At 72.6% G+C, this 56198-nt stretch carries 51 protein-coding genes, 1 pseudogene and 1 riboswitch (2 of these 53 only partly in view); of the genes and pseudogenes, 28 read left to right on the top strand and 24 right to left on the bottom strand.

All coding sequences use genetic code 11. From position 1 onward, the window contains the following. On the top strand, positions 1-1574 hold the 3' portion of the coding sequence (locus tag AC07F3_RS04190) for a RiPP maturation radical SAM C-methyltransferase (RefSeq protein ID WP_479110253.1). 355 nt of this gene lie to the left of the window's left edge; the window shows 1574 of its 1929 coding nt (coding positions 356-1929); its start codon lies off the left edge, out of view; its stop codon occupies positions 1572-1574. 24 nt (positions 1575-1598) lie between these two features. Continuing rightward, positions 1599-2276 carry a DUF5825 family protein gene (locus AC07F3_RS04195; protein WP_479110255.1) on the top strand — a complete coding sequence of 226 codons (678 nt, stop codon included), beginning with the start codon at positions 1599-1601 and terminating at the stop codon, positions 2274-2276. 100 nt (positions 2277-2376) lie between these two features. On the opposite strand, the gene AC07F3_RS04200 is transcribed toward AC07F3_RS04195, so the two are convergent. The 3 genes from AC07F3_RS04200 to AC07F3_RS04210 form a co-directional block, all read right to left on the bottom strand. Continuing rightward, positions 2377-5160: a molybdopterin-dependent oxidoreductase gene (locus tag AC07F3_RS04200; protein ID WP_479110257.1), complete on the bottom strand. Its 2784-nt coding sequence runs from the start codon at positions 5158-5160 to the stop codon at positions 2377-2379. After that, complete coding sequence (locus tag AC07F3_RS04205; protein WP_479110259.1) at positions 5157-5990, bottom strand: FAD binding domain-containing protein; 834 nt, start codon at positions 5988-5990, stop codon at positions 5157-5159. The genes AC07F3_RS04200 and AC07F3_RS04205 overlap by 4 nt, the downstream gene beginning before the upstream one ends. 273 nt (positions 5991-6263) lie before the next feature. Next, positions 6264-6911 carry an SRPBCC family protein gene (locus tag AC07F3_RS04210; protein WP_479110261.1) on the bottom strand — a complete coding sequence of 216 codons (648 nt, stop codon included), beginning with the start codon at positions 6909-6911 and terminating at the stop codon, positions 6264-6266. 154 nt (positions 6912-7065) lie between these two features. Between AC07F3_RS04210 and AC07F3_RS04215 the strand changes: the two genes are divergently transcribed. Both AC07F3_RS04215 and AC07F3_RS04220 read left to right on the top strand, forming a co-directional pair. Next, a complete protein-coding gene (locus tag AC07F3_RS04215; protein WP_479110263.1) occupies positions 7066-7773 on the top strand; it encodes a TetR/AcrR family transcriptional regulator in 708 nt (235 codons plus the stop codon). Positions 7774-7812: 39 nt separating this feature from the next. Beyond that, positions 7813-8952, top strand: a complete 1140-nt coding sequence (locus AC07F3_RS04220) for a diaminopropionate ammonia-lyase (protein WP_479110264.1) — start codon at positions 7813-7815, stop codon at positions 8950-8952. 90 nt (positions 8953-9042) lie between these two features. On the opposite strand, the gene AC07F3_RS04225 is transcribed toward AC07F3_RS04220, so the two are convergent. The 3 genes from AC07F3_RS04225 to AC07F3_RS04235 form a co-directional block, all read right to left on the bottom strand. Next, a complete protein-coding gene (locus AC07F3_RS04225) occupies positions 9043-9531 on the bottom strand; it encodes an acyl-CoA thioesterase (RefSeq protein WP_479110266.1) in 489 nt (162 codons plus the stop codon). 13 nt (positions 9532-9544) lie between these two features. Further along, positions 9545-11905 (bottom strand): 5-methyltetrahydropteroyltriglutamate--homocysteine S-methyltransferase, encoded by a 2361-nt coding sequence (gene metE, locus AC07F3_RS04230; protein ID WP_479110268.1) that lies wholly within the window; start codon positions 11903-11905, stop codon positions 9545-9547. A gap of 153 nt (positions 11906-12058) precedes the next feature. Next, positions 12059-12279, bottom strand: a riboswitch (cobalamin riboswitch). Positions 12280-12379: 100 nt separating this feature from the next. Continuing rightward, positions 12380-13783: a S41 family peptidase gene (locus tag AC07F3_RS04235; RefSeq protein WP_479110270.1), complete on the bottom strand. Its 1404-nt coding sequence runs from the start codon at positions 13781-13783 to the stop codon at positions 12380-12382. Between the two features lie 180 nt (positions 13784-13963). Between AC07F3_RS04235 and AC07F3_RS04240 the strand changes: the two genes are divergently transcribed. Further along, positions 13964-14506, top strand: a complete 543-nt coding sequence (locus tag AC07F3_RS04240; protein WP_479110272.1) for a heme-binding beta-barrel domain-containing protein — start codon at positions 13964-13966, stop codon at positions 14504-14506. Between the two features lie 11 nt (positions 14507-14517). On the opposite strand, the gene AC07F3_RS04245 is transcribed toward AC07F3_RS04240, so the two are convergent. Continuing rightward, positions 14518-16155 carry a serine/threonine-protein kinase gene (locus AC07F3_RS04245; RefSeq protein WP_479110274.1) on the bottom strand — a complete coding sequence of 546 codons (1638 nt, stop codon included), beginning with the start codon at positions 16153-16155 and terminating at the stop codon, positions 14518-14520. Between the two features lie 702 nt (positions 16156-16857). Between AC07F3_RS04245 and AC07F3_RS04250 the strand changes: the two genes are divergently transcribed. The 4 genes from AC07F3_RS04250 to AC07F3_RS04265 all read left to right on the top strand — a co-directional run bounded on the left by AC07F3_RS04250 (position 16858) and on the right by AC07F3_RS04265 (position 20352). Further along, positions 16858-17484 (top strand): DNA primase, encoded by a 627-nt coding sequence (locus tag AC07F3_RS04250; RefSeq protein WP_479110275.1) that lies wholly within the window; start codon positions 16858-16860, stop codon positions 17482-17484. Next, on the top strand, positions 17477-18616 hold the full coding sequence (locus tag AC07F3_RS04255) for an SRPBCC family protein (protein ID WP_479110277.1): 1140 nt from the start codon (positions 17477-17479) through the stop codon (positions 18614-18616). The genes AC07F3_RS04250 and AC07F3_RS04255 overlap by 8 nt, the downstream gene beginning before the upstream one ends. Positions 18617-18680: 64 nt before the next feature. Beyond that, positions 18681-19688: a cation diffusion facilitator family transporter gene (locus tag AC07F3_RS04260; protein ID WP_479110618.1), complete on the top strand. Its 1008-nt coding sequence runs from the start codon at positions 18681-18683 to the stop codon at positions 19686-19688. Positions 19689-19809: 121 nt separating this feature from the next. Next, positions 19810-20352 carry a hypothetical protein gene (locus AC07F3_RS04265; RefSeq protein WP_479110279.1) on the top strand — a complete coding sequence of 181 codons (543 nt, stop codon included), beginning with the start codon at positions 19810-19812 and terminating at the stop codon, positions 20350-20352. A gap of 97 nt (positions 20353-20449) precedes the next feature. On the opposite strand, the gene AC07F3_RS04270 is transcribed toward AC07F3_RS04265, so the two are convergent. Further along, the gene (locus AC07F3_RS04270) at positions 20450-20797 is read right to left on the bottom strand and encodes a PRC-barrel domain-containing protein (protein ID WP_479110281.1); all 348 of its coding nucleotides are present in this window, start codon (positions 20795-20797) and stop codon (positions 20450-20452) included. Positions 20798-21034: 237 nt separating this feature from the next. On the opposite strand from AC07F3_RS04270, the gene AC07F3_RS04275 reads away from it, so the two are divergent. Both AC07F3_RS04275 and AC07F3_RS04280 read left to right on the top strand, forming a co-directional pair. Next, positions 21035-21529: a flavin reductase family protein gene (locus AC07F3_RS04275; RefSeq protein ID WP_479110620.1), complete on the top strand. Its 495-nt coding sequence runs from the start codon at positions 21035-21037 to the stop codon at positions 21527-21529. Positions 21530-21578: 49 nt separating this feature from the next. After that, positions 21579-22424, top strand: a complete 846-nt coding sequence (locus AC07F3_RS04280; protein WP_479110282.1) for an SDR family NAD(P)-dependent oxidoreductase — start codon at positions 21579-21581, stop codon at positions 22422-22424. 21 nt (positions 22425-22445) lie between these two features. On the opposite strand, the gene AC07F3_RS04285 is transcribed toward AC07F3_RS04280, so the two are convergent. After that, entirely contained in the window at positions 22446-23183 is a 738-nt protein-coding gene (locus AC07F3_RS04285) for an SDR family oxidoreductase (protein WP_479110622.1), read from the bottom strand. A 186-nt stretch (positions 23184-23369) separates the two neighbouring features. On the opposite strand from AC07F3_RS04285, the gene AC07F3_RS04290 reads away from it, so the two are divergent. Then, positions 23370-23945, top strand: a complete 576-nt coding sequence (locus AC07F3_RS04290; protein ID WP_479110284.1) for a TetR/AcrR family transcriptional regulator — start codon at positions 23370-23372, stop codon at positions 23943-23945. Between the two features lie 88 nt (positions 23946-24033). Here AC07F3_RS04290 and AC07F3_RS04295 read toward each other — a convergent pair whose 3' ends face one another. The 4 genes from AC07F3_RS04295 to AC07F3_RS04310 form a co-directional block, all read right to left on the bottom strand. After that, the gene (locus AC07F3_RS04295) at positions 24034-24624 is read right to left on the bottom strand and encodes a hydrolase (protein WP_479110286.1); all 591 of its coding nucleotides are present in this window, start codon (positions 24622-24624) and stop codon (positions 24034-24036) included. 60 nt (positions 24625-24684) lie between these two features. Continuing rightward, positions 24685-26034, bottom strand: coding sequence for an MFS transporter (locus tag AC07F3_RS04300; RefSeq protein WP_479110288.1), 1350 nt, complete (start codon positions 26032-26034; stop codon positions 24685-24687). A gap of 86 nt (positions 26035-26120) precedes the next feature. Beyond that, positions 26121-26570 (bottom strand): MarR family winged helix-turn-helix transcriptional regulator, encoded by a 450-nt coding sequence (locus AC07F3_RS04305; RefSeq protein WP_479110290.1) that lies wholly within the window; start codon positions 26568-26570, stop codon positions 26121-26123. Between the two features lie 224 nt (positions 26571-26794). Continuing rightward, positions 26795-27208 carry a DUF5997 family protein gene (locus AC07F3_RS04310; protein ID WP_469492018.1) on the bottom strand — a complete coding sequence of 138 codons (414 nt, stop codon included), beginning with the start codon at positions 27206-27208 and terminating at the stop codon, positions 26795-26797. A gap of 57 nt (positions 27209-27265) precedes the next feature. On the opposite strand from AC07F3_RS04310, the gene AC07F3_RS04315 reads away from it, so the two are divergent. Beyond that, positions 27266-28057 carry a LysR family transcriptional regulator substrate-binding protein gene (locus AC07F3_RS04315; protein ID WP_479110293.1) on the top strand — a complete coding sequence of 264 codons (792 nt, stop codon included), beginning with the start codon at positions 27266-27268 and terminating at the stop codon, positions 28055-28057. Positions 28058-28409: 352 nt separating this feature from the next. Next, a pseudogene (locus tag AC07F3_RS04320) lies at positions 28410-28598 on the top strand (TetR/AcrR family transcriptional regulator); the annotation flags it as partial. A 66-nt stretch (positions 28599-28664) separates the two neighbouring features. Here the strand turns inward: AC07F3_RS04320 and AC07F3_RS04325 are convergent. Next, positions 28665-29261, bottom strand: coding sequence for a helix-turn-helix domain-containing protein (locus AC07F3_RS04325; RefSeq protein ID WP_479110295.1), 597 nt, complete (start codon positions 29259-29261; stop codon positions 28665-28667). Positions 29262-29342: 81 nt separating this feature from the next. Here AC07F3_RS04325 and AC07F3_RS04330 point away from each other — a divergent pair, with 81 nt between their 5' ends. The 9 genes from AC07F3_RS04330 to AC07F3_RS04370 all read left to right on the top strand — a co-directional run bounded on the left by AC07F3_RS04330 (position 29343) and on the right by AC07F3_RS04370 (position 42236). Next, the gene (locus AC07F3_RS04330) at positions 29343-30407 is read left to right on the top strand and encodes an NAD(P)/FAD-dependent oxidoreductase (protein ID WP_479110297.1); all 1065 of its coding nucleotides are present in this window, start codon (positions 29343-29345) and stop codon (positions 30405-30407) included. Positions 30408-30527: 120 nt separating this feature from the next. Continuing rightward, positions 30528-31625, top strand: a complete 1098-nt coding sequence (locus AC07F3_RS04335) for a hypothetical protein (RefSeq protein WP_479110299.1) — start codon at positions 30528-30530, stop codon at positions 31623-31625. Positions 31626-31777: 152 nt separating this feature from the next. After that, positions 31778-34501, top strand: a complete 2724-nt coding sequence (locus tag AC07F3_RS04340; RefSeq protein WP_479110624.1) for a helix-turn-helix transcriptional regulator — start codon at positions 31778-31780, stop codon at positions 34499-34501. 297 nt (positions 34502-34798) lie between these two features. Further along, the gene (locus AC07F3_RS04345) at positions 34799-35938 is read left to right on the top strand and encodes a HesA/MoeB/ThiF family protein (RefSeq protein WP_479110301.1); all 1140 of its coding nucleotides are present in this window, start codon (positions 34799-34801) and stop codon (positions 35936-35938) included. Between the two features lie 17 nt (positions 35939-35955). After that, the gene (locus AC07F3_RS04350) at positions 35956-36816 is read left to right on the top strand and encodes a class I SAM-dependent methyltransferase (protein WP_479110302.1); all 861 of its coding nucleotides are present in this window, start codon (positions 35956-35958) and stop codon (positions 36814-36816) included. Then, entirely contained in the window at positions 36813-38519 is a 1707-nt protein-coding gene (locus tag AC07F3_RS04355; RefSeq protein WP_479110304.1) for a M3 family metallopeptidase, read from the top strand. The genes AC07F3_RS04350 and AC07F3_RS04355 overlap by 4 nt, the downstream gene beginning before the upstream one ends. Then, positions 38516-39310 carry a DUF3050 domain-containing protein gene (locus tag AC07F3_RS04360; protein ID WP_479110305.1) on the top strand — a complete coding sequence of 265 codons (795 nt, stop codon included), beginning with the start codon at positions 38516-38518 and terminating at the stop codon, positions 39308-39310. The genes AC07F3_RS04355 and AC07F3_RS04360 overlap by 4 nt, the downstream gene beginning before the upstream one ends. Before the next feature lie 9 nt (positions 39311-39319). Then, positions 39320-40498, top strand: coding sequence for a CapA family protein (locus tag AC07F3_RS04365; protein WP_479110307.1), 1179 nt, complete (start codon positions 39320-39322; stop codon positions 40496-40498). A gap of 91 nt (positions 40499-40589) precedes the next feature. Further along, complete coding sequence (locus tag AC07F3_RS04370; RefSeq protein ID WP_479110309.1) at positions 40590-42236, top strand: GMC oxidoreductase; 1647 nt, start codon at positions 40590-40592, stop codon at positions 42234-42236. A gap of 43 nt (positions 42237-42279) precedes the next feature. Here AC07F3_RS04370 and AC07F3_RS04375 read toward each other — a convergent pair whose 3' ends face one another. Together AC07F3_RS04375 and AC07F3_RS04380 are read right to left on the bottom strand one after the other, a co-directional pair. Then, on the bottom strand, positions 42280-42759 hold the full coding sequence (locus tag AC07F3_RS04375) for a carboxymuconolactone decarboxylase family protein (protein ID WP_479110310.1): 480 nt from the start codon (positions 42757-42759) through the stop codon (positions 42280-42282). Next, positions 42756-43838 carry an NAD(P)H-dependent amine dehydrogenase family protein gene (locus AC07F3_RS04380; RefSeq protein ID WP_479110312.1) on the bottom strand — a complete coding sequence of 361 codons (1083 nt, stop codon included), beginning with the start codon at positions 43836-43838 and terminating at the stop codon, positions 42756-42758. Before AC07F3_RS04380 ends, AC07F3_RS04375 begins: the two co-directional genes overlap by 4 nt. Positions 43839-44039: 201 nt before the next feature. Here AC07F3_RS04380 and AC07F3_RS04385 point away from each other — a divergent pair, with 201 nt between their 5' ends. Beyond that, positions 44040-45074, top strand: a complete 1035-nt coding sequence (locus tag AC07F3_RS04385; protein WP_479110314.1) for a sphingomyelin phosphodiesterase — start codon at positions 44040-44042, stop codon at positions 45072-45074. Positions 45075-45094: 20 nt separating this feature from the next. Here the strand turns inward: AC07F3_RS04385 and AC07F3_RS04390 are convergent, their stop codons facing one another. The 5 genes from AC07F3_RS04390 to AC07F3_RS04410 all read right to left on the bottom strand — a co-directional run bounded on the left by AC07F3_RS04390 (position 45095) and on the right by AC07F3_RS04410 (position 48589). After that, complete coding sequence (locus AC07F3_RS04390) at positions 45095-45997, bottom strand: carbohydrate-binding protein (protein ID WP_479110316.1); 903 nt, start codon at positions 45995-45997, stop codon at positions 45095-45097. A 210-nt stretch (positions 45998-46207) separates the two neighbouring features. Beyond that, the gene (locus AC07F3_RS04395) at positions 46208-46927 is read right to left on the bottom strand and encodes a class F sortase (RefSeq protein ID WP_479110318.1); all 720 of its coding nucleotides are present in this window, start codon (positions 46925-46927) and stop codon (positions 46208-46210) included. Next, a complete protein-coding gene (locus AC07F3_RS04400; RefSeq protein WP_479110320.1) occupies positions 46914-47519 on the bottom strand; it encodes a hypothetical protein in 606 nt (201 codons plus the stop codon). The genes AC07F3_RS04395 and AC07F3_RS04400 overlap by 14 nt, the downstream gene beginning before the upstream one ends. Positions 47520-47716: 197 nt before the next feature. Beyond that, positions 47717-48160 (bottom strand): DUF6294 family protein, encoded by a 444-nt coding sequence (locus AC07F3_RS04405; protein ID WP_479110322.1) that lies wholly within the window; start codon positions 48158-48160, stop codon positions 47717-47719. A 24-nt stretch (positions 48161-48184) separates the two neighbouring features. Beyond that, positions 48185-48589: a hypothetical protein gene (locus tag AC07F3_RS04410; protein ID WP_479110324.1), complete on the bottom strand. Its 405-nt coding sequence runs from the start codon at positions 48587-48589 to the stop codon at positions 48185-48187. A gap of 245 nt (positions 48590-48834) precedes the next feature. Between AC07F3_RS04410 and AC07F3_RS04415 the strand changes: the two genes are divergently transcribed. The 4 genes from AC07F3_RS04415 (at position 48835) to AC07F3_RS04430 (ending at position 52240) form a co-directional block, all read left to right on the top strand. After that, positions 48835-49176 (top strand): hypothetical protein, encoded by a 342-nt coding sequence (locus tag AC07F3_RS04415; protein ID WP_479110326.1) that lies wholly within the window; start codon positions 48835-48837, stop codon positions 49174-49176. A 139-nt stretch (positions 49177-49315) separates the two neighbouring features. Further along, entirely contained in the window at positions 49316-50530 is a 1215-nt protein-coding gene (locus AC07F3_RS04420) for a cytochrome P450 family protein (RefSeq protein ID WP_479110328.1), read from the top strand. Positions 50531-50630: 100 nt separating this feature from the next. Continuing rightward, positions 50631-51401 carry an IclR family transcriptional regulator gene (locus AC07F3_RS04425; RefSeq protein ID WP_479110330.1) on the top strand — a complete coding sequence of 257 codons (771 nt, stop codon included), beginning with the start codon at positions 50631-50633 and terminating at the stop codon, positions 51399-51401. Next, the gene (locus AC07F3_RS04430) at positions 51398-52240 is read left to right on the top strand and encodes an SMP-30/gluconolactonase/LRE family protein (protein ID WP_479110332.1); all 843 of its coding nucleotides are present in this window, start codon (positions 51398-51400) and stop codon (positions 52238-52240) included. The genes AC07F3_RS04425 and AC07F3_RS04430 overlap by 4 nt, the downstream gene beginning before the upstream one ends. Before the next feature lie 60 nt (positions 52241-52300). On the opposite strand, the gene AC07F3_RS04435 is transcribed toward AC07F3_RS04430, so the two are convergent. The 3 genes in view from AC07F3_RS04435 to mmsA are tightly spaced (at most 43 nt apart) and all read right to left on the bottom strand, a layout consistent with a single transcriptional unit that may run on beyond the window. Continuing rightward, positions 52301-53455, bottom strand: a complete 1155-nt coding sequence (locus AC07F3_RS04435; protein ID WP_479110334.1) for an aldose epimerase family protein — start codon at positions 53453-53455, stop codon at positions 52301-52303. 43 nt (positions 53456-53498) lie between these two features. After that, positions 53499-54734, bottom strand: coding sequence for a multiple monosaccharide ABC transporter permease (mmsB, locus tag AC07F3_RS04440; protein WP_479110336.1), 1236 nt, complete (start codon positions 54732-54734; stop codon positions 53499-53501). Between the two features lie 5 nt (positions 54735-54739). Continuing rightward, positions 54740-56198, bottom strand: partial view of a multiple monosaccharide ABC transporter ATP-binding protein gene (mmsA, locus tag AC07F3_RS04445; protein ID WP_479110338.1) — the 3' portion only. Its footprint extends 101 nt past the window's final position; only the last 1459 of its 1560 coding nucleotides appear in the window; the start codon falls outside the window, past its right edge; the stop codon is at positions 54740-54742.

Below are 56198 nucleotides of genomic sequence, written 5' to 3' on the forward strand. Positions count from 1 at the left end.
TGGAGATGATCGCCCGGCGGATCGTCGAGCACGCTCCCGACGTCGTCGGCTTCACCTCCACCTTCCAGCAGAACACCGCGGCCCTCGCCGCGGCCAAGCACGTCAAGCGGCTCGCCCCGCACATCGTGACCGTCATGGGCGGCGCCAACTGCGACGGCGAGCAGGGCGAGGCCGTCCACCGCAACTTCCCGTTCGTGGACCATGTGATCCGGGGCGAGGGCGAGTCCGCCTTCCCGCAGCTGCTCACCGCCCTCGCCGAAGGCGCGCGGGGCGACGCCCTGTCGGGTGTGCCGGGCCTGTGCCACCGCGATGCCGAGGGCAGGAGCATCGTCAACCCCATGGCCACCAGCCCGCTGCCGCCGGCCACCATCCTGGCCCCCGACTACAGCGGCTACTTCGAAAGCCTCGCCGCGTCCGTGGCCCGCAACTGGGCCGAACCCAAGCTGGTCGTCGAGGGCGCCCGGGGCTGCTGGTGGGGCGAGAAGCACCACTGCACGTTCTGCGGCCTCAACGGCTCGTTCATGCAGTTCCGTTCCAAGAGCCCGGAGGCCTTCTACGAGGAGATCATGGAACTGGCCCGGCGCCACCGGGTCCTGGACATGTACGTCGTCGACAACATCCTCGACATGGGCTACCTCACCACCGTGCTGCCCCGCATCATCGAGAGCGGCTACGACCTGCGGCTGCACATCGAGATCAAGGCCAACATGCGCCGCGGCCAGCTCCGTACGCTCGCCGAGGCCGGACTCATCTACGTGCAGCCCGGCATCGAGAGCCTCAACAACCGGGTGCTCGACCTGATGGACAAGGGCGTCAGCGGCTGCCAGAACGTGCGCATGCTCCGGGACGGCGCCGAGACCGGCCTCTCCGTCGCCTGGAACTACCTGCACGGCTTCCCCGGCGAGACCGCCGAGGACTACGACCCCGTCATCGCGCAGATACCCGCCCTGGAACATCTCGATCCGCCGGTCGACCTCTCCGCGCGCATCGCGATCGAGCGGTTCAGCCCGTACTTCAACCGGCCCGAGCTGGGCTTCGACGGGCTGCGCCCCGAGGAGCACTACCGTTTCACCTACGACCTGCCCGAGTCGGAGCTCTACGACCTCGCCTACGTCTTCGAGGCCCCGCAGCGCGGGATCACCGAGCCCACCGTCACCGCGCTCAACGACGCGCTCGCCGCGTGGAAGAAGCACCACGCGGGCGCCCGCCTCACCCACGCCGACCTGGGCGACCGCATCGTCCTGGTCAGCCGGCGGCGGGCCTTCGACTGGCGGGCCAAAGAACTGACCGACCCGTTCGAGCTGGCCGTCTTCCGCCTCCTCGACCAGCCGCACACCGCCGCCGCCCTCACCCGCAAGGCCGCGGCCCGCGCCAAGGGCGCCGCCCGCGAGGAGAGCGACGTCCAGCGACTGCTCGACTCCTGGCTGGCGCTCGGTCTGGTCTTCACCGACGGCGGCCAGTACGTCCACATCGCGCCCTCGGCCGTCAACGAGGACCTGCTGCGGCTGGACTTCATGCGGCACGCACAGGCCGCGATCGACGCCGCGCCGCGGCCCGAGCCCGTGCGCGTCTGACCGAGCATCAGGAGGACAAGCCCCATGAGCACCGCCCTCACCCCCGCCACCGGAACCCTCACGGTCGGCGCCTGGCGCGACTACGACCCCGAGGCCTGCGCCCTGCCCGGGATGCACCTCGGCGACATCGAACTGACCGGCCCCCTGGACCAGGAGAGCGACCGGCTGTGGGAGCGGGGCGCGCGCCGCGTCCGGCTGCCGGAGACCGTCGACCTCGCCGGGCTCGACGCCCCCGGCGCCGCCGAGCGCGCCGTCCGCGGCCTCGGTCTCGTACGGGACCTGACCGCCCGGGCCATCCTGGTCGAGTGGAAGCTGCGGCTCGCCCCCGACGCACCCGACGACACCTGGCGCAGCCTCAGCCACCTTCAGCCGCCGCGGCGCCTGGAGGGCCCGGCCGACGGAGCCGGTGACCTGCGCCGCTGGCGCGAGGGGCACTACCTCTGCAAGTGCCTGTGGCGGCAGGGCCCCGGCTTCGTCCAGATCCGCGACCGCCGCTGGGGCGACCTGCGCCGCTTCACCGCCGAGGAGCCCGAGTACCAGCAGGTCATCGAGACGCTCGCCTACGGCGCCCCGGCCGCCTCGGTCCCCCAAGCCGTGCTCGCCGACTTCCTGGAGGAGCGCCTCGTCATGCGGGTCGGCGCGCTCGCGTGGTGGATGCCGTACCGGGTGAACCGCTGGATCCAGGAGGCGATGGCGATCTGACAGGCCGCCCGCGGCCGTCGCCCTGGGGCAGCCGCCGAGGGCGGCCCGGGCCGGGGAAACGAGGGACGTACGGGCGCCGGTCTGCTCGGCGGCACGGCCATCAACGTGCCTCGGCAGAACGGGAGTTGGCGAGGGCGAGCCATACGCGGTCCCGGGTGACCGGCAGCTCGGTGAACCGGATGCCGGTGGCGTCGCGCAGTGCGTTGGTGAAGGCGGGGGCCACCGGGTTGAAGGGGCTCTCGCTCATCGACTTGGCTCCGAGCGGCCCGATGGCGTCGGTGGTCTCCATGAAGTGGACCTCGGTGCGCGGCACGTCGGCGTACTGCGGAAGGCGGTAGCGGCGGAACGCGGCCGTGGTGACCTCGCCGCGGTCGTCGACGCGTACCGTCTCGAAGAGCGTCGCGCCGAGTGCCTGGGCCACGCCGCCCTCCACCTGGCCCCGGCACTGCATCGGGTTCATGACCTTTCCGGCGTCGGCGGCGTGGACGCTGCGCAGGATGCGGATCTCGCCGGTTGCGGGGTCCACGGCGAGGCGGAACCACTGGGCGTTGAAGGCGACCGAACGCGGCGAGCCGCCCCAGTGTCCGTCGGCGGCCAGCTCCTCCTGCGCGCCCGCGGCCCGGGCCGCCTCGTGCAGCTCCTTGAGCGTCAGCACCCGGCCCGCGCAGTCGACGGCCTCGGGCCCCAGCACGCACAGATGCCGGGCCACGCCCGTGTGCCGGGCGGCGAAGGTGCGCAGCCGTTCGGCCAGCGAGGTCGCCGCGAGCAGCACGGCCTTTCCGGCTACGACCGTGCCCGCGGAGCCGAAGGCGCCGGTGTCGTGGCGGACGACGTCGGTGTCGGACTGCCGGACCGTGAGACGGTGCTCGGTGGTGTTGAGGGCTCCCGCGGTGATCTGCTGGTGGACGGTGGTGGTGCCGTTGCCGAACTCCGCCGTGCCGACCGCGATGTCGTACGTCCCGTCCGAGAGCAGGGTCACGCGGGCGTCCGCGTAGTGGCCGCCGGGCGGACCGGTCGCGATCATCGCCATCGCCGTCCCCTGCCCGACCAGCCACCCCTCGGGCGCCTCCCCGGAACTGTCGTCCTCGGCGATGGCCCCGCGGACCACCGCGAGGCACTGGTCGAGTCCGTACGAGGCGATGTGGAGGTCCTCCTCCTCGCCGATGGGGCTCGCCATGTGCTCGCCCGGGCCGATGATGTTCTTCTCCCGGAAGACCAGCGGGTCCATGCCGAGCCGGCGGGCCAGCTCGTCCATCACCGACTCGACGGCGAACGTGACCTGCCCGAGTCCGTAGCCCCGGAAGGCGCCCGCGGGGACGACGTTGGTGTAGACCGAGTACGCGTCCACCTTCTTGTGCGGCGCGCGGTACACGGCGAACGACTCGCCCACGCTGTGGAACATCACGGCGGGGCCGTGGTTGCCGTAGGCGCCGGTGTTGGAGACCACGCGCATGCGGATCGCGGTCAGGGTGCCGTCGGCACGGGCGCCCACCTTGATCCCGATGGTGAAGGGGTGGCGGGTGGTCGCTCCGTAGAACTGCTCGGCCCGGGTGTACTCCAGCTTCACCGGGCGCCGCAGTTTCAGTGCCGCCAGCGTGACGATGTCCTCGGTGAGCATCTCCTGCTTGCCGCCGAATCCACCGCCCACCCGCCCGGCCACGACCCGGACCTCGTCCTCGGTCAGGCCGTACAGGGCGCACAGCGCACGGCGCGTCAGGAACGGGGTCTGGGTGGAGGAGCGCACGGTCAGCCGCTCGCCGGTGCCGTCCTCCTTGGGCTCGAAGTAGGCCACACAGCCGTGCGTCTCCAGGCTGGCGTGCTGGACGCGCTGGGTGCGGAAGGTCTCCTCGTGGACGACGTCGGCGTCCGCGAAGCCGTCCGCGACCGAGCCGATCTCGCCGTGCACCTCGCCCGCCACGTTGTTCTCCACCCGGGCGATCCGCTCCCCGGACCCCTTGCCCGCGTGGATGACCGGAGCGCCGGGCGCCATCGCCTCCTCCGGGTCGATGACGTACGGGAGTTGCTCGTAGACCACCTCCACCCGGCGGCAGCCCTCCTCGGCGGCCTGTTCGCTGTCGGCGACGACGGCGGCGACGCGCTGGCCGACGTGGCGGACGGTGTCGTCGAGGACGCGGGTGTCGTCGGGGTCCTCGGTGGGATGCTCGTGGCGGGCGGAGGAGTACAGCGTCTTCGGCGCGTCCTCGTGGGTGAGGACCGCGTGCACGCCGGGCACGCGCAGGGCGGCCGCCGTGTCGATGGAGACGATCCGGGCGTGCGGGTGCGGGGAGCGCAGCAGCTTCATGTGGAGGAGCCCCGGCACCTCGACGTCGAAGGTGTAGCGCGCGGTGCCGGTCACCACCTGGGGGCCCGCCGGCGCGCCGAGACTCCTGCCGACCGCCTTGCCCGCGCAGGGGCGTTCGGTGTGCCGTACGCCGCGTACGGCGTCCTCGATGGCGCGATAGCCGGTGCAGCGGCAGATGTTGCCCTTGAACGCGCGGGGCAGGTCCGCCAGTTTGCCGTCGTCGTGCTCGGTGCCCCGCTCGGCCTCGAGAGCGGCCGTCGTCATCAGGAACCCCGCGGTGCAGAAGCCGCACTGGAAGCCCTGCGCGTCGAGGAACCTCCTCTGCACAGGATGCAGTTCACCCTCCGGGGAGGCGAGGCCTTCGACGGTCGTCACGCGGCGCCCCTTTGCCCGGACCGCCGGGTACAGACAGCTGTGGACCGGCTCGCCGTCGACGTGCACGGTGCAGGCACCGCAGTCTCCCTGGTCGCACCCCTTCTTCACGCCGAACCAGCCGCGCTCGCGCAGATAGGTGCGCAGACACTGGCCGGCGCGCGGCTCCGCGTCGAAGTGCTGGTCGTTGACCTCGATGCCGAAGCTCATCGCTCACCGTCCCTGGAGGGCCGAGTCAGTTCCTGGCGCACTTCCTCGGCGAGGCGCAGCCCCATGTGGTGGCGCCATTCGGGCAGCCCGTGGATGTCGTCGAACCAGTCGGCCTCGCCGACCGCCGCCTCGACGGCCCGCCGCAGTTCGCCCCTGTCCGGAGGGAGCGGGAACCAGAGCCGGAAGGGCCGTACGGTGGCCGCGCTGATCGTCACCGCCAGCGACCCGTCCACGGGGTCGAGCGTCCCGATGACCAGGGCGCCCGAGCGGCCGAGCCCGTACAGCGACGCCTGCCGGAACGCGGTGCGGCAGGCGAGGGCGCGCGCGGGCAGGGTGACCGAGCGCAGCAACTCGCCCTCGTTGAGGTCCTTGCGGCCCGCGCCGGTGATGAAGTCGACGACCTTCAGGCTGCGCGTCGCGCCCGTCTGCGACTGGAGCAGGCACGTGCCGTCGAGCGCGGCGGTCAGCGAGATCATGGGCCCCGCGGGCAGCCCGTTGCACAGGTTCCCGCCCAGCGTCGCCATGTTCCAGATCTTGAACGAGGCCAGGAACGCCCGGCAGCACTGCTCGAACAGCGGCGCCGCCCGCGCCGGGAGCCTGCGCCCGAACCGGTACAGCTGGGCGATGGTGCACGTGGCCGCGATCTCCAGGGATCCGTCCGCCCCGAGGCTCAGGGGCTCCCACCCCATGCGGCTCAGATCCACCAGCCGCCGCAGATGCGGCTGCGGCTCCGAGAACAGGTACGTGCCGCCGCCCAGCCATGCGTCCCCCGGCTGCCAGGGCTCACGAAGCCGTGCGTCCCGCACGTCCGTCACCGTGTTCAGATCCATGTCTCCCCACGCCCTTCGACCACTGCATCCAGGCCAGTGAAGCCGGGGGAGCGGCCTGAAACGACTGGTTCAGCACACGGAAAACGTCCGGCCGGTGGGGCGCGTCCTGGAGGAACAACCAGGGGGATCCGGGGTGGTCAAGGGGCGTCCGGGATAACAATCCGCGGGCTTGGCGGCGCGGTGGGGCGGGGGTCGCCCCGATCCCGGACGGTACGCGGGCGCCCGCCTCGTCCAGGGACGTCGAGGAGGGCGCGCGCGGTCGGGGCGGGTGGTTCAGCGGGGTGCGCCGCCCGCTTCGGCGGCGGTCCTCAGGTCGCTCATCCACTTCTCCAGGCCCTGGGCCAGGATCCGGGTCGCGGCGGGGACGTTCGCGTCGACCTGGGGCCCGGTGTGGGTCTCCTCGGTCCGCACCAGAACGCCGTCCTTGACCTTGGTGAAGGTCCACACGTGGACGCCGTCGATGTGCAGCCCGTCGCCGATCGCGGGGCCGGTCCAGCGGATGCAGGAGTGGTGCTTGATCTGCTGGACGGTCGAGGTGATGTCCAGGCTGGTGGCGGGAGTCGAGGGGTTGGGCGGCACCGGCGTCGTCCACCGGAAGGCCGAGCCCGTCCGGAGCGGGCCGCGGTCGAGGCGCTCGCTGGTCTTGACCGCGGGCTGCCAGGACGGCCAACGCTCCACCTCGGTCTGCAACTTCCAGATGGTGCGCAGGGGCGCGTGGATGACCGCTTCGGTCCGGTAGCGGACCTGGGCGCCAGGGTCGACGCCCTCCCCACGGCAGGTGAGCGCCTTGCCGGGGCGGGGGGCGGCCCCGGCGGGCGTCGCCAGGGTGGCGAGTACGGCGACGGCGAGCGGGACGGCGACCAGGGCGGCGCGGAAGCCGGTGCTGCTCGGGCGGCGGTTCGAGGTGGCGGAGACAGACATGACGTTTCCCCTTGCGTAGGAGGTGTGCGAGTGGTTGGGCGTACGGCCGGAGAGGCCCGCCACGCCCGGGCTTTAGAAGTCTTGCTGTTCGTTAGAAGTTCTAACACTCAGCTGGGGGAGTCGTCAATAACCTTCGTGATAGCCTCTAACTGAAATGGCGGCGGCTGGAGCCGCGACCGTAGCGAGAGGTGGCAGGCCGGTGGCGGACAAGAGCACCGGGACCCCGCGTGAGCGCTATCGCGCGCAGGTCCGGGCGGAGATCAAGCAGCACGCGTGGGAGCAGATCGCGACGGCGGGGGCGTCCGCGCTCTCGCTCAACGCCATCGCCAAGCAGATGGGCCTGAGCGGTCCGGCGCTCTACCGGTACTTCGCCGGACGCGACGACCTGATCACCGAACTCGTCCGGGACGCCTACCGCAGCCTCGCCGACACCCTCCGCGCGGCCGTCGCGGAATCGAAGACCGGTGCCGACGTCACCACCCTGGCGCAGGCAATGCGCGGCTGGGCCCTGGCGGATCCCAACCGGTACTTCCTGATCTACGGCACGCCCGTTCCGGGCTATCACGCGCCCGACGACACCACCGCGATCACCTCGGAGATCATGGCGATGCTGCTCGACGCCTTCGCCGCGCTGCCCGACGGACCCGTGACGCCGTTCGCCGCGCACCTCGAAGAACACCGCCAGTGGGCGGACGGCCACCCCGCCTCGCCCGTGGCGCTCCAGCGTGCGCTGGCCTTCTGGACGAGGCTGCACGGCGTGCTCTCTCTCGAGGCCGCCGGTCACTTCACCGGCATGGGGTTCGACCCCGCGCAGCTCTTCGCGGCCGAACTGGACAGCCTGTCGGCGCGGGGACCCCGCTGACCGCTGGACCGGCCGTGCGCGCTCCCGCACCCTGGTCCCGTGCCCGAGATCGCTTCCTCCCTCCGTGACCTGCCCGGCTCGTGGTTCGCGCGGTCCGACGCGCGTGCCTGGCGGTGCGGGCCCGCGCCCGGTCAGGTGCGGGACTTCCACGCCGCGCTGCCCGGCTACACACCCACTCCGCTGACCGAACTCCCTTTTCTCGCAAGGGAGTTGGCGGTCGACAGGGTGTTCGTCAAGGACGAGTCGGCGCGGCTGGGGCTGCCCGCCTTCAAGGCCCTGGGCGCGTCCTGGGCGGTCCACCGCGTCCTCGTCGAACGGGCCGCCGCCGGAGCGGGGCCGGACCCGGTCACCCTGGTGACCGCCACCGACGGCAACCACGGCCGCGCGGTGGCCCGCACGGCCCGCCTGCTCGGCCAGCGCGCCCACGTCTTCGTCCCGCGCGGCGTGCACCCGCTGGCGGTGTCCGCCATCGCCGCCGAACAGGCCGAGGTCACCGAGGTCGCGGGGCCGTACGACGAAGCGGTGCGCCGTGCGGCCGAGATGGCCTCCGGAGCAGACGCGGTGCTGGTCCAGGACACGGCCTGGCCCGGCTACGAGCGGATTCCCGGCTGGATCGTCGAGGGCTACTCCACCCTCTGCGCCGAGATCGACGAGCAGTTGACGGCCGCCGGGGTCGGCGAGGGGCCCGGCCTCGTCGCGGTTCCGGTCGGCGTGGGATCACTCGCCCAGGCCGTGGTCACCCACTACCGCAGCCGCCCCCACGGGCACGCCCCGGCGCTTGTGGTGGTGGAACCGGAGGCCGCGGCCTGCGTGCTGCGGAGCCTCCGGCTTGGCGCGCCGGTCGGCGTCACCACCGGCGCGACCACGATGGCGGGGCTGAACTGCGGGACCCCGTCCAGCATCGCCTGGCCCCATCTGCGCGACGGACTCGACGCGGCCGTCGCCGTGACCGACGCCGACGCCGCCCGCGCCGCGGCCAGCCTCGCGGAGCTCGGCGTCTCCTCGGGGCCCTGCGGTGCGGCGCCGCTCGCCGGGGTGCGGGCGATGCTCACGGGCGTCGGCGCCGACGCCCGCCGTGCGGCGCTGGGGATCGGGCCGGCCTCGGTGATCGTGCTGCTGAGCACCGAGGGCACGGCCGCCAACCCGCACGCGACCTCCGGTCGGACGACGGCGACTTGAGCTCACCTTGATGCCGGGGCCGGACAGGGCGATGCTGACCTGGCACGCTCGGGCGGCCGGGGGCGCAGGCCCGCGCCCCCGGCCGCCCGCTCAGCCCGAGGTCGTGCCCCGCTCACCCCGCCGCCGCTGGGCGTGCAGCTGACGCTGGTGGTCATCCGCCGTGACCGCGCGCAGTCCGGGCACCCGGCGGGGTGCGCCGTCCTCGCCGATGGCCACGAACGTCAGCCGGGCGGTGGCCACTTCGGCGGTGGGCCCCGAGGCGTTCCACCGCTCGGCGCTCACCCGTACGCCCACGTCCATCGAGGTGCGGCCCGCGTACTCCACGCAGGCGCGCACGCTCACCAGATCGCCCGCGTGGACGGGCAGCAGGAAGGTCATCCGGTCGACCGAGACGGTCACCGCGGGGCAGCCCGCGTGGCGTCCGGCGGCCGCCGCGGCGGCGTCGTCGATGAGTTTCATGATGACGCCGCCGTGGATGGTCCCGTACAGGTTGGTGTCGTGCTCGCTCATGATGTGGGCGAGCGTGACGTCCGAGTCGGCCGGGGCCTTGTGGGCCGGGCGGCCGGTGATGGTGTCCACGTCACAGTGCCTTTCAGTGCGGGGCGGGGAGGTGGCGCCGGGCCGCGCGGGCCGCCGCCGTCATCCGTTCCAGGGCCGGGCGGACCTCGGCCCAGTCCCGGGTCTTCAGACCGCAGTCGGGATTGATCCACAGCCGCTCGGCCGGTACGGAGCGCAGGGCCCGGGCGATGAGGCGCGCGGTCTCCTCCTCGTCCGGGACGCGGGGCGAGTGGATGTCGTACACGCCCGGGCCGACCTCGCGCGGATAGCCCGCCGCGGCCAGCTCGTCCGCCACGCGCATGTGGGAGCGGGCCGCTTCGAGGCTGATGACGTCAGCGTCCAGGTCGTCGATGGCGGAGAGGATCTCCCCGAACTCGGCGTAGCACATGTGGGTGTGGATCTGGGTGTCCGGGCGCACCCCGCTCGTGGTGAGGCGGAAGGCCTCGGTGGCCCAGGCCAGGTAGGCGGGGCGGTTGGCCGCCCGCAGCGGCAGCGTTTCGCGCAGGGCCGGTTCGTCGACCTGGATCACCGAAGTGCCGCTGGTCTCCAGGTCGTTGACCTCGTCGCGCAGGGCCAGGGCGACCTGGTGGGCGGTGTCGGCGAGCGGCTGGTCGTCGCGGACGAAGGACCACGCGAGCATGGTGACCGGTCCCGTGAGCATGCCCTTGACGGGACGGCCGGTGAGGGACTGGGCGTACGCCGTCCAGCGGACCGTCATCGGTTCCGGCCGGGAGATGTCGCCCGCCAGGACCGGCGGGCGGACGTAGCGGGTGCCGTACGACTGGACCCAGCCGTGCTGCGTGGTGAGGCAGCCGGTGAGCCGTTCGGCGAAGTACTGGACCATGTCGTTGCGTTCGGGCTCACCGTGCACCAGGACGTCGATGCCGGTCTTCTCCTGGAAGGAGACCACCTCGCGGATCTCGGCCTCGATGCGCTCCTCGTACGCGCCGGCCCCGATGCGTCCGGCGCGCAGGTCGGCGCGGGCGGTGCGCAGTTCTCCGGTCTGCGGGAACGAGCCGATCGTCGTCGTGGGCAGCGGCGGCAGCCGCAGCTGGGCGTGCTGGGCGGCGGCCCGGTGTGCGTACGGATGGGCGCGGTGGGTGTCGGCGTCGGTGACGGCGGCGGCCCGGGCGCGCACCGCCGGGTCCCTGGTGACGGCCGAGGCGGCGCGGGAGGCCAAGTCGGCCCGGTTGGCGGCGAGTTCGGCGGTGATCGCGCCCGTTCCGCCGGTCAGGCCGCGGGCCAGGGTGACGATTTCGGCCGTCTTCTGCCGGGCGAACGCGAGCCAGCGGCCGATCTGCGGCTCGATGCCGCGTTCGGCGGCCGCGTCGAGCGGGACGTGGAGCAGCGAGCAGGAGGCGGCGACGTCCACCCGGTCGGCGAGGCCGAGCAGCGTGGCCAGGGTGGACAGCGACCTCTCCAGGTCGTTGATCCATACGTTGCGTCCGTCGACCACCCCCGCCACGAGCCGCTTGCCGGGGAGCCCGCCGACCGCGGCGAGGTCGGCGAGGTTCGCGGCGGCGGGCCCGGTGAAGTCCAGGGCGAGCCCCTCGACGGGTGACTTGGCGAGCACCGCGAGCGCCTCGCCGAGCCGGTCGAAGTAGGAGGCGACCAGGAGCTTGGGGCGGTCGGTGAGGGTGCCGAGCTCGCGATAGGCGCGGGCGGCGGCGTTCAGCTCGGCGGGGGTGCGGTCCTGCACGAGAGCGGGCTCGTCCAGCTGCACCCAGGCGGCACCCGCCGCCCGCAGATCGGCCAGCACCCGCGCGTACACGGGCAGCAGCCGGTCCAGGAGGGTCAGCGGCTGGAAGTCGTCGGCCACCCCGGGGGCGGGCTTGGCCAGCAGGAGGTAGGTCACCGGACCCACGAGCACGGGGCGCGGAGCGTGTCCGAGTGCGAGGGCCTCTTCGAGTTGCCCGACCTGCCGGGAGGAGTCCGCGGTGAACACGGTGTCGGGGCCCAACTCCGGCACCAGATAGTGGTAGTTCGTGTTGAACCACTTCGTCATCTCCAGCGGCGCCGCGTCCTGGGTGCCGCGCGCCATGGCGAAGTAGCCGTCGAGGGCGCATCCGCCGCCCTCGGCGGACCGGGAGACCGGGGAGCGGTCGGCCGAGGCGGCGGCGCGGTGGCGCTCGGGGATCGCGCCCACCATGACGGTGGTGTCGAGGACATGGTCGTAGTACGAGAAGTCGCCGGTGGGCACTTCGGTGATCCCGGCGGAGGCCAGTTCCCGCCAGTTGGTGCGGCGCAGTTCGGCGGCGGTGCGCCGCAGTTCGTCGGCGCCGACGCGGCCCTTCCAGTAACCCTCGACGGCCTTCTTCAGTTCCCGGTTCGGGCCTTGCCGGGGGTAGCCGTACACGGTGGCGTGGGTCTCGGCGGCTGTGGGCTCGGTTGCCACGAGTCTCTCCTTCGCGAGCTCTTCGGTGGAGCGAACCCGGGACCGGGCGAAGGCGCGAAGGGACGACGGACCGAAAGGCGCGGCGCATGTGCCGTCACCGTCGGTGCGTACGCCGACCCGCCCTCGAGGTCACCGGGATCTCCGCGCGCGATCGGTCGCGCACGGGCAGTGGCAGGTCTTCGGACTCGCGGGCACGCCTCGTGACGTACGAGGCATCTACTGGCCGTCGCTTCCCAGGCCCGGCCGGGCCCAGTGCGTATGACGGCGGTCGTTCCCGCTCACCGCTGCGGGGCAGTCCCGGATTCCCACCGGGTTCCCTCTTGCGACGCATCCCGCCTGGCGGACGGGGCGAACCAGCTGCACCAGCAGCCTAGATGCTCGACCGGCGCCCCGGGAACCGCATTTCGGCGGCCCGCGCGGTGAGCTGCGGCACGTGGCGGCCCTGGCGGCGCCACACCGCGCGTCCGGCGCCGGTCAGCGGCTCCCGGTGAGGACCCGGCGGGCCAGGGTGAGTGCCGGGTCGCGGCCGTGGGCGAGGTCGTCCTCGGTGAAGACGGGGGTGCGCAACTGGGGCGGGATGCCCGGGCCGTCGAAGCTGTGGCCGGCGCGGTCGAGGTACTTCTCGTTGGGCAGGACGGCCGCCCAGTCCTTGGCCAGGGGGCGGAACAGGACGTCGGAGAAGACTCCCTGAGTGTTCTCGCCGATGCGGGTCACCCGGGGTGCGCGGCCCATCAGCGCCTGCGTGAACGTCTCCGCGGCGCTGACGGAACTCCCGCTCGTGAGCAGCGCCACGGGCCCGGTCCAGCGCGGGGCCGGGGCGGGGTGCACGACGATCGGCTGCGGGCGGGTGTAGCGGGCCGGATCGTCGGGGCCGTCGCGGGCGACCTTCGTGTAGGCCGTGTACGCGCGGTCGGTGAGGCGCGCGGCGATCCGCAGGCCGAGCGCGTCGGAGCCGCCTCCGTTGAGACGGCAGTCGATCACCAGGCCGCGCGGTCGGGCCGCGGGGGCGCCGGGCGGGATCAACGCGTCCAGGGCCCGGTCGAGTTCGGCCGCCTGCTGCTGGTAGCTGTCCCCGGCGGCGTACCCCTCGAAGGAGTCGATCCTCAGGTAGCCGACCCGGTCGGGGAGTTCGCCGACGACGAGCTTGCCCTGGCCGAACGTCCGCACGGGGGCCACGAGTTGGCGGGCTACGGCCTCGGCCGCCCGCCCGCGCAGCTCCGGGGTCGGCACCCTGGTTCCGGGCCGCAGCCCGAAGTAGACGGTCCTGCCCTCGTGGATCAGCGCCGTGTGGGCGTCGTGCAGCGGGCGGATCATGTCGGTGAGGATCCGCTGGAGCTCCGCGTCGGTGGTGCCCGGCGTGACGAGGGGGCGGTAACGGTCGCGGACCGCCTGCCAGTTGACGCCCTTGGCGGCGAAGAAGGGGTAGTTCTCCGCGAAGGTGGCCCAGAAGCGGTCGAACACCGCGAGCGGCCCCTCCTCCGCGGGCCGCCGGCACCGCTCGGGCAGGGCGGGCAGCCGCTTCAGATGACGTACGCCCGCCGCGTCGTCGGGCGCGAGGACGGCGTGCCCGTGCCCGTCGGGGGTGACCGTCATCGTCGCGACCGGGCCCTCGCCGTAGCGGGTCGCACCGGCCGGTCCCGGGGCGCCGACCTGGTCGGCGGTGACGGCGCCCGGCAGACAGCTGACCCGGGTCGTGTCGTACGTGGCGAGCTTCCCGTTCCCGATCGTCACCAGGGTGCCGTAACCGTCCATGCGCCACACCCCGTCCAGCGGCCCGCGCCCGGACGGGGCCGCGGACGCCGTACCGGCCGCCGTGACCGCCAGGGCGAGGGCCAGCGAGAGCGCCGCCGCCCGGGACGACATCCGTACACGCACCATGTGTGAGCCCCTCCCCGTGCCAAACCGACGATAGCGGCGGCCCCCGCCGTGGACATCGCCCACACGGGTCGACCCCGCCCTCCTTGAGCAGGAGCGATCCGTGGTGGAACGGAACGTGAGGAGGATGGACACCCTAGGCTTCCCTCTGGCATCCGGCCCCCGATCCCAGGAGCGCGCACCGTGTTCGACCTTGCACCGGAGTACCCGTACCCCGACGGCCACCGGCCCGACGAGGCGCCCGCGCCGCACGCGCTGCTCGCGCCCGTGACCGGCTTCCTGGGCACCTGGTACGGCCGGGGCGAAGGCGGATATCCCACCCTCGCCGGGGACTTCGCGTACGCGCAGGAGGTCACCTTCAGCCACGACGGCCGCCCCTTCCTGCGGTACGAGGCCCGCGCCTGGCTGCTCGACGAGGACGGCGCGCCCCTGCGGCCCTCGGCGCGCGAGAGCGGCTGGTGGCGGCTCCAGGCCGACGGCCGGGTGGAGGCCCTGATCACCCAGCCCACCGGCATCGCGGAACTCGCCGTCGGCACCGCCACCGGGAAGACGGTCGACCTCGCCACCGACCAGGTGGCCCTCACCCCCACCGCGAAGGAGGTCACCGCCACCCGCCGCCGTTACGAACTGACCGACGACTCCACGCTGGCCTTCGCCCACGACCTCGCGGCGGTCGGCGAGCCCCTGCAACACCACCTCTCGGCCGTTCTGCGCCGCAGGGCCTGACCCGCCGCGGTTCAGCAGGGCGTGGAAGGCCCCTTCTGGCGGTTCATGTTGTCGTTGGACATCCAGCCCGCCGTATCGGTGCCCGCCACGCGGACGTAGGTCCACCGGTTGCCCTTGGCGTTGGTCACGTAGCAGTGGTACCAGAGCTTCGTGCCGGACTTGGCGAGTGAGACGGAAGGGCAGGCCTGGTACGGGCCGGTCTGCAGGTGGTAGTCCCCGGCCATGTATCCGTAGGAGCCCGGGGCCGGGTCCTTGTGGCTCCAGCCGGTGCAACTCGTCGACACCGGGCTGGGTTTGGCCGACGCCGAAGCCGAGGGCTTGGCGCTGCTCGCGCTGCTGCTCGGTTGCGCCGAGGCGCCCGGTCGCGAGGGGGAGGCCGACGCTCTGTCGCCGGGATGCGCGGACCGCGTGGCGTCCGGGGTGTCCGCCGCGCCGCCGGCCAGGCTGGCCGCGCTCGATCCGTCGCCGTCCGGGGAAGTACGGGCGCCCGGCCCGGCGGCCCGGGTTCCCCCGCCGGCTGGCTTGTCGTCGCCCCCGCCCGCCAGGGCGTAGGCGATCCCGCCTCCGGCGAGCACCACCGCGGCCGCGGCCGCGACGACCGTATGGCCGCGCCGACGGCCCCGACCGGCCGCGGGCCCGTGCACGGAGGCGTCGTGGTGCTGCGGCACGCTGGGCGCGGGGTGGCCGAACTGCGGCTGGGGCTGTATCTCGGCCAGGGGCAGCGGTGGGGGCGGCGGGCCGAACCCGGCCGGGGGCGGCGTGGGAGCGGGGGCCGGGGCGAGGCTCACCGTGCCGTGCGCGGCCACCTCGTCGAGCAGCCGGCGCGCCTGCTCGGCGGTCGGCCGGTGCTCCGGCTCCTTCGCCATCAGGGCCTGGAGCACCGGCGTGAGCGCACCCGCCCGCCCGGCCGGGGGCAGCGGCTCGGTGACGATCGCCGACAGCGTGGACCACACCGACGTGCGGCGGAACGGCGAAGTGCCCTCGACCGCCGCGTACAGGGTCATGCCGAGCGACCAGATGTCGGAGGCGGGGCCGGGCTCGTGGCCCTGCGCGCGCTCCGGCGGCAGGAAGTCGAGCGAGCCGACGATCTCGCCGCTGCGGGTGAGCTTGGCCATGGCGTCGTCGCCCGAGGCGTCCATCGTGGCGATGCCGAAGTCGGTCAGCACGACCCGGCCGCCTCGCTCCAGCAGGATGTTGCCCGGCTTCACGTCCCGGTGCAGCACCCCGGCCCGGTGTGCGGCGTCGAGCGCGTCCATCAGCTTCGCGCCGATCGCGGCGGCCTCGCGCGGGTCCAGCGGGCCCCGCTCGGTCAGTACGTCGTCGAGGGAGGGGCCGTCCACGAGCTCCATGACGATGACCGGAAGGCCCCGCTCCTCGGTCACGTCGTGCACGGTGACGACGCCGCTGTGCCGGATGCGGGCGGCGGCCTGCGCCTCGCGCCGCATGCGGGCGCGCAGATCGGCCAGTTCGGGAGCGGACACGTCGGTATAGGCGCGCAGGATCTTGACGGCGACCTCGCGGTCGAGCATCTCGTCCACGGCGCGGGCGACCACGCCCATGCCGCCGCGGCCGATCGTCGAGGTCACCCGGTAGCGGCCGCCGAGTACCGTGCCGATCAGCGCCCCGTCGTTCTCTTCCCCCGCTGGCACCCCATGCTCCGTTCCCTGGTGGCCGTCACCGCACGGCCTGGCGGCACCAGAGTAGACGTACGGACACGGGCTCCCACCAGCGGCTGCGGGACCGCGTCCGCCGGGCGTCCGGGCGCCGCGGACAGGCTCGCGGGCGCGGGTCAACCCCCCTTCGCCCAGGGCCTGTCGTCCTCGTCGCGGTGGCGGGTCGAGACTGGTTCCGGCCTCGGGCGGGGTGCGTGCGCGTCCTGTGTCCAGGGTCGTTCACCGTCCTCGGACAACCCAGGGAGCTGCACGAGGGCCCCGCGTGCGCGGCGGGCGCGAACCCGGCCGCGGTGGCGAATAAGGCCACCACCCCCGGCGCGATCGGCTCGGCCGCGCCCGTTCCCCCATCGATGGGCCATGACCGTCGTCCCTCCGATCCCGGCCCACCGCCCTCCACGACGGGGCGTTATGACCACGTGAGAAGCATCGACGGGGTCTCGCACAGCACACAAGACGCGGCCGGGCATCTGGGACGCCGGGACGAAGAACCCGCCGTGACCTGCGTAGACACGGAACTCTGGGGCGGGGTGGCCACGAGAGTGGCCCCGAGGACGCGGCGGGGCGCGTCGTCCGCCGCCGCCCGGCCCCGGGTTTGGCTTTGGCCCTGTTGGCTACCCGGTGTGATGAGGCCTCCACGAAATCTCCCTCGCGGGACGGACGAGAAGAGGACGGTCAGGCATGAACAACCGGCTGGGATTGGGGCTCGCGGTGGGCGCGGGCTATCTGCTCGGGCGTACGAAGAAGGCGAAACTCGCCTTCGGTATCGGGACACTGGTCATGGGCAAGCGCCTGCAACTGAGTCCGCGGGCGATCGCGGACTTCGCGGCGGCCCAACTGGCCGACAACCCGCAGTTCAAGGAGATCGGCGACCAGTTGCGCGAGGATCTGCGCGGAGTCGGCAAGGCCGCGACGGGTGCGCTCCTCAACCGGCAGATCGAGGGCATCGCCGACCGCCTGCACGACCGCACGCAGGGCGTGCAGGACCGCATCTCGGGCGTGGTGCCGGACATATCCGGGTCGGCGCGGGACGACGAACGCGACGACGAGGACGGGCTGGACGAGGAGGACGAGCCCCCGGCCAAGTCGTCGAGGTCGTCGAGGTCGTCCGGGTCCTCACGCTCGGCGTCGAGCAGGGAGGGCGGGTCGTCGGCGAAGTCCCGCTCGACGGGACGGACAGCAGCCAAGTCGCCCTCGGCCAAGGCGGGTGCGGCCAAGAAGACCGCCAAGTCCGTGCAGCGCACGGCCAAGCGGGCCCCGGCCAAGAAGACGGCGAGCCGGCGCCAGGGCGGTGACGACCGTGGCTGAGACGAAGATTCCGCTGACGCAGAGCCCCGCGGCCGACCGCCTGAAGCAGGAGCTCCAGGCCTATCTGCTCGCCCAGGGGGAGCGCCTCCTCGTGGGCGTGGGCCACAAGCTCGGCGAGACCACGGGCAAGCTCAACGACATCGCCGAGGGGCGCAGTCCCGGCTTCGCGAAGCTGGCGCTCGAAGGCGGCCTCAAGGTCGCCGAGGGCAAGGGGCCCGTCCGCGCCGCCGTGGAGATGGGTGCCTCGCACCTCAAGGACAACGCGAAGGAGATGTTCAAAGGGCTGGGCGGCAAGCGCAAGAAGGGCGGCTCCGGTCGCAAGCCCACCGTGATCATGGAGAGCGTGGACGTGGGCGTCCCGGTGCGCGAGGCCTACGACCAGTGGACCCAGTTCCAGTCGTTCGCCACCTTCGCCAAGGGCGTCAAGAGCGCGACCGTGGCCAACGACACCACGTCGGACTGGAACGTCAAGGTCTTCTGGTCCAGCCGCAGTTGGAAGGCGCACACCACCGAGCAGGTGCCGGACGCGCGCCTCGCCTGGACCTCCGAGGGCGCCAAGGGCACCGTCAAGGGCGTCGTCACCTTCCACCGGCTCGCCGAGAACCTCACCCGCGTGCTGCTGGTCATGGAGTACTACCCCAAGGGGCTGTTCGAGAAGACCGGCAACATCTGGCGCGCCCAGGGCCGCCGGGCCCGGCTCGACCTCAAGAACTTCGCGCGCCACATCGCGCTGCGCGGCGAGGCCGAGGGCGGCTGGCGCGGCGAGATCAGGGACGGCGAGGTGGTCGTCAGCCACGAGGACGCCGTCGCCGAGGAGGAAGAGGAGCGCGAGCCGCAGGAGGGCGAGGCCCCCGAGGCCCAGGACGACGGCGAGGACGAGGCCGAGCCGGAGGAGCCGGAGGAGGAAGAGGACGGGGCCGAGCCGGAGGAGGAGTACGAGGACGAGGCCGGGCCCGACGAGGAGTACGAGGCCGAGCCCGAGCAGGAGTACGAGGCCGAGCCGGACCAGGAGTACGACGAGGAGTACGAGGACGAGCCCGAGCCGGACGTCGAGGAGGAGGACTCGGAGGAGGCCTCGTCCGCGCGCAAGCGCCGCGCCTACGCGGGCTCGCGCAGCGAGGGCCGCCGGTGAGTGAGCGGCCCCGGACCGCGCCGGCTCCCTCTTCGAAGGAGAAGCATCTGATGGCACGTCACATCTGGCGCTGACGCGGGGACATGGACCAGTGACCGTGAACGAGAAGGACCGCAAGACCCGGTTGACCGTGCTGGTGGCGCTCGGGGCCAATCTCCTCATCGCCGCCGCCAAAGCGGGCGCCGGGGTGCTGGCCGGGTCGCCCGCCCTGCTCTCGGAGGCGGCGCACTCGGTGGCCGACAGCATGAACGAGGTCTTCCTCCTCGCGGCGCTGCGCCGCAGCCGTCGCCCGGCCGACCAGCACCACCCCTTCGGCTACGGCAAGGAGCGCTACTTCTGGTCCCTGCTCGCCGCCGTCGGCATCTTCGTGATGGGCGGCTGCTTCTCCTTCCTCCAGGGCGTCGACGCACTGCGTTCGGACCACCAGGAGTCCACCGCCGGGTACGTCGCCGGGCTGTCCGTGCTCGGCGTGGCGCTGGTCGCCGAGGGCGGCTCGCTGCTGCGCGCCCTGTACCAGGTGCGCGGCCGGCGCGGCGCCGGGATCGGCGACGACCCGGCGCTGCGCACGGTCGTGGCGGAGGACGGCACCGCGGTGGTCGGCGTGCTGCTCGCCGCGGCGGGGATGGCGCTGCACATGGCCACCGGCCGGGCGGTCTGGGAGGCCTCGGCGTCGCTGTGCATCGGGCTGCTCCTGGTGTACGTGGCGTACCGGCTCGGCAAGGAGGCCCGGGACCAGCTCATCGGCGAAGCGGTGGATCCCGAACTCCGCGACAGCATCCGGGCGTTGCTCGACGAGCAGCCCGAGATCGACTCCGTGGCCAGTCTGCTGACGATGCGGCTCGGCCTCGACTCCACCCTCGTCGCGGCCCGGGTCGACCTGCGGCCAGGGCTCGACAGCGAGGACGTCGAGGTGGTCTCCGAGCGCATCAAGGCGGCCGTGGTGAAGGCGTGGCCGGAGGCGGACCAGGTGTTCCTCGACATCACCGAAGCGCCGTCGAGCCCGCCGGAAACGCCTGCCGCCGTGCCCGGCGCTCCGGTCGCGCCCGGGCAGGAGTCGGCCGGATCGGCTTGAGGGCGGCGTTCGGTGGCGCGGCAGCCGGGGCCCGACCGAAACCAGTCGGCTTCGGTCAAAGGTTTCCAAAAGATCGTCTAGGGTCTGTCGGAAACGTCTGCACGACACCACGGAGTCTGCTGTGGAACCGACACCGACACCGCCGTCCCCGGGTCCCGAGAAGTCCGGCCACCTGGTCGGTCTCTTCTGGATCGACGCGGAGCACGTCCACCTCGGCGCGCCCGGCGCCACCACGGGCCCGGCCGTGCTGCTGACGGCCGGTTCCCTGCTGGTCACCGGGCCCGAGCCGAGGCAGTGGCCCTGGTCCGAGGTGGCCGCCCTGGAGGTGACCGGCGCGCCGGTCCGCTCGACGGGCGCGCGGTGGGCCGGCCGCGCGGCGTCGGTGGCCGCGGCCGCCCTGGACATGTGGGTCCCGGACAGCCCCGAAGAGATGACGGTGGTGATCACCGCCGGGGACGGCCGCTTCGAGGCACCCGTCCTGTCCGGCGCCGCGACCGCCTACAGCCGACGCGAGATCGACCTCTCCCACGCGCTGCTCGACCGCTTCGTCCGCGGCACGTCCTCGCCCGCCGCCCTGCTCGACTGGGGGCGTACGGCGGAGCCCGGTGTCCTGCGCTCGCGCGGCCGGGAAGCCGTACTCGAAGGGTGGCTCGCCGCGGCCTGAACGGCGTCCTCCCGCAGGTGTGTTCGTCTCCGCTCCACGTGAACCGACCGATGCCCGGCCGCGATGGGCGGCCGGGCATCAGTGGGGGACGGGGGCGTCACATGTGCGGGCGCCCGTAGTAGCCGCCGATCTGCTCGTGGTAGGCCGAGTCCCCGAGGTGCTTCTCCTTGTCGAACTCGGGGGAGTCCTTGATCTGTTCCTTGGTGCAGGCGACGTAGATCTTCTTCTCGGCCGGGTCGATGCGCGTGAGGACCCCGGCCGGGAGCAGCACGTGCTTGCCGAAGATCCACGGGCCGGTGTCGACCACGATGTACGAGGAGCTGACCTCCTCGGAGTACTTGTCGACCTTGCCGATGCTTCCGTCGGTGGCCTCGACCTTGTACCCGGTGAGGTCGGTACCCGGCTGGTACGCGGCGGCCTCCGGATAGGCCCAGATGTTCTCCATGGTGAAGGAGTCCCTTCCTATGGACGATGGGTGCGGGGTGCGGACGGCGGGTGCCGTGCGTGCACGGCACCTCGGGTCCGCGCACCGTCCGGGTTCCCCCCGCCCCCGCCTCTACACTCGTGCGATCGGGCGGGTCGGCCTGTTTCGGCCGATCGGCCGACCCGTGGCGTGCCGCGGGCCGGTTCGTGTGATCGGCTGGGCGCAGCGCGCGGACGACGAGGAGGGCGGTTGAGCGGCGTGAGTGCCATGCAGGAGTTCCTCGACGGCCTCGACTGTCCGATGTACGTCGTGACGGCGGCGGCCGGTGGGGAGCGGGCCGGGTGCCTCGTGGGGTTCGCCTCGCAGTGCTCCATCGAGCCCGTCCGCTTCATGGTGTGGCTGTCCACGGCCAACAGGACGTACCGCGTGGCCTCTTCGGCCGACGTCCTGGCCGTGCACCTGCTGGGCCGCGACCAGCACGGACTGGCCGCGCACTTCGGCGGCCTGACGGGCGACGAGGTCGACAAGTTCGCTGACGTCGCCTGGCACGTGGGCCCGGCCGGCGCGGTGCTGCTGGACGAGGCGCCGGGCTGGTTCGTGGGCCGCGTGGAGGGGCGCACCGAAGGCGGCGACCACGTCGGGTTCCTGCTCGCCCCGCTGGAGGCGACCGGCCCGCGGTCGTTCGGCTGGAAGCCGTTCCGCCTGAGCGACGGCTTGGACATCGAGGCCGGTCACCCGGTGTCGGACACATGACGATCCGTACGCCCGCGAAGGGGCCGGGTCACGAAGCGAGGAGAGCTCCATGACCGCCGAACGCACCGTGCTGATCACCGGCACCTCCTCCGGCATCGGGCTGGCCGCCGCGGTCGGTGCGGCCGGGGCCGGGCTGCGGGTCGTGGCGACGATGCGCGACACCGGGAAGGCGGGCCGGCTGCGCGAGGCCGCGGCAGAGGCGGGCGTCGTCGACCGTATCGACGTGAAGCGCCTGGACGTCGTCGACGCGGGGTCCGTCGTCTCCTGTCTGGGCGAGGTCATCGCCGAGTACGGACGCCTCGACGCGCTGGTGAACAACGCGGGCGCCGGGTGCGTGGGGACGGTGGAGCAGGACGGGATGGGTCCGGTGCGCGCCGCGATGGAGGTCAACTACTTCGGCGTCGTCGAGGTGACCCGTGCCGCCCTGCCGCATCTGCGGGCTTCGCGGGGCCGGGTCGTCACCGTCACCAGCGTGGGCGGTGTGGTGGGGCAGCCCTTCAACGAGGCGTACTGCGCGGCCAAGTTCGCCGTGGAGGGCTTCATGGAGTCCCTCGCGCCGGTGGCCGGGGCGGTCGGCGTCAAGGTCAGCGTCGTGGAGCCGGGCGCCGTGGCCAGCGAGTTCGTCGCGAGCCTGGACATCGACGTACCCGCTCTGCTGGACGCCGCCGGTCCCTACGCGCCCGCGCTGCGGGCTTACATCGAACGCACCACCCAGTCCTTCGCCCAGGCCCAGAGCCCGGCCGAGGCCGCGGCGCCCGTCATCGCCGCGCTCACCGACGCGAGCCCGCCCTTCCGGATCCAGACCTCGGACTGGGCCCGGGACTTCACGGCCACCAAACTCGCCGACGTCGACGGCTCGGCCGTGCAGTCCCTCACCGAGACGTGGGTGCGCTGACCGGCGCCCTGGCGGGGGCCGTCAGCTCTGGGCGGTGGGGCGTACGACGACCTCGCTGACGTCCACGTCGTCCGGCTGCTCGATCGCGTAGCCGATGGCGCGGGCGATCGCGGCGGGTTCGATGGCGAACGTGTCGCGGGAGGCGAGGAGTTGAGCCCGCACCTCGGGGTTCGCGGTGCTGTCGACGAAGTCCGTCCTGACGAAGCCCGGGGTGATGAGCGTGACGCGCAGGGCGTCGCCCGCTTCCTGGCGCAGCCCCTCGGAGAGGGCGTGCACGGCGGCCTTGGTCGCGGAGTAGACCGCCTGGTGGGGGACGGTGCGGCGGGCGGCGGTCGACGAGACGTTCACGAAGTGGCCGAATCCCTGGCGGCGGAAGACGGGCAGCGCCGCGGCGATTCCGTACAGAACTCCCTTGACGTTGACGTCGATCATGGCGTCCCAGTCGTCGACGCGCAGGTCGTCCAGGGGGGAGACGGCGCCGAGGCCCGCGTTGCCGACCAGCGCGTCGAGCCTGCCGTAGCGCTCCGTCGCGGCGGCCACGAGCGCGGAGAGATCCTCGCGGCGTGTGACGTCGACCGGCACGGCGGCGGCGGTGCCACCGGCCGCGGTGATCCTTTCGACGACCGCGTCGAGCCGCTCCGCGCGGCGGGCGCCGAGCACGACGGTGGCTCCCCGGGCGGCCAGCAGCAGAGCGGTCGCCTTGCCGATGCCGGCGCTGGCACCGGTGATGGCGACGACCTTGTCCCGCACGGTCTCCACGATTTCCCTGGGTGCGGTCCGGATGCCTGACATGCCTACCTCGTTCGTTGGTGAAGGGCGATGGGCAGCGCGAAGAGTGCCTTAGAGTGAAAGCGGAGGCGCCACCGGTTCCAGCATAAGCGGAGGAGGCTCCACTTGGCGGCCGCGCGGTGGGATCGCGTATCGGAACAGGGAGAGGGAGGTCCCGTGGGGGACGAATCGAAGCGGCCGCTGCGGGCCGACGCGCGACGCAACCGGGACAAGATCCTGGCCGTCGCGGCGCGGACGTTCGCCGAGCAGGGCCTCGACGCCCATCTGGAGCGGATCGCCAAGGAAGCGGGGGTCGGCATCGGCACCCTCTACCGCAACTTCCCCACCCGGGACGCCCTGATCGAGGCCGCCTACCGCAACGAGCTGGCCCGGCTGTGCGACGCCGCCCCCGAACTCCTGGCCGCCCTGCCGCCCCGCGAGGCGCTGCGTGCCTGGATGGGCCGCTTCCTCGACTACGCGACGGCGAAGCACGGCATGGCCGACGCCCTGCGCGCCCTCTCCGCGGCGGGCATCCACCCGTTCACGCGGAGCCGCGAGATGATCCAGGACGCCCTGGACTCGCTGATGGACGCCGCGCTCGCCGCCGACGCGATCCGGCCCGACATCACCACGGCCGACCTCTTCGCCGCCCTCACCGGCATCGCCCTCGCCGCCGGCCGGCCCGAACAGCGTGACCAGGCCGAGCGGTTGATCGGCCTGACCCTCGACGGCCTGACCGTCCGGCACCGCTGAGCCGCGACAGGACCGGCCCCCGAGCGATGCCGATCGGGGGCCGGGAGACTTCCGCAACTTGCCTACTGCGTAAGCGAGTTGGGGGACGTCAGCTGGCGCGGGTCTTGGCCAGCAGTTCGATGATCTCCGCCGTGGTGCCGGACTCGCCGAGGCGGGGGAAGATCCGCTCGACGCTGTTGCGGTGCGCCTCGGGGTCCATGTCGGTCATCGCGTCGGTGGCCAGGGTGACGTGGTAGCCGTGCTCGTGGGCGGCGCGGGCGGTCGACTCGACGCCGATGCTGGTGGCCACGCCCGTCAGCACGATCTGGGTGATGCCCCGGCGGCGGAGCTGGACGTCGAGATCGGTGCCGTGGAAGGCGCCCCAGTTCCGCTTGGTGACCGTGATGTCCCCGGGGTGTCCGGCCAGCTCGTCGACGATGACGTCCCAGCCCTCGGGCCGCGCACCGCCGCGGCCGTGGGCGGCTTCCGTGCGGCCGGGCACGAGGTCCGACCCGTCGGCGGCGAACGTGACGCGGACCAGGACGACGGGGAGCCGGTGCGAGCGGAAGGCGTCGGCGAGTTCGGCCGAGCGGGCCACCACGTCGGCGCAGTCGTGGGGCTGGGTCGGGGCGGCGACGATGCCGCGCTGGAGGTCGATGACGACGAGCGCGGTGCGCGGGTCGAGCGTGGTGAGAGCCATGGTGGTGCCCTGCTTTCTTGCGTACGGGATGTCGGGCGGGACCGCTGAACGGGCCTCGTCCTAGGGGTTTTTGGTGGTTTCGGGGAGCGCCGCGCCGGAGGGGGCGGGGTGGCGCAGGGAGCGGTCGAGGAGGGTGACCGCGGTGAGCAGCACGGCGCCGGCCCCCATGAAGACGCCCAGCCCGTGCAGGCCCGCCGTGTCGGCGCCGTGCCGGAAGAACGCGGCGTCGGCCGACGAGGCGATCATCGCGCCGAGATAGGTGCAGGTGCGGAGCAGCCCGGCGGCGGAGCCCATGCGGCCGGGGTCGGCCTGGTGGTACAGCGCGGTCTGATTGGCCAGGCCGTTGAGTCCCTGCGGAGCCCCCATGACCAGACCGACGGCGAGCAGCAGCCAGATCGGGCTGCCGGAGTGCAGCAGCACCATCAGCGCGCAGGCGGCCAGTTGGCAGAGCGAGCCGACGAGGAGTTTGCCCCGGATCTGGGGGCGGCGCCCGGTCGTCGCGGATATCAGCACCGCGCTCAACGACATCGGCAGCTGCACGAGCCCGGCCGCCGTCGCGGACAGCCCGCGCCCTTCCTCCAGCCATTGCGTGAAGCCGTAGAGGAAGGCGTACGAGGTGACGAAGCTCAGTACCTGCCGCAGATAGGTGGCCATCAGCGGGGTGTTGCCGCCGAAGACCCGGAGGTCGATGAACGGCTGGGCGGCACGCGACTCCCGCACCGCGAAGCCTCCTGCCGCCGCAGCGGCGATCAACAGCAGGTACCAGTGGTCGAGTTGAGGGCCCATCAGGAACAGCAGGGTGGCGATGAGCATCGCCGCGAACAGGCCCATGCCCGCGAGGTCGATCCGTGTTCCGGGCCCGGCGCTTTCGGCGGCGGGTGCCTTCGGCAGGCGGCGGGCACCGAGGATCAGGCAGGCGGCCGAGAGGGGCACGTTGACGGCGAAGATCCAGTGCCAGCCGCCCAGGCCGATGAGGAGCCCGCCCAGGGTGGGGCCGATCACGGCGACGACCTGGTTCGACACGGCGAGCGCGGTCAGGACCCCGGCCGGGCTCTTCTCGCCGGTGCGGTCGGCCTCGCTGCGGGTCAGGGACATCGACGCCGGATAGGCGGCCGAGGTACCGAAGCCGAGCAGCACCCGGGTCGCGATCAGTACGCCGAGGGTCGGGGCGAAGCTGCCGAGCAGGCCGGCGACGCCGACCAGCGCCGTACCGATGAGGTACAGCCTGCGCGGGCCGTAGCTGTCGACGAGCCGTCCGATGACGGGCTGGCCTATGGCGGTCGCCAGATAGAGGGCGGAGACCAGCCACGCCGTCTGTCCCGCGGGCGCCCCGAAGGCCTGCCCGATCGGCACCAACGCCACCGCGATCATCGAGGAGTTGACCGGGTTGAGGACCGAACCCAGGATCATTGGGGCGATCAGCTTGCGGTTGAACCCCGCGCGCCCGGCGGCGGGGGAAGTGTGCGTCAGGGGGCCGGGTCCGGCCGCTCCGCGCGTCACGGCTGGGCGAGGCGTTCCAGCAAAGCCATCGCCTCGGTGATGGTGGCGCGTTCCTTCTCGGTGTAGCGGTCCTGGAAGGCCTGGGTGAGCCACTCCGCCCGGGCCTGCCGGTTGCCCTCGGCGCGCTCGCGGCCCGCCCGGGTCAACGTGACGAGCTGGCGGCGGCCGTCCTCGGGGTCGGGGGTGCGCTGGATCAGGCCCCGCTGGTCGAGCGCCGCGAGGGTGGCGGCCATCGACTGCGGTCGCACCCCCTCGGTGGCGGCGAGGGCGCTGGCCGACGCGGCACCGCCCTTGTCGATGAGGGTCAGCGCGGACACCTGGGACGGGGTGAGGTCCTGGGTGTCCGCGACCTCGCGCAGCCGGCGCCGCAGTCGGCTGAACACCACCCGCAGGTCGCGCGCCGCGTGGACGGCCGACGCGGAGATGCCGTGAGGGATGTCTTCCATGCCGTCACCGTAGATTCTTCAGTCAAAACTGTCCAGTTCTACCTGAGCAGTTTTGACTGAAGGAATGCCGTCCGCCCCGCGCCGGGCGAGCCGGTTGGCGCACGGCCTGGGGCGGACCCTGGCCGCAGATGCCGAAAGCGCCGCTGACCAGGTGCAGGTGCTCGGCACGTGGTCAGCGGCGCTCTCGTACGGCCGCTCGGCGTGTGTCCACGCCATGGGGTGGGTCAGGCGCGGGGCTCCTCGGCCTGCTGCGCCTTCGCCCGGTCCTGCTGCTGCTTCTCCTTGATGCGGACCGCTTCCTTGCGGACCTCGGCCTGAGTGGCGCGCTCCTTCTGGAGCCACTCGGGGTTGTCCTGCTTCAGCGCGTCGATCTGCTCGGTGGTGAGGGCCTCGGTGACCCCGCCGCGCGCGAGACCCGCGATGGAGACACCGAGCTTCGCCGCGACCACCGGACGGGGGTGCGGGCCGGTGCGCCGCAGGTCCTGGAGCCACTGGGGCGGGTCGGCCTGAAGGGCGTTGAGCTCGGTGCGCGAGACGACACCCTCCTGGAACTCGGCGGGGGTGGCCTCGAGGTACACACCCAGCTTCTTCGCCGCGGTCGCGGGCTTCATCGTCTGGGTGGTCTGGTGCGACGTCATGTGTCAAGAGTAGCGAGCGTGTGCGATACCGCTGACCACGACCGGTAACCTGGCGGGGTGACAGGCTCGGAAGAACCCCCATCGTTCCGGCTCGCCTACGTTCCGGGTGTGACGCCGAGCAAGTGGGTGCGGATCTGGAACGAGCGGCTGCCCGACGTCCCCCTGACCCTCAGCACGGTCTCCGCCGCCGAGGCGCCCGCCGTGCTGCGCGGCCGTGGCGCGGACGCGGGCTTCGTGCGGCTGCCGATCGACCGTGCGGAGCTCAGCGCGATTCCCCTCTATACCGAGACGACGGTCGTCGTGGTCCCCAAGGACCACCTCGTCGCGGCGGTCGAGGAGGTGTCGGCCGAGGATCTGGCCGACGAGATCGTCCTGCACCCCCTGGACGACACCCTCGACTGGGAGCGCCCGCCGGGCCGTCCCGCCCTGGAGCGCCCGGCCACGACCGAGGACGCCATCGAGCTGGTGGCGGCCGGAGTGGGGCTGCTCGTCGTCCCGCAGTCGCTGGCCCGGCTCTACCACCGCAAGGACCTCACCTACCGGACGATCACGGGCGTCCCCGAGTCGCGCGTCGCGCTGTCGTGGCCCGAGGAGGAGGTCACTCCCGATCTGGTCGAGGAGTTCATCGGCATCGTCCGCGGCCGCACGGTGAACAGCTCCCGCGGCCGTACGCCGACGCCGCCCCAGCCCAAGCAGAAGCGTGCCGACAAGGGCGGCGCCCAGCGCAAGCCCGCGGCGGGCAAGGGGTCCGGCAAGACGGGGGGCAAGCCCGGCGCGAAGAACCCGCGCGGCGGCTCCGGCGCCCCGAAGAGCGGCGCCAAGCGCGGCAAGCCCCGCCGCCGTCCGTAGCCCGCTTGCTTCACGCGGCCGACGCGGTCCTGTCGGTCGCCTCGGCCCGCACCGGCTCGGGCTTGCCCCGCAGCGGGAGCTCCTCGACGCACAGGGCGGCGACGAAGGCGGCCGCGCACCCCACGGCTCCGGTCGGGAAGATCTGGTGGGTGCCATGTACCGGCCGCCCAGCTGCGACGCGATCACCACCGGAACCACCATCGGCAGGAGCAGCAGCCCCGAGTCGGACGCCGAGGCGCCCTGGACGCTCTGCTGGAACAGCGGCAGGCACAGCGCGCAGCCGAACATGACCACGCCCGCCACCAGGATCAGCGCGGACGCCCGGGAGAAGTTGCGGTGGGCGGTGAACACCCTGGGCGGCAGGAGCGGTTCGGGGGCCCGGCGCTGTGCGACGACGAACGAGCGCAAGAAGGCGGCCACCCAGCAGGCGCTGGCCGACGCGGCGCTGAAGCTGTTCCTGGAGCGGGGCTACGACCAGGTCGCCATCAAGGACATCGCGGACGCCGCCGACGTGTCCACGACCACCCTGTTCAAGCACTTCACGCGCGGCCGTGGAAGGCGCCTTCGCCCTTCTCGAACAGGGCTGGGCCGCCGCCGCGCCCCCGGGTTAGTCGCCCGCGGGCTGGGCTCGTACGTGCATGCGCTCGCCCTGCGCTCCGTACAGCGAGAGGAACTCCACGGGCCGGTCGCCCGCGTTGGCGAAGCCGTGCGGGGTGCGGGTGTCGAACTCGGCGGCCTCGCCCGCCGTCAGGATCAGATCGTGCTCGCCGAGCGCCAGCCACAGCTTTCCCGACAGGATGTACAGCCACTCGTAGCCCTCGTGCACGTTCAGCTCCGGCCGCACGCCGTCGGTCTCCTGGCGGGGCGGGACGATCTGCTTGTACGCGTGCAGGCCGCCGAGGTAGCGGGTCAGGGGCACGAAGGTCTGGCCGTACCGGGTGAAGGGCCGCGGGTGGATGCGGGGATCGCCGGTCGCCGGGGCCCCGACCAGCTCGTCGAGCTGCACCCGGTACTCCCTGGCCAGCGGAAGCAGCAGCTCCAGGGTCGGCTTGCGCTGCCCGGACTCCAGGCGGGAGAGGGTGCTCAGTGAGATCCCGGTGGCCTCGCCGACCTGGGCCAGCGTCGTGCCGCGTGCGCGCCGCAGGGCCCGCAGCCGGGGCCCCACGCCGGTCAGTACATCGGTGAGGTCGTCGTCGTGAGCCATCCCTCCATTTGCTGGAGCGGCAAGTTGTTTTGTCAACCGGGCCGGGCCGGGCGCAGCATCGCGGCATTGGAGGTGTCGCACATGAACGAGCGAACGGAACGCACGATGAACAGCACTCCCGGCGGCGGCCGTCAGGACATCCACGACGTGGTGGTGATCGGCGGCGGGGCGGCCGGGCTGAGCGGCGCGCTCACCCTGGGCCGGGCGCGGCGCTCGGTGATGGTCGTCGACGCGGGCCACCCCCGCAACGCCCCGGCCGACGGCGTCCACGCCTACCTGGGACACGAGGGCACCCCGCCCGGCGAACTCCTGGCTCGCGGCCGGGCCGAAGCGCGGGGCTACGGCGTCGCGTTCATGACCGGCAGCGCGGTCGGTGCCGAGCGGCAGAAAGACGCCTTCCGCGTCACCTTGGCCGACGGCGGCGAACTCCGCGCCCGCCGGCTCCTGGTGACCACCGGCCTGGTCGACGAACTCCCCGATGTTCCCGGGCTCGCGGAGCTGTGGGGCACGGACGTGCTGCACTGCCCGTACTGCCACGGCTGGGAGGTGCGCGACCGGGCGATCGGCGTCCTCGGCACCGGACCGCTCGCCGTTCACCAGGCCCTGCTGTGGCGCCAGTGGAGCGCGGACATCACGCTCTTCCTGCACACGATGGAAGAGCCGGACGACCGGCAGTACGAGGAGCTGGCCGCCCGGGGCGTCCGGGTGGTGGTGGGAGAGGTCACGGCACTGGAGACGCGCGACGGCCGCCTCACCGGGCTGCGCCTCGCCGGCGGTCACCTGATTGCACGTCAAGTACTGGCAGTGGCAACGAAGTTGACGCCGAGGGCGGGCCTGCTGGCCGCCCTCGGCCTTGAGCCCACCGATCTGGAGCTGGGCGGCACCGTCGTCGGCGCCCGGATCGTCGCCGACCCGACCGGCGCGACCGAGGTGCCCGGGGTGTGGGTGGCCGGGAACGTGGCCAACCCGACCGACCAGGTCATCGCCGCGGCCGCGGCCGGAGTGCGGGCGGCGGCCGCGATCAACGCCGATCTGATCGCGGAAGAGACCCGCCGGGCGGTGGAAGCGCGCCGCGCGCCGTTCTCCGCGCAACTGGAGCGCGAGGTCTGCGAGGCGGTCCTGGGGGAGCGCCGCCACGGCCTGTGAGCAGGTGGCCCGAGCCCCGGGGAACGGTGCCTTCCGTTCCCCGACGGCGGGGCGACGTAACCTTCCTGTGGCCGGCGGGAGTCAGGGTCCGCCAGGCATACCGGAAAGGAACATGTCCAGGTGAGAGCAGTGTTCGGCGTCCTCGGCGCCGTCCTCGTGCTCGGGATCTTCTCCTCGGTGCTGCGCACCCTGGTGATTCCCCGGCCGACCCGGTCCAGCTTCACCCGCATCGTCCAACAAGCGGTGCGCTGGCCCTTCCAGCGGGTGGCCGACCTGCTCGGCGGGGCCGAGGCGAAGGACCGGGTCCTCGCGCCGGTCGCCCCGCTCTCCATCGTGGTCACCCTGATGGGCTGGCTCCTCTTCTTCATGATCGGCTACGGGCTGCTCGAAGCGGCGGTCAGCGGGCTCGGGCTGCGGGAGTCGATGATCGAGTCCGGCTCCTCGCTCTTCACGCTCGGCTTCGCGGCGGGCAACCGGGCCTCCCTGAACGCGATCGACTTCTGCGCGGCGGCTACCGGCCCCATCGTGATCGGCCTCCAGATCGGCTACCTGCCCACCCTGTACGCCGCCTACCAGCGCCGCGAGACCGAGGTCACCCTGCTCCAGGCACGGGCGGGCAGCCCGCCCTGGGGGCCGGAGATCCTCGCCCGGTACGCCCAGGTCGACCTGGTGAACAGCGTCGGCGAACTGTTCGTCAACTGGGAGCGGTGGAGCGCCGAAGTGGGCGAGAGCCACACCACCTACCCGGTCCTCATCCACTTCCGCTCGCCGAAGGCGACCCGCAACTGGCTGATCGCCCTCCTCTCGGTGATGGACGCGGCCGCCCTTCAGCTCGCCTTCAACCCCTCCCAGCCGCAGTCCGACGTACGGATGGCACTGCGCGCCGGGTTCGTGTGCCTGCGCGACATCGCCGACCTCCAGGGCATCCCGTACGACCCCGACCCCCACCCGGACGGCCCGCTGGAACTCACCTACGAGGACTTCCTGCTCGGCGTGGCGCGGATGGAGGAGCAGGGCTATCCGGCCGAGCGCGGCCCCGAGGAGGCATGGCCGCACTTCCGGGGCTGGCGGGTCAACTACGAGGCGCTGGCCATGCGGATCGCCCGGGACATCGACGCGGTCCCCGCCCCCTGGTCCGGGCCGCGCCGCACCCCGGTCGCCATCCGGACGCCGGTCACACCGATCAACCGCAAGCCCGTGCCGCCGTCTCTGCGCTGACGGCGGCGCCCAGCGTCCCCCTGCCCCGGTGCCCGGATCGGGATGAACACCGGCGCCCCCGCGGCCGTATCCAAGGTGTTGGAACGGGCGTCGCCCGGGCCGCCCGGCGACGCGACGGTGGCGTGTGGGGACGGGGGAAGGCACAAGTGACGATGTCAGCTGAGCCGTTGGCGGGACGGGAACGGGAACGTCACGTTCTGCGCGGGGTGCTGCGGCGCCTCTGCGACGGCGGGGTCCACGCGGTGGAGATCACCGGCGATCCGGGGATGGGCAAGACCCGGCTGCTCGCCGAGCTCGAGCGGATGGCGGGCGCGCTCGGGCGGCCGGTGCTCAGGGGCGCGGCGACGGCGAGCCGCGGGGGACCGTGCGACCTGTTCGGCGCGCTGACCGGCGGCCGTTCGGCCGAGGCCGTGCGCGAGGCCCTTGAGGCGGCCGCGCCGCCGGGGGCGGGGTTGGTGGTCCTGCTCGACAACCTGCACTGGGCCGACGACGCAAGCCTGGCCGTCCTCGACGACCTGCTGCGGCGGCCGCCGGGCACGCCCGTGCTGTTCGCGCTCGCGCACCGCCCCCGGCAGAGCCCGCCCCCGCTGCGCGCGCTGGCGCTGAACGCGTCGTCGGGACCGGTCGGATGGGCGCGCCTCGCGCTCGGCCCGCTCGGCCGGGGCGCGGCCGCCGAACTGCTCGGCGGCGAGCGCGCGGACCTGAACGCGCTGACGCTGCAGGCGGGCGGAAACCCGCTCTACCTGCGGCTCCTGGCGGACGCACGGACAGGCGAGCACGCCCGGGCCACGGGCGAGGAGGCCGCGGCCCGCTTCGAGGCGGAGGTCGGCGCCGAACTGGGCCGGGTCTCCGCGACCGCCCGCCAAGTGGCCCGGGCCGCGGCGGTGGTGGGGGAGACCTTCACCTCCGAACTCGTCGCCGGCGCGGCGGGGCTCGGCGAACTGCCCGCCCTCGCCGCCATCGACGAACTCGTGGCCGAGGACCTGGTGCGGCCGATCGCAGCGCCGCGCGCCTTCGCGTTCCGGCACCCGCTGCTGCGCGACGTGGTCTATCGCGGCGCGCTGCCCGGCTGGCGCGTCGCCGCACACACCGCCGTCGCCACCGCCCTGACGAGCAGTCAGGCCGACCCGGCGGCCCGGGCGCGCCACGTCGAACACGCCGCGCGCCCCGGAGACCGCGAGGCCGTGCGGGTCCTCGCCGAGGCGGCCCATCTGATGCGGCTGCGGCAGCCGGAGAGCGCGCTGCGCTGGCTGCGCACCGCCCTGCGGCTGCTTCCGGCGGACGCCCCGGTGCAGCGCGCCCGCCTCCAGTTCCGCCTCGCCCGGCTGCTCGGCGCGGTCGGCCGGCTCCGCGAGAGCCGCGAACTGCTGCACACGGTGCTCGAAGCGCTGCCCCGCGAACCGGCCGGAGCCTATGCCGAGGCCGTCGCCACCTGCGCCCTGGTCGAGCGGTCGCTCGGGCGGCGCGCCGAGTCCCGCTCGCTGCTCGTCAACGCGCTCCACGGCCCCGTGTCGCACGACACGGCAGCGAGGGGGATCCTCGAATTCGCCCTGGCGGGTGGCGACTTGGCCGAAGGAAGAGCCGGTGACTGTACCGCGCGGACCGAGCGCGCCCTCCAAGAGGCCGAACGGCGCGGCGACCACACGCTCGCCGCGACCGCGCACGGGCTGCTGTCCCTGACCGGGGTGCACACCGGGGCGATCGGCCCGGCCCAGGCCCACTGCGCCTCGGCCGCCACTCTGGTGGACGGTCTCCTCGACGGGCAGCTGGCCGAGCGGCTCGACACGGTGGTGTGGCTCGGCTGGAGCGAGACCATGCTCGGCAGGCCGTGGGCGGCGCTGCGCCACCTGAACCGGGCGCTCGCCCTCGCCCGCGCTACGGGACGCGAGGTGGCCCTGGCCCACCTCCTCGTCGCGCAGTCCTTCGCCGCCCGCTCGTCGGGGCGGCTGGAGGAGGCCGCGGCCGCCGCCGCGGAGGCCGTGGAGACGGCCGCCCGCTGCGGGGCCAAGGACGCCCTCGGCGGGGCCCTGGCCATGGTGTGCCGTACGGCGGTGGCGACCGGGGACGTCGAGGGCGCGCTGCGGGCCGGGACACGGGCGCGCGAGGACGGGGCCGCGGGCGGCGGATGGTTCGGGGCGGTCGCGGCCCGCGCGCTCGCCGAGGCCCGGCTCGCGGCCGACGACACGGACGGCTGCCGCGCCGTGCTGGAGGAGGCGGGCGGTCCGCGGCTGGCCGCGGTGGACGCGTGGTCGAAGGTCGACTGGTGCGAGCTGCTCTGCCGCGCGGCCCTGGCCGAAGGCGGCCTTGACGCCGCCCGCCGGTGGGCCGGGCGGGCCGTCGCCGCGGCGCGGCCGCTCGGGCTGCCCGGACGCACCGGCCTCGCCGAGCTCGCCCTGGCCCAGGTGCGCGCCGCCGAGCGGCCCGAGAGCGGGTACGCGAACGCGGCGGCCGCCTACGACGGGCTCGCGGCGGTCGGTCAGGTCATCGACGCCGGACGGGCCCGCCTGGCGGCCGCCGGCGCGCTCGCCGCGCGCGGGGAGCGGCGCCGGGCCGTCACCGAACTGGCCGCGGCGCAGCGCACGTTCGCGACCTGCGGGGCCCGGGCGCTGGCCCGCAGCGCGTCGACCGAGCGGCGCAGGATCGCCGCGCGGCCGCCGCGGGACGCCGAGCGGCCCGGCGCCCTCGCGTCGCTCACCCGCCGCGAGGGCGAGGTGGCGGCCCTGGTCAGCGAGGGATTGACGAACCGTCAGATCGCTCAGCGGCTCCAGGTGACCGAGAAGACCGTCCAGATGCATCTGTCCAACGCCTTCACCAAGCTCGGTGTGCCCTCCCGCGCCGCTCTGGCCAGCGCCGTCGTGCGCGCGGCCCTCGCCTGAGCGGCGCCGTACCTGGGGTATGTGCCAATACCCCCGGCCCCCGGTCGGCCCGCACGCTGGATCCGTCCAGCCGCACACCGACTCCAGGGAGGTGAAAGACCATGTCGATCGTCTTCAAGACCCGCAAGACGAGCATCGCCGGCCGCGCCGTGGCCACCTGATGCACCGATCGCGGGCGCGCGGAACTCCTTCGCGCGCCCGCCCCGGCGGCCGGGCACCTCCCGCCCGGCCCCCGGTCCCCAGCGAGGAACAGCGCACCCGTCCACACCAGACCGAGTCACAACGGGGGGCGGCACCATGCCGCAGAACCAGCCCAAGCCACGGATCAAACCGACCCTGCCCGTGTACCGCGTGGCGGACCAGATCTACATCCAGCTGCCCGGGAAGTGCCTGGAGCTGGCCGACGCGGACGGAGCCGTCGAGCAGTTCGCCGGCCTGCTCGACGGGACCCGGACCGTCGCCGAGGTGCACCGCGACCTCCGGGCGGCCGGACGCGACATCAGCGCGGCCGAAGTCGCCTCGGGCGTCGCCGAGTTCGACCGGGCGGGCCTCCTGGAGGACGGCGCGGCGCGGACCGGCCTCGACGACCACGACCTCGAACGCTGGAAGCGCAACCTCGGCTTCCTGGAGAACTACAGCGACCTGGCGACGAGCAAGTACGAACTCCAGCGCAAGCTGCGCGACTACCGCGTCGTCCTGCTCGGCCTCGGCGGGGTGGGCAGCCACATGCTGTACGACCTCGTCGGGCTCGGGGTGCGCGACATCCGGGTGGTGGACTTCGACACCGTGGAGCTGTCCAACCTCAACCGGCAGATCCTCTACCGCGAGAGCGACCTCGGCCGGGCGAAGATCGAGGTGGCCGCCGAGCGGATCCGCGCCTACGACCCGCTCGTGAAGCTGGACACCCGGGCCACCTACATCGGCTGCCCCGACGAGGCGTTCGCCGTCGTCGAGGGCCGCGAACTCGTCCTGTCCGCCGTCGACATGCCCAAGATGCAGGTCGTTAACTGGATCAACCAGGCGTGCGTCAGGGCCGGAGCGACCCTGATCACCGGCGGCGTGGACAGCCGTCGCATCGCGTACTACACCATGATCCCCGGCGTGACCGGCTGTGTGGAGTGCTGGAAGGCTGACGTCGCCGAGAACGACCGGTTCTCGGCCGACCTGGCGGCCAAGAAGACCGAGTGGGCCGACGCCACCACCGAGCCCCGCTTCCCCGAGGACATGTCGGCGTTCGGCGCGCTGGTCACCCTCTACACGGCGCACGTCCTCGCCGAGGTCGTCCGCCTCGCCACCGGCATCGCGCCGCCGCTGTCCCAGGGCCGCCTGATCGAGGTCTTCTTCGACGACGGGTTGCCCCGCGAGTCCGAGCGGTGGAGCCGCCGGCCCGACTGCCCCGTCTGCGCCCGCCCCCGCGCCCCGCGCGCGGCGGCCTGACCGGGGGAGGGGCCGCCATGCGTACGGCACGCGTCACCACCCTGGCGCCCACGGACGCGGAGCACTGCATCGATCGCAACCGCGAACTGTGGGAGCACTGGACCGGGTTCCACGTCGGGAGTGACCACTACGACGTCAAGGGCTTCCTGGCGGGTCGCAGCACCCTTCAGCCCTTCGAGGCGGAGGAGGTGGGGGAGGTGGCGGGACGCTCACTGATCCACCTCCAGTGCCACTTCGGCCTCGACACCCTCAGCTGGGCGCGCCGCGGCGCCCGCGCCACCGGCGTCGACTTCTCCCCGCAGGCCATCGCCCAGGCGAGGGAACTGGCCCGCGCGGCTGGTGTCCCGGCGGAGTTCCTGTGCCGTGAGGTGTACGAACTGCCCGCGGAGCTCGACGGCCGCTTCGACATCGTGTACGTGTCGTTCGGCTCGGTCGTCTGGCTGCCGGACATCGCCCGCTGGGCCCGCGCGGCGGCCCGCCTCCTGGCGCCCGGCGGCGTCCTGTACGTCGCCGAGTACCACCCCGTGGTGCACACCCTGGACTTCGACGACGCCACGCGGGGACCTGTACTGCGCTACCCGTACTTCGACCGGGACCGACCGATCGCGCACGAGCTGGGGGGCACCTACGCCGACTCCGCCGACGACGTCACCGAGTCCGGCTACACCTGGGCCCACTCGCTCGGCGCCATCGTCACCAGCGTGCTCGACGCCGGGCTGCGGCTCGACTTCCTGCACGAGTTCCCCTCGGTCTGGTTCCCGGTGCTGCCCTATCTGGAGCGGCGGGCGGACGGCCGGTACTGGCTGCCCGAGCGGGTCGAGGGCGAACTGCCCCTGCTGTTCTCGCTGCGCGCGACCCGGCCCGAGGTGCGGCCGTGAGGTGGGACCTGGCCGCCCTGGCCCCGCCGCCGACCGGTCAGGCGGTCGCCGCCCGGGCCAGGGGCTGCGCCGAGCGCTGGCGCGGCCGGGTCGGCGGCCTCGGCCCGCGTGACCTGGCCCGTCTGCTCGCCGAACTCGGCCACACCCGCGCGGGGTTGACGCACCTGGTGGCGTACGCGTCGCTGCACCAGGCCCTCGACGTCCACGGCGAGCGCGGCGCGGAGCTCGCCCTCGCGTCCGAGGCCGCCGCCGAGGCCGTCGAGCGGGCGGTGGGGTTCTTCGAGGAGGAGTGGCGCGACCTGCCCGAGGAGCGCGTGGCCGATCTGCTCCTGGCCCCCGCCCTCGCCCCCTACCGCCATCTGCTGCGCACCGTACGGCGGGCGGGCGCGCATCTGCTGGCACCGGGGCAGGAGGCGGCCCTCGCCGCCCGTGAGCCGGCGGCGCAGGCCTGGGCGCTGCTGTACGACCGGCTCCAGTCGCCGCTGGACGAGGCCTGGGGCGACCTCGCGCACGCGGACGCCGACGTCCGGCGGTCCGCCCACGACGTGCTGGTGCGCGGCCTGGAACGGAACGCCGCCACCCTCGCCCTCGCCTACGACACGCTGGTCGCCGACCGGCTGGCCGTGGACGCGCTGCGGGGGCTGCCCGGCCCGCGGGCGATGAGCGACTTCGAGAACTGCCTCGACACCGCGGAGGTCGACGGCATGCTCGCCGAGATCACCGCCCAACACGGCCTGGCGCAAAGGTGGTTGGGGCACAAGGCACGGCTCTTCGGGGGCGGGCCGCTGGCCCCCTGGGACGAACGGGCGCCGCTCCTCGCGGACGTCCGCGTCGACCTCGCGTCCGCCGTCGACACCGTCCTCGCCGCGTTCGCGAGGATCTCACCGGAGTTCGCCACGACCGCCCGGCGGATCGTGGAGGCCGGCCGCGTCGACGCGGTGCCCCGGGCGGGGCGGGTGTCGCGCACCTTCTCGCTGCCCGTCCCCTCCGAGCGGACCTGCTTCGTCCTGGTCGGCTTCGACGGCCGGCCCGGCGACGTCCTGGACCTGGCCCACGAACTGGGCCACGCGGCCGCCTTCACACTGGCCGCCGAAGCGCAGCCGACGCTCGTCTTCGACGCCCCGACCGCCCTCGGTGAGGTGCCCGCCTGCTTCGCCGAACTGGCCGTCCTCGACCTCATGGCCACCGAGGGGGACGCCGAGCGGGCGGCCCGCGCGGCCGAACACTGGGTGGACCGCTGCGTGACGACCGTGTTCCGGCAGGCCGTGATCACCTCCTTCGAGCAGTCGGCGTACGACCTGCGGCGCGCGGGCCGGGCCCTGGACGCCGGGCTGCTCGGCGACCTCTGGCAGGGGGCGCACCGGGAGTGCTACGGCGACGCCCTCACCCTGGGCAGGCTGCACCGGCTCGGCTGGATGTGCATTCCCCACCTGTTCCGGAGCCGCTTCTACAACTACGCGTACGCCTACGCCGGGCTCGCCGCGGTGGGCCTGCACGAACTGCGCGGGCACGATCCCGCGGCGTTCGGGCGGGACTTCACCGCCTTCCTGCGCACCGGCGGCAGCGCCCCGCCGCACGAACAGCTGGCCCGTCTTGGCCTGCGGACCGACGACGCGGAGACCTGGCGCTCGGCGCTCGGCCTCATCCGCGCCCGTCTCGACACCCTCACACCGTCCCGACCGCTGCACCGGAGTGAAACATGACGAACGACCGTTACCAGTGGAACCGCACGCACCCCGGGCTTACCCGGCTGAACGAGGCGATCGCCGCCGAGCGGACGCTGATCGTGAACCACCCCATGTACCCCCGGCTCGACCGGCTCGACCGGATCCGGGTGTTCCTCGAGCACCACGTGTTCGCGGTGTGGGACTTCATGTCCCTGCTCAAGAGCCTCCAGCGCGAGCTCACCTGTGTGAGCGTGCCGTGGGTCCCGCAGGGTCCGCCGACCAGCCGGCGCCTGATCAACGACATCGTGCTGACCGAGGAGAGCGACGAGGTGGGGAGCGGCTACCTGAGCCACTTCGAGCTCTATCTGCGCGCGATGGACGAGGCGGGCGCCGACACCGCGCCGATCCGCTCCTTCCTGGACCACCTCACGGCGGGCACGGCCGTTCGCGAGGCGCTCAAGCTCGCCGGGGCACCGCAGGCCGCCGCCGACTTCGTCGAGGAGACCTGGGGCATCATCGAGTCCGCGCCGGTGCACGCCCGGGCGGCCGCCTTCGCCTTCGGCCGCGAGGACCTCATCCCCGACATGTTCGAACGCGTCCTGCGGATCGAGGGCGCCCAACGTCAACTCGCCGCGTTCAAGGACTACTTGGTCCGCCACATCGACATCGACGGGGAGCAGCACACCCCGATGGCCATGCAGATGCTGATCGACCTGTGCGGCCAGGAGGAGGCCAAGTGGGAGGAGTGCGCGGCCGCCGTGCGCCGCGCCCTGGCCGCCCGCCACACGCTGTGGAACGCCGTGGCCGACCGTGCCGCACGGATCTGAGGGGACGCCGTGAGGGCCGTCAGGACCATCGCCGCGGTCGGCGACGTGCTCGTCGACCGCGCGCGGCCGGAGCGGGCGCTGGAAGGGGTGGCGCCCGTCCTGGAGGCCGCCGACCTCGTCTTCGGCAACTTCGAGGGCGTACTGACCGACCGGCACTCCCCGCTCCCGGGCATGACGGCCTCGACCGTGGTGGCGACCGCGAACGCCGCGCCGCTGTCGGCGTTCGACGTGATGTCGGTGGCCAACAACCACGCCATGGACGCCGGCCGGGGCGGTCTGGACGACACCCTCGCCACCCTGAGGGCGCGGGGCGTCGAGCCGGTCGGTGCGGGCGCCTCGCTGGCCGAAGCGCTCGCACCGGCCGTCGTGCGGGTGGGCGGGATCCGGGTCGCCGTGGTGGCCTGCACGTCGGTGCTGCCCGTGAACACCCAGGCGGGCCCGGCGGCAGCGGGGGTGGCGCCGCTGCGCGCCGAGGACTGCTACGCCGCACCGCTGCCCGGACACGTGTGTCCCGGGCTGCCCGCCAAGGTCGTGTCGGTCCTCGACGAGGGCGACTGGGCGCGCGTCGAGAAGGCCGTGGTGCGAGCCCGCGCGCAGGCCGATCTGGTGGTGGTGAGCGTGCACTGGGGTGACCACACCCGGCCGTGGGTGCTCACCGATCACGAGCGCCTGTGCGCCGAGCTCCTGGCGGGAGCCGGCGCCGATCTCGTCCTGGGCCACCACCAGCACCTGTTCAAGGGGGCCGGGTTCGTCGACGGGACACCGGTGTTCTACGGGCTGGGTCACATCGTCTTCGACATGCCCCGCTTCCCCGACGACCTGCGTGCGCTCGGCGTCGACGTGGACCGGGCCGCTCCGCGCGAGCTGGCGGAGGCGTTCGGCGAGTACGGGTTCTACCCGCGTCCGGGAAGTCCGGATTTCCCCTTCCATCCGAGCGCCCGGATCACCGCTGTGGCGATCGTGGAATGCGACGGCGACGGCGACGGCATCGGGCGGTGCGGGCTGGTGCCGTGTTTCATCGGCGTCGACGGTGTGGCCCGGCCGGTACGGCGCGGGGGTGCCCGCTGGGAGGAGGTCGTCGCCCGGCTGACGGCGTGCATGTCCCGGGCGGGGCTCGCCACGGCGGTGCTCGACCGCGGGGAGACCTTCGGGGGAGCGGCGCTGCTCGCGCTGGAGGAGGGCCGGTAATCGGCCACAAATTACCTATCGGTATGTAGTGACTTATCAGGCAAGCGCCAGTAGAACCTGTTCTCACTCCATCGAGAGTGAGGAATGTCACATGAGTGACACTACCATGCAATCTCCGGGTTCCCAGGGTGTTTCGCGGCGAAGATTCATCGCTGGAACAGGTTCTATTCTCGGGGCGGCCGCTCTTCTCGGTCACGCCTCCGCCGCCCACGCGGCGACCGCCGCCTCCGCCGCCCGGATCGGTGACGGCGCCCACGTTCCGGCCCTCGTGATCGGCACCGGCTACGGCGGCTCGGTCGCCGCCCTGCGCCTCGCCCAGGCGGGCGTCGACGTGCAGATGATCGAGATGGGCATGGCCTGGGACACCCCGGGCCCGGACGGCAAGATCTTCTGCAACACCACCGCGCCGGACTACCGCTCCTACTGGCTGCGCACCAAGACCAAGCAGCCGCTGAGCAACTTCTTCGGCATCCCGATCGACAAGGACATTCCCCGGTACACGGGGATCCTGGACGCCGAGGACTTCAGCGGCATCACCGTCTACCAGGGCCGCGGCGTGGGCGGCGGTTCGCTGGTCAACGGCGGCATGGCCGTCACGCCCAAGCGCGAGAACTTCGGGGCCATCCTCCCGTCGGTCAACCCCGACGAGATGTACAACACCTACTACCCGCGCGCCAACGCCGGGCTCGGTTCGGGTCTCATCGACCCCGCCTGGTTCGACACCGTGGACTGCTACCAGTTCGCGCGCGTCGGCCGCAAGCAGGCCCAGCGCTCCGGCTTCCCCTTCCAGTTCGTCCCCGACGTGTACGACTGGGACTACATGAAGCAGGAGGCGGCCGGCACGGTGCCCAAGTCGGCCGTCGCCGGCGAGATCCTGTACGGCAACAACTACGGCAAGAAGTCGCTGCAGAAGACCTATCTGGCCCGGGCGAGGTCGACCGGCCGGGTCACCATCTCCCCCCTGCACCGGGTCACTTCGGTCGCCCCCGGCCCGGGCGGCGGGTACACGGTGGTCATCGAGCAGCTCAACACCAACTGCGACGTCACGGCCACCAAGACGGTCACCTCGGACAAGGTCTTCTTCGCGGCCGGCAGCGTCGGAACCAGCAAGCTCCTGGTGAAGCTGAAGGCCACCGGCGCCCTCCCGCGGCTCAACGGCGAGGTGGGCCGGGGCTGGGGCGACAACGGCAACGTCATGTGCGGCCGCGCCAACTACCTGTGGGACCCCACCGGAACGGTCCAGGCGGCCATTCCGTGCGGCGGCATCGACAACTGGACCGCCGGAGGCGCCTTCGCCGAGGTCGCGCCGCTGCCCACCGGCATCGAGACGTACGCCTCCTTCTACCTGTCGATCACCAAGAACCCCAACCGCGGCACCTTCTCCTGGAACCCCGCGACCGGAGGCGTCGACCTGGACTGGCAGACCGCCTGGAAGCAGGCGTCCATCGACATGGCCAAGACGATCTTCGACAAGATCAACGCGACGGAGGGCACGATCTACCGCACCGACCTGTTCGGCGCCTACAAGATCTGGAACGACACCCTGACCTACCACCCGCTGGGCGGCGCGGTCCTGAACAGGGCGACCGACAACTACGGCCGTCTGTACGGCTATCCGGGCCTGTACGTCATCGACGGCTCGCTCATCCCGGGCAACACCAGTGTCAATCCGTTCGTCACCATCACGGCGCTCGCCGAACGGAACATCGAGAAGATCATCGCCGCCGATCTCACGTGACGGCGCGAACGCGGGGCCGCCCGGGACGCCGGGCGGCCCCCTTTCAGTGCGTGGGCAGCACGCACACGGAGTCGAGGCCGAGCACGTGGTTGAGCCGGCCGAACGCGAGCCAGGAACCGATGCTCATGCTCAGCTCCACGATCTCGGCCTGGCTGTAGTGCGCGGTCATCCGGCCCCAGAACTCCTCGTCGAGGCCGTGGTGGTCGAGGGCGTAGCGCTCGGCGTACTCGGCGGCGAGCCGGGTGCGGTCGTCGAAGGCGTCGGTGGTGCGCCACTCGGTGACCGCGTCCATGAAGGTCTCCTCGACCTTCTCGCCGTCCCGGTCCGTGCGCCAGTCCAGGCAGAACCGGCAGCCGTTGATCTGCGCGATCCGCAGCCGCGCGGCCTCGAACTCGCGCAGTCCCAGCGTCGTATGGGTGTACACGGACAGGGAGAAGTTCGCGGCGGCCATGCCGATGCCGGGGACCATGTCGCCCCACACGTACCCGATCGGCTCCTGGCCCTCGGGGATGTCGATCCTCATCGTTGCTTCCTTCCGAGTCTGCCGACTGCCGGGCGCAGCGGGACGTCGAGCGCGTCGTAGAGTCCGGGCCCCGCCGTCACCAGCCAGTCGATGGCGTTCACCAGGCGGCCGACCGCGGTGGCGTTCCCGCCCGCGGAGCGGTTCTCGCCCTCGTCACTCGCCTCCACGGTGACCTCGATGCGCGGGCGGCCCTCGATGACGACCCGGTGCGCGCCGTCACCGCCGCCGGGCGGCACCGGCCAGTCCGGGGCGCAGGAGGGGTGGATGCGGGTGACGTGCTCGATGACGATGCGGGCCTCGCCCTCGACGATGCCCTGCACCTCGAACCGCACCGCGCCCTGGGTGCCCGCGTCGAAGGTGCCCATCGTGCGGGTGCTCACCGTCGTGTCGAGCGCGCGGCGGTGCATGGTCTCGCGGATCTCGTCGAGTTCAACGCCCAACGCCCGTGCCATCAGGCGGAGTTGTCCGCCCCAGACCATGGTCGGTACGGACGGGGCGAGCATCAGGGGCTCGTAGTCCATGGGCTGCCCCATGCCGACCAGGTACCGGACCGACTCCTCTTGTTCATACGTGGAGTAGTCGAAGATCTCCTGGCAGCGGATCGCGTCCACGGTGGTGCCGAGCCCGCTGATCAGCAGCGGCAGGACGTCGTTGCCCCAGCCCGGGTCGACGCCCGAGACGAACAGCGACCCGCCGCCCTCGGCGACGGCGGCGAGCACCGGGTCGCGGAACTCCGGCGGGGCGCCGCGGTGGTCGTAGAGCGGGTACAGGGCCGGGGTGACCACCACGGCTCCCGTTCCCACGGCGCGTACGACGTCGGCCAGGGCCTCGTCGGGCCGGATGTCGCCGGACGCCGCGTACACCACGGCCCGGGGGCGGGCGGCGAGCACCTCGGCGGCGTCGTCGGTCGCGAGGACGCCCAACCGGCCGTCGAGACCGGCCAGTTCGGCGGCGTCGCGGCCGACCTTGGCCGGGTCGTGGACCAGGACGGCGGTGAGTTCCAGCGCCGGATGCGCCTCGACGGCACGTATCGCCGCACGGCCGACATTGCCGGTACCCCAGACAACCGTGGAAATCATGCGCGGAGGGTAGCGAGACGGACGTGAGGTTCCTAGTGCCGTGCGGGGAAAAGCTGCCCGGGGCGCGCGGCGGGCGGCCGTGCGGTGATCACCGGGACATCGCGCCGCCATGGAATGATCAGCCGCAGTTCTTCCGGATGTACTCGTCGGTAGCTACAGTTCCGCCGTCCCCACCGCTGAGCGACCATCAGGAGCCTCCCCATGCGCGTGCCCCGCACCGCCTCCGCCCTCACCGCCCTCACCGCAGCGGCCGCCCTGGCCGGGGGCTCGGTACTGCTCGCCCCCGCGGCCGGCGCCGCCGACGGCGCCCCCACGCTGTCCGTCTTCGCGTGGAACGTCGACCTGGGCGCCGCGATCGTCGACTCGACGCAGAACGAGAAGGCCGCCCAGCGCACCCCGGTCGTCGAGTCGATCATCCGGCAGCACAGCGCGGACGTGGTGATCCTGGACGAGCTGTTCAACCACGCCTCCACCGACGACATATCCGCCAAGCTCGCCGACCTCTACCCCTACCGCACGCCGGTCGTGGGCCAGACGTGTTCGGGCGGCGGCTGGAACGGTGTGAGCGGCAACTGCTCCAGCTCGTGGTTCGTGATCAACGGCGGCACGATGATCCTTTCCAAGTACCCCATCACCGCCCAGTACGCGCACGTCTTCAGCAACTCCACGTCCGGGACCTGGGACTACAACGCCAACAAGGGCGCGGCCCTCGCGCAGATCGACAAGAATGGCACCAAGACCTGGGTGGTCGGCACGCACCTCCAGGCCGACCAGTCCAACACCGCCACCGACACCACCCAGGCCACCCGGCTGCGCCAGCTCGGCGAGATCCGCGACTGGACCAACGGCATCGTGGGCTCCTCGGCCCCGGTCCTGTTCGGAGGTGACCTCAACGTCGAGTACACGCACGGCCAGGCGCGCGGCGACTTCGCCAACGCCCAGAGCGCGGTGGGCGGCGCCCTGAACACCCCGGCCGCCGGGACCTCGCCGACCACCATGGACTGCTCGGTGTCGGCCTGGTGCCAGTACATGGCCGACGTCGAGACCTTCCCCAAGGACTACCGCGACAACCTGGACTACCTCGGGTACCTGAACGCGCCCGGCCGCCCGGTTCCCTCCGCCCTGCCCGCCGTCACGTCCGACTTCGACCCGCAGGCGGGCTGGGCCCCCGGTCAGCTGGACACCCGCTCGCCCAGCGACCACTACCCCGTGGAGGCGACCTTCCGGCTCGGCTGAGCCCGGCCGCCCGCCGACGGCTACTGGCGTACCGTCCAGTGGTCGTCGGCGCCCGCTTGGACGAAGTTCAGGGACGGGCACAGGAAGTCCTGGCCGGAGGGGTTCTGATCGGTCCAGGGCGAGTCGGACGGACTCGCGGGCTTCCAGACGCCGTTGTGGCGCAGCTCTATGGCGCTGCTGTCGAAGACGGTGGTGCGGGCCTCGGTGCAGTAGTAGCCCACGCCGGTCGACGGGTTCACGCTCGCGTATATCTCGAACATGTCCCAGCCGTGGTCGAGCCCGCTCTGGTCCTGGCCGGACTGGCGGTAGAGCAACTCCCACTGGGCCGAGCGGTAGTTGTAGAGATAGGACGACCAGCTGTTGGTGGACGCGCTGTCGCGGACGAGCTGGACGCTGTAGGCGAGTTCGTCTCCGGCGGGCCGGGTGTACTTCGCCTTGAAGGCCGCGTCGACGGCGACCGTTTTGGCGGGACCGCCCGCCCCGCACCAGTCCCAGGCCCATATCTCGTTGCCGCTGTTCCAGTAGGCGGTGACCACCTCCATGCACGAGTTCTGGGCCTTGGTGGTCGGAGCGTAGGTGAAGTTGTCGGCGTCGCTCACCCGGTAGGACGGGTCCACGGTGTGGGTCGCGGTGATGCCGTCGTGGGTGCCCGGCTGGGGGAAGACGCCCCACCAGTTGTGCGTGGGCTCGGCCTGGTTCCTGCGGAACGAGGCGTCGCGGCCCTTCTTGAGCGCCGCCACGGCACGGTCCCGCGCGGGGTCGTGGCCCGGCGTGCGGACCCCGGAGACCGTGCCGCGGTGCGGGGCGTCCGGGGCGGGGGTGCGGGCGGGACGGGCGGTGGCGGGCTGCGCGCTTTGCACCGGGGCGAGCCCGGCGGTGGCCGCGAGGAAGGCGGCGGCCAGGACGGTTCTGCGGCGTTTCATGTGGCTCCTCCAGGACCGTGCGTCAGGGATGTGACGAGGGTGGGGGGTGGAGCACGGCTCCCGGCCGCGCGGGTGGGGCGGCGCGGGAGTCGGATGAGCGACTAGTAATGTCCATGTCATTGACAGGAGTGTCAATAGCCACGGAACGTCACCGGAACGCCAAGGGGCGCTTTCCGGCCGCCCGTTGGGGCGGTCGCGGAAGAGGCCCGGTCACGCCCGGTGGGCGGCGGGCGCGCGGACCTGGGTGAGGTGGGCGAAGACGACGAGGTTGCTCTCGTACCCGCTCTTCGCGTGGAACCGCCCGCCGCAGGTGATGAGCCGCAGCTCCGGCCGGCCCGTTCCGCCGTACACCTCCTGGTCGGGAAAGTGCGTCTTCTCGTACGTCCTGACCCTGTCCACCGTGTACACGGCGATCCGGCCGTCGGTGCGGCGGGCCTCGACCGACCGGCCCGGGCGCAGCGCCCTGAGGCCCGCGAAGACGGCGGGCCCGGTCCGGGTGTCGAGATGGCCGATGGCCACGGCGGTTCCCGACTCCCCGGGGGACGGCCCGCCCCGGTACCAGCCCACCACCTTGGGGTCGTCCACCGGCGGCGTGCTGAGGTGCCGCTGGCCGTCCAGGTCCAGCGCGACGACCGGCGCCTCGATGCCGAGGTGGGGCACCGCGAGCGACACCGCGGGCGACGGCGGCAGGGGCCGCGGGGGTGTCGCGGGCCGCGGGGAGGCCGCGCCCCGGCTGTCCCCCGCGGGCGCGTGCGCCGCCGCGCCGAACCGCGGCCCGGAGGCGACGGCGGGCGCGGGTACGGCCTGGTCGTCGCTCTGCGCCCACCAGACGCCGCCCGCCACCAGGGACGCGGCCAGCGCCGCCGTCCTCGTCAGGCGGTAGGCGCGCGTCCGGTGCCGGGCGGTGGAGGCGCGTCTACGCTGCGCCATCGGGGCGGCGGCGCAGGCGGCGGATGTAGAGCACCCCGGCGACCGAGACCAGCCCCACCCCCGCCACGGCTCCGGCCTGCGGGACGCCCGGAGTCTCGGCGAGACCGCCGCCGCCCGCGGGCACCCCGCCCTGCGGTGTGCTGCCGGACCTCGCGGAGGTGGGCGTGCAGTCGACCTTGAACACCTTCTGCTTGCCCGCGCCGTTGCCGCCGGTGATGTTCCAGACGAGCTTGTACTGCCCGTCGGGGAGAGTGAGCGGCGCGGTGTGCCCGAGCCCGGTGGCGAGCTGGATGCTGCCGGACAGGGTGGCGCCGCCCGCTCTGGCGGGCTGGGGGGAGATGGTCCAGGTGATGCCCTGGGCGACGTCGAAGTTGAAGGCGTCGAGGTAGAAACCGCAGACCTTCGGTTCGTTGCGCTGGTCGGTGAAGGCCGTGCCCAACGCGTGGATCTTGATGTCGCCGTTGTCGCCGGGAGCGGCGGAGGCGGTCGGCGCGCCGATGACGGAGGCTCCCGCGGCGGCGAGCGCCGCGAGGGCGAGGAGCCGCTTGCGCGGCGGGCTGGGGAGGGCGGGGAGTGCTGCTGGGGCGGGCATGTGCGTTCCTCTGGTTCGGAAGATTGTCATACAAAGCGGAGCTCTGTCCGACTCCCTTTCATGTCCGCCCACCCTCGTGCCCGCGCCCCGCCGTGGAACCCGCCGGATATCACCCGTCCGCCCCAACGCGGCGCGGCGGAACGCGCGAAAGCGGCGCTGTGCTCCGGGGAGCACAGCGCCGCCGGCCGGTGCGGGGCTCAGCACTCCGAGTGCTGGACGACCCGCGAGATGGCGTTGTAGACGCTCGGTTCGAACGTGCCGTGCACGGTGTAGTCGTGGTGTTTGCTCGGCCACATGGTCGGGCTGTTGAACGTCCCGGTGGTGTACATCGTCCGGCCCGACGCGTCGTTCAGCTTGAACCGTGAGCGCCAGATGTCACCGCTGAAGGTGCGCGTGGTCCAGGTCGTCGCGCTGAACGTCAGTTTCCCGTCGGCGTAGAGCTGGAGGTGGCCGCCGGTCTGGTGGCAGTCACCGACGCTCAGGTCGTCCCAGGTGAACCACTTGTAGCTGGGCGCAGTCCCCGAACGGACGGCGCCTCCCTGGGTGTCGGCCGAGGCAGTCCCCGGGTTCAGGGTGAGGACGGTGGCGCCGACGGCGGCCGCCGAGATGAGCACTCTGCATGCCCGTCGCAGAACTTTCATGGTGCAACTCCCTTGTGTCCGGCACTAGTTGGAGCCGAAGGAGACACTGCGGGCGGGCAGGGGCGGGGGCCCCGTCTCGTCCCAGCTGCCGCCCACTCCCACGATCGCGAGGAGCTGGGAGCAGCCGCCGTCCGCGTAGACGAACGCCGTGGCGTCCGTGTCGTTGGCCGCGTGTGACGCGCCGCCCTCCAGCGCCAGGCACACCCCCGTGGGCGGGGCGAAGAGCGCCGTCTGCGTCCCGGTGTCGAAGCGGATGTACGGGAACTGTCCGTCGGCGGCCCGGGCGTTGAACGGCAGCAGGGCGATCAGGGCGAGCGCCCCGCCCAGTACCGTTCCCAGGCGCCGCACGGGCGCTCCGCGCACCACCGGCCCGCGCCCGATCCTGAGTGTGGTCTCCGTGGTCTTCGCGCCCCTCTCGGTCTTCTTCATGGCGTTCCATGGCGTGAGTCGCCTGTGCATGAGCACGCACCCCCTCGTGGCCCTTCGATGGTTGTCCCGGGGAAATGCCGGGGGCAACCGCTCGAAAGAAGCGAAGGGAGCGATGGCCCGGTCGGTGCGCGCTGCGCCGTACGGGTGACGCCGGGTGGCGGCCGCTTCCGGCGCCCGTCGCACTGGGGGAGCCTCAAGGTGCAGCGCCACACGGGGAGTTGGCGCGCGGAGAGAGGGGTCTTCACATGCGTACCTTCAACCGGGGAAGGGCGGGGCTCGTGGCCGGGGCGGCGCTGTCCCTGCTGGTCGCCATGGCCGGATTCGCCACCGACGCGCAGGGAGCCACGGGCACGTTCAGTTACGTACGGGCCGACACGGGCGGGGTCACCGGCATCGACAATCCGCCCGACCATTTCTGCTTCGTCGTCAGCGGCGAGGCGACGAGCGTGCACAACGGCACGAACAGCACCGCCCTGCTGTTCGAGGACGCGGAGTGCGACCCGAATCAGTTCCTCGACGCGGCGCAGCCGGGGCAGACCCTCGTGTTCGGGGTGCGGCGTCCCCTGAGCGTGCGGTTCGGCGGCTGATCACCAAACCACCCCGGGCGGACGGCGTCGTGAACGGGATCGAGCGGCTGTTGGAGAAGGCCACCCCTGCCTGACGGCCGGGACCGGGGACGGGGGAGGATCGGTCGGGTAGCCCCTCCGGACAGCGCAAGGACCCCTCGTGACACAGCCTCAGGCGAAGCCGCCGCTTCCCCAGCCGTTCGACGCCACCCACTTCGAGGACCCGTACGCGACGTACGCGCGGTTGCGCGAGGAAGGGCCCGTCCACCACATCCGGCTGCCCGACGGGTCGGCGGTCTGGCTGGTGCTGCGCGAGGCGGACGTCCGCGCGGGGCTCACCGACCCCCGGCTCTCGGTCAACAAGGCCCGCGCGGGCAACGGCTACAAGGGGTTCTCGCTGCCGCCCGCCCTGGACGCCAACCTCCTGAACATCGACCCCGACGACCACCTGCGGCTGCGCCGGCTCGTGTCCAAGGCCTTCACCCCGCGCTACGTCGAAGGGATGCGGCGGCGGATCGAGGACGCGTCGGAGCGGCAGGCCGACGCTCTGGCCGAGCAGTTGACGGCGGAGGGCACCGTGGACCTGGTCGCCGCGTTCGCCCAGCCGCTCCCCGTCGCGCTCATCGGCGACATCCTCGCCGTGCCCGAATCCGAGCGGCACGCCTTCTCCGGCTGGGTCACCACCATGATGGATCCGGCCGGCCCCCAGGACCTGGTCGCGGCGATCGGGCACATCCACCGCTTCCTGCTCGACCTCGTGGCCGCCCGCCGCGCCGAGCCCGGCGACGACCTGCTGTCCGAACTCATCGCCGCGCGCGACGATGGCGACCGGCTCAGCGAGGACGAGCTCGTCTCGCTCGCCTTCCTCATCCTGATGGCCGGCAGCGAGAACACCCAGCACGTCATCAGCGGCGGAACCCTCACCCTGCTGCGCCACCCCGACCAGCTGGCCGCCCTGCGCGCCGACCCGGGGCTCCTGCCCGGCGCCGTCGAGGAACTCCTGCGGTACGTGCACCCCAACCAGAGCGCCATCCGCCGCTTCCCCACCGAGCCGATCGAGCCCGCGGGGGTGCCCGTCCCGGCGGGCGACACGGTCCTGCTCTGCCTCGCCGCGGCCCATCGCGACCCGGAGCGCTACCCGGAACCCGACCGCTTCGACATCCACCGCGCGGACACCGCCCACCTCGCGCTCGGGCAGGGCATGCACTACTGCCTCGGGGCGGCGCTCGCCCGCATGCAGCTGCACAGCGCCCTGGGCACACTCGTGCGCCGGTTCCCCGAGCTGGCCCTGGGCTGCCCCGCCGAGCAGCTCGCCTGGCGCACCTCGTTCAGGTCGCACGCCCTCAAGCGGCTGCCCGTGCGGATCGGACGGTAGCCGCGGGCCCATTGCCGGGCGAACACCCCTGTGGTTAGCCTGTGTTCGCCATTCCGGCCGCTGGCCGGAGTTTCGAACAATGAGGGTGGGTGGCCGAGCCATGGGCCGACTGGTTCCCGCGGTGACCAGGGCGCTGGACGTCCTCGAACTCTTCCTGGAGAGCGAGGGCAGCCTCTCCGCGCCGGACGTCACGCGCCGGCTCCAACTGCCCCGCACCACCGTGCACGAGCTGCTCACCACCCTGGCCGCCCGCTCCTACCTGGCGCCGGTGCCCGAACAGCCCGGGCGCTACCGTCTCGGCGTACGCACCTACCAGCTCGGCAGCCGCTACGCCGAGCAGCTCGATCTGGCGGCCGAGGGGCAGCAGGTGGCCCGCGAGGTCGCCGAGACCTGTGACGAGACCGTGCACGTCGCGATCCTGGAGGACACCGACGTCATCTACATCGCCAAGGTCGACTCCACCCACGCCGTCCGCATGGTCTCGGCGGCCGGCCGCAGGCTCCCCGCGCACTGCACCTCCGTCGGCAAGATGCTGCTCGCCGCGCTGCCCGAGGCCGAGCTCGACACCCGTCTCGAAGGGCGTGAGCTCATCGGCATGACCCCCGACAGCATCACCGACCCCGCGGCCCTGCGTGCCGCACTCGCCGAGATCAGGGGCCGGGGCGTCGCCGTCGAGCACCGCGAGTCCAACCCGGACGTGAGCTGTGTGGCGGCGCCGGTCAGGGACGGCACGGGACGGGTCGTCGCCGCGCTCTCCATCTCCGTACCCATGATCAGGTGGAACGGCGACCGCGAGGCCGAGCTCGCCGAACTCGCCCGCAAGGGCGCGGGCGACCTCTCCGTACGCCTCGGCCACCGGGGCGTGCGATGAGGTACGAGCTCGCGGTGCGGGAGGCGGCCGAGCTCGGCGAGGGGCCGACCTGGGACCCCGCGGCCGGGCGGCTCATCTGGGTCGACATCCTCTCCTCGCGGATCCACACCTACGCGCCGGGCACCGGCCGCCGCACCGTCCTGGCCACCGAGCAGCACGTCGGCGCGGCCAAGCCGCGGGCCGGGGGCGGCCTCGTCGTCAACCTCCGCGACGGGATCGGGGCATACGGTGTCGAGGGCGGTTTCCGCTGGCTGCTGCGCGAGCCGGTGCCCGGACGGCGCGGCAACGACGCGGCTGTCGCCCCCGACGGGGCGTTGTGGGCCGGGACCATGCGCTACGACGAGGCGCCCGGCGGCGGCTCCCTGACGCGCCTCGCGCCGGACGGCACGGCGACCACCGTGCTCGGCGACGCGACGGTCAGCAACGGCACCGGCTGGAGCCCGGACGGGCGGCTCATGTACTACATCGACACCCCCACCCGGACCGTCGACGTCTTCGACTTCGACCAGCAACTGGCCCACGACAGAAGGGTGTTCGTCCGGATCGAGGACGGCGCCGGACATCCCGACGGGCTGACCGTGGACGCGGAGGGAGGCGTCTGGGTGGCGCTGTGGGACGGCGGCGCGGTGCGGCGGTACGCGGCCGACGGCAGGCTCGACCAGGTGGTCGAGCTGCCCGTGCGGCGCCCCACCGCCTGCGCCTTCGGCGGACCGGACCTCGCGGACCTGTACATCACGAGCGCCCGCACGGGGCAGGCGGCACCGCACCCGCTCGCCGGCTCCCTGCTCGTCGTGCCGGGGGCGGGGCGCGGACTCCCCGGATTCGCCTTCCGCGGCTGATGGAGCGTCAACGCACGGGTGCCGACCGGTGGTTCCGGGCGGCACCCGTGCGCTGGTGCCTCAGCGGGCCGAGAACGAGTGGACCGTGGAGGTGCGGTACGTCGTGCCGGGACGCAGCACCGTCGAGGGGAACGACGGGTGGTTGGGCGAGTCCGGGAAGTGCTGGGCCTCCAGGCAGAGGGCGTCGCCCTGGCGGTAGGTGCGGCCGGAGGTGCCCACCAGGGTGCCGTCGAGGAAGTTGCCGCTGTAGAACTGCAGGCCCGGCTCGGTCGTGTACATCCGCATCACCCGGCCCGACGCCGGGTCGGACAGGGTCAGGGCGTATTCGGGTGACGCCGAAATCCCCTTGTCGAGGACCCAGTTGTGGTCGAAGCCCTTGGCGCGGACCAGCTGCACGTCGCCCTCGCGGATGTCACGGCCGATCCGCTTGGTGCGCCGGAAGTCGAACGGCGTGCCCGCCACCCGTGCCTGTTCTTCGGTCGGGATGAGAGCGGCGTCCACGGGCGTGTAGCGGCTGGCGGCGAGCTCCAGGGTGTGGTCGTGGACCGAACCGCTGCCCTCGCCCGACAGGTTGAAGTAGGTGTGGCTGGTCAGGTTGACGACGGTGGGCCGGTCCGTGGTCGCCTCGTAGTCGATGCGCCAGGCGCCGCGCGCGGTGAGGGTGTAGGTGACGCGGACCTTCAGGGTGCCGGGGTAGCCCATCTCGCCGTCGGGGGAGACCCGGGTCAGGACGAGACCGGTCTCCGAGCCGCGCGTGAACCCTTCCACCCGCCACATCTGCTTGTCGAAGCCCTTGGTTCCGCCGTGCAGGCTGTTGGCGCCGTCGTTGAGCGGAAGCTGGTAGGTGTGGCCGTCGAGCGTGAACCGCCCCGCAGCTATGCGGTTGCCGTACCTGCCGATCAGGCCGCCGAAGTACGGGCTCTTCGCCACGTAGTCGGCGAGGTTGTCGAAGCCGAGGGCGATGTTGGCCGAGTGGCCGTGCCTGTCCGGGACGTCGAGGGCGTGGACGACCCCGCCCCAGGACAGCACCTGGAGCCGGGTGCCGCCGTTGGAGACGGTCCACACGTCCACCGCCGTGCCGTCGGCGAGGGTGCCGAAGTGCTGCTTCGACGGGGAGCGGCTCGGCGCGGCCTGAGCGGTGCCGGCGCCGAGCACCGTCGTCGCGGCCAGGCCGGCGGCGCCCGCCGCCAGGACCGTACGTCTGCTGGTGTTCATGGAGCGACTCCTTCGGTGAGGTGAGGAAGGGGCATGGTGGGACTCACGAACCGACCTTGCGCTTGTTGTAGACGTCGAAGCCGACCGCGGCGAGCAGCACGAACCCCTTGATGACCTGCTGGTAGTCCGTGCCGATGCCCACCAGGGACATGCCGTTGTTGAGGACGCCGAGCACCAGGCCACCGATGATGGCGCCGAACACCGTGCCGACGCCACCGCTCATCGAGGCGCCTCCGATGAAGGAGGCCGCGATGGCCTCCAGTTCGAAGTTGACGCCCGCGTTGGGGGTGCCCGCGTTGAGGCGGGCGGCGAAGACGACGCCGGCCAGCGCCGCGAGCACGCCCATGTTGACGAAGACCCAGAACGTGACCCGCTTGTCCTTCACGCCGGACAGCTTCGCCGCCGCCTGGTTGCCGCCGAGCGCGTACACATGGCGGCCGACGACGGCGTTGCGCATCACGAAGCCGAGCCCGATGAGCAGCGCGGCGAGCAGGAGCAGGACCACCGGGACGCCCCGGTAGCTGGCCAGGGTCATCGTGAAGGCGAGGACGGCCGCGACCATCGCCACGCACTTCGCGACGAACAGGCTCCGGGGCAGCACGTCGAGTTCGTACGCCCGCTGGCGCCGCCGGGAGCGTCCTTCCTGGAGCAGCACGACGGCTATCAGGACGAGCCCCAACAGGACCGTCGGATTGTGGTAGTTGGTGTCCGGACCGAAGGCCGGGAGGTAGCCCGTGGAGATCTTCTGGAAGCCGTCGGGGAACGGGCCGAGCGAGCGCGAGCCGAGCAGGATCTGGGTGCCGCCGCGGAACAGCAGCATCCCGGCCAGGGTGACGATGAACGACGGTATGCCGACGTAGGCGATCCAGAAGCCCTGCCAGGCGCCCGCCACCGCTCCGATGACCAGCGCGATGGCCAGGGCGAGCACCCAGGGCACATGGTGCTCGACCATCATCACGGCGCACGCGGCCGACACGAAGGCCGCCAGCGAGCCGACGGACAGGTCGATGTGGCCCGCGATGATGACGATCATCATGCCGATCGCGAGGACCAGGATGTAGCTGTTCTGGAGCACCAGGTTGGTGACGTTGTTCGGCTTGAGCAGCACCCCGCCGGTCCAGATCTGGAACAGCACGACGATCAGGCCGAGTGCGACGAGCATGCCGTACTGGCGCAGGTTGCGCCGCGCCGCGCCGAGCAGCAGCGCGGCGGGCGCCGGGCGCGGGGAACGGGGCGCCGGCGGGGCGCTGCGGGGGGTGTCGGTGGTGACCGGACCCATGGCGACTACCTCTTGTTCGTGGTCATGTGGCGCATCAGGACTTCCTGCGTCGCCTCGGCCCGCGCGACCTCACCGGTGAGCCGGCCGGCCGCCATCGTGTAGATGCGGTCGCACATGCCGAGCAGTTCGGGAAGCTCCGACGAGATGAAGACGACGGCCTTGCCCTGGGCCGCGAGCTGGTCGATGACGGTGTAGATCTCGTACTTGGCACCCACGTCGATGCCGCGGGTCGGCTCGTCGAGGATCAGCACATCGGGACCCGCGAAGATCCACTTGCTGAGCACGACCTTCTGCTGGTTGCCGCCCGACAGCCGCCCGACCTGTTCGAAGACGGTGGGCGCCTTGATGTTCATGGACCGGCGGTAGGACTCGGCGACCCGGCGCTCCTCGTGCTCGTCGACCACCCCGCGCCGGGCCACCCGGCCGAGCGCGGCCGTCGTGATGTTGCGGGCGATGGTGTCGATGAGGTTCAGGCCGTACTGCTTGCGGTCCTCGGTGACGTAGGCGATGCCGTGGGCGACCGCCTCCGGGACGGTCCTGGTGCGGATCTCGCGGCCGTCCTTCCACACCGAGCCGCTGATGTTGCGCCCGTAGGAGCGGCCGAACAGGCTCATCGCGAGTTCGGTACGGCCCGCGCCCATCAGGCCCGCGATGCCGACGATCTCGCCCCGCCGCACGTGCACGGACACGTCGTCGACGACCTTGCGCTGCTGGTCGATGGGGTGGTGCACGGTCCAGCCGCGTACGTCGAGTGCGGGGTGCGCGCCCGGATCGCCGTCGTACGCGGTGCGTTCGGGGAAGCGGTGGTCGAGGTCGCGGCCGACCATGGCCCGGATGATCCGGTCCTCGGTCGTCGCCGGGTCCCGCACGTCCAGGGTCTCGATGGTGCGGCCGTCGCGGATGACGGTGACGGTGTCGGCGACCGCCGCGATCTCGTTCAGCTTGTGCGAGATCACGATCGACGTGATGCCCTGCTCCTTCAACTCCAGGATCAGGTCCAGGAGATGAGCGCTGTCCTCGTCGTTGAGCGCCGCCGTCGGCTCGTCGAGGATGAGCAGCTTCACCTCCTTCGACAGCGCCTTGGCGATCTCCACCAGCTGCTGCTTGCCGACGCCGATGTCCGCGACCCGGGTCCCGGGGTGTTCGCTCAGGCCGACCCGCTTCAGGAGCCGGGCCGCGTGCCGGAGCGTCTCGTGCCAGCTGATGATGCCGCGGGTGGCGTGCTCGTTGCCGAGGAAGATGTTCTCCGCGATCGACAGGTAGGGCACCAGCGCGAGTTCCTGGTGGATGATGACGATCCCGCGCGCCTCGCTGGCCCGGATGTCCTTGAAGGCGCAGTGCTCCCCCTGGAAGAGGATGTCGCCCTCGTAACTGCCGTGCGGATGAACGCCGCTGAGGACCTTCATCAGGGTCGACTTGCCCGCGCCGTTCTCCCCGCAGATCGCGTGGACCTCGCCCGGCGCG

This window comes from Streptomyces sp. NPDC045846 (genome assembly GCF_056431605.1).

Bases quoted from the DNA above. Each gene is read 5' to 3' on its own strand.
- AC07F3_RS04195 (WP_479110255.1), top strand. From the start codon at position 1,599: ATGAGCACCGCCCTCACCCCCGCCACCGGAACCCTCACGGTCGGCGCC.
- AC07F3_RS04200 (WP_479110257.1), bottom strand. From the start codon at position 5,160: ATGAGCTTCGGCATCGAGGTCAACGACCAGCACTTCGACGCGGAGCCG.
- AC07F3_RS04205 (WP_479110259.1), bottom strand. From the start codon at position 5,990: ATGGATCTGAACACGGTGACGGACGTGCGGGACGCACGGCTTCGTGAG.
- AC07F3_RS04210 (WP_479110261.1), bottom strand. From the start codon at position 6,911: ATGTCTGTCTCCGCCACCTCGAACCGCCGCCCGAGCAGCACCGGCTTC.
- AC07F3_RS04215 (WP_479110263.1), top strand. From the start codon at position 7,066: ATGGCGGCGGCTGGAGCCGCGACCGTAGCGAGAGGTGGCAGGCCGGTG.
- AC07F3_RS04235 (WP_479110270.1), bottom strand. From the start codon at position 13,783: ATGGTGCGTGTACGGATGTCGTCCCGGGCGGCGGCGCTCTCGCTGGCC.
- AC07F3_RS04250 (WP_479110275.1), top strand. From the start codon at position 16,858: ATGAACAACCGGCTGGGATTGGGGCTCGCGGTGGGCGCGGGCTATCTG.
- AC07F3_RS04270 (WP_479110281.1), bottom strand. From the start codon at position 20,797: ATGGAGAACATCTGGGCCTATCCGGAGGCCGCCGCGTACCAGCCGGGT.
- AC07F3_RS04280 (WP_479110282.1), top strand. From the start codon at position 21,579: ATGACCGCCGAACGCACCGTGCTGATCACCGGCACCTCCTCCGGCATC.
- AC07F3_RS04295 (WP_479110286.1), bottom strand. From the start codon at position 24,624: ATGGCTCTCACCACGCTCGACCCGCGCACCGCGCTCGTCGTCATCGAC.
- AC07F3_RS04300 (WP_479110288.1), bottom strand. From the start codon at position 26,034: ATGATCCTGGGTTCGGTCCTCAACCCGGTCAACTCCTCGATGATCGCG.
- AC07F3_RS04305 (WP_479110290.1), bottom strand. From the start codon at position 26,570: ATGGAAGACATCCCTCACGGCATCTCCGCGTCGGCCGTCCACGCGGCG.
- AC07F3_RS04310 (WP_469492018.1), bottom strand. From the start codon at position 27,208: ATGACGTCGCACCAGACCACCCAGACGATGAAGCCCGCGACCGCGGCG.
- AC07F3_RS04325 (WP_479110295.1), bottom strand. From the start codon at position 29,261: ATGGCTCACGACGACGACCTCACCGATGTACTGACCGGCGTGGGGCCC.
- AC07F3_RS04330 (WP_479110297.1), top strand. From the start codon at position 29,343: ATGAACGAGCGAACGGAACGCACGATGAACAGCACTCCCGGCGGCGGC.
- AC07F3_RS04340 (WP_479110624.1), top strand. From the start codon at position 31,778: ATGTCAGCTGAGCCGTTGGCGGGACGGGAACGGGAACGTCACGTTCTG.
- AC07F3_RS04345 (WP_479110301.1), top strand. From the start codon at position 34,799: ATGCCGCAGAACCAGCCCAAGCCACGGATCAAACCGACCCTGCCCGTG.
- AC07F3_RS04350 (WP_479110302.1), top strand. From the start codon at position 35,956: ATGCGTACGGCACGCGTCACCACCCTGGCGCCCACGGACGCGGAGCAC.
- AC07F3_RS04360 (WP_479110305.1), top strand. From the start codon at position 38,516: ATGACGAACGACCGTTACCAGTGGAACCGCACGCACCCCGGGCTTACC.
- AC07F3_RS04370 (WP_479110309.1), top strand. From the start codon at position 40,590: ATGAGTGACACTACCATGCAATCTCCGGGTTCCCAGGGTGTTTCGCGG.
- AC07F3_RS04375 (WP_479110310.1), bottom strand. From the start codon at position 42,759: ATGAGGATCGACATCCCCGAGGGCCAGGAGCCGATCGGGTACGTGTGG.
- AC07F3_RS04380 (WP_479110312.1), bottom strand. From the start codon at position 43,838: ATGATTTCCACGGTTGTCTGGGGTACCGGCAATGTCGGCCGTGCGGCG.
- AC07F3_RS04385 (WP_479110314.1), top strand. From the start codon at position 44,040: ATGCGCGTGCCCCGCACCGCCTCCGCCCTCACCGCCCTCACCGCAGCG.
- AC07F3_RS04390 (WP_479110316.1), bottom strand. From the start codon at position 45,997: ATGAAACGCCGCAGAACCGTCCTGGCCGCCGCCTTCCTCGCGGCCACC.
- AC07F3_RS04395 (WP_479110318.1), bottom strand. From the start codon at position 46,927: ATGGCGCAGCGTAGACGCGCCTCCACCGCCCGGCACCGGACGCGCGCC.
- AC07F3_RS04400 (WP_479110320.1), bottom strand. From the start codon at position 47,519: ATGCCCGCCCCAGCAGCACTCCCCGCCCTCCCCAGCCCGCCGCGCAAG.
- AC07F3_RS04405 (WP_479110322.1), bottom strand. From the start codon at position 48,160: ATGAAAGTTCTGCGACGGGCATGCAGAGTGCTCATCTCGGCGGCCGCC.
- AC07F3_RS04410 (WP_479110324.1), bottom strand. From the start codon at position 48,589: ATGAAGAAGACCGAGAGGGGCGCGAAGACCACGGAGACCACACTCAGG.
- AC07F3_RS04415 (WP_479110326.1), top strand. From the start codon at position 48,835: ATGCGTACCTTCAACCGGGGAAGGGCGGGGCTCGTGGCCGGGGCGGCG.
- AC07F3_RS04425 (WP_479110330.1), top strand. From the start codon at position 50,631: ATGGGCCGACTGGTTCCCGCGGTGACCAGGGCGCTGGACGTCCTCGAA.
- AC07F3_RS04430 (WP_479110332.1), top strand. From the start codon at position 51,398: ATGAGGTACGAGCTCGCGGTGCGGGAGGCGGCCGAGCTCGGCGAGGGG.
- AC07F3_RS04435 (WP_479110334.1), bottom strand. From the start codon at position 53,455: ATGAACACCAGCAGACGTACGGTCCTGGCGGCGGGCGCCGCCGGCCTG.
- mmsB (WP_479110336.1), bottom strand. From the start codon at position 54,734: ATGGGTCCGGTCACCACCGACACCCCCCGCAGCGCCCCGCCGGCGCCC.